The organism is Ochrobactrum chromiisoli (assembly GCF_026241335.1).
GTDB classification, from domain to species: domain Bacteria; phylum Pseudomonadota; class Alphaproteobacteria; order Rhizobiales; family Rhizobiaceae; genus Brucella; species Brucella chromiisoli.
In genome coordinates this window covers 1-47,951 of record NZ_JAPHAV010000020.1, presented here as the reverse complement: position 1 = coordinate 47,951, position 47,951 = coordinate 1, and the positions used below count along the sequence as shown (strand labels likewise).

Sequence of the window (47,951 nt, the reverse complement as noted above, 5' to 3'; positions counted from 1 at the left end):
GCGTGTGATCTGGGGGCCGAACTTGGCGATCCAACGACGAACTGTCTCGTATGATACGTCGATTCCACGCTCAAGCAGCATTTCCTCAACTTCACGCAGACTAAGGTTGAACCGCAGATAAAGCCACACCGCATGAGCAATAATCTGTGGCGGAAAACGGTGACGCTTGAAGATGATAACTGATGTCTGCATCGCCAAAAATTACGCCCAAACCGTCAGGCAGGCAACTGTAGCCCAGTTAACGTGACAACACCTTCAATAGTTCTATTTTTTATCTTGTTTGAGATGAAACAAATCGCCCCCGCATCATCCAGTTTAGAATTGGTTTCATGATGATGCGGGGCTGTCATCATCATCTTTCGATAGCCGACGGCCATGGATGAACCTGATGACAAGCGAACCTGTTTCCACGATCAATATTATCGATGTACGCACCATTCCGCCTATCTCCCGTCATGCGACGATTTTCGCGATGATTGATGATCTGGAGTCGGGCCAAACGTTGCAGATCGTCAATGATCATGATCCGGTGCCGCTGCGTTATCAGCTTGAAAACCGTAATCCGGGTGTTTTCTCTTGGGAGTATAAGGAAAGCGGTCCTTTGTGGCGCGTAGAGATTGGTCGCCCGAAGAGCCATGACCATGCCGACGGTCATGAATGCACCTGCGGTAATCATTAACTCCTTTTTTGATGAAGGCCTGCCATGTTCGGTGCCGCGCTTTCCCGATGGACACTCTCATATGTCGCCGCCTCGTTGTTTTTCCTAATCGCAGGAACGGCACTGATGGTGGGAGGTTTCGGCTACCCGTTTGATGATTTGCGGGCACCGGAAACGCTCATCGTGGTGCATATTATCGCGATTGGCTGGCTTTCATTATTGATGTGCGGCGCGTTATTGCAGTTTGTGCCTGTGCTGGTGGCAAAGCCTTTGCAACTCAGCGGTGCCGGGCTTCCGGCATTGCTGTTTTTACTGACCGGCCTTTGCGGGCTGATAGGCGGCTTTGCGGCTCTCGCTGGAATTGTCGATTTGCCCCTTTGGCTAATGCCGCTTTCAGTACTGTTTCTAATTATGGGGTTTGCAATCATCAGCGTGATGCTTGGCAAGACAATTTGGACTGCCAGACCTCTGACTTTACCAGCACGTTTTGTAGGTGTTGGCCTTGTCTGCCTGCTGGTTGTGGTTGTTTTGGGAAGTCTTTTTACATTGATGCTATCCGGCATGCTTGAACAGGCTGTCTTGTTGGAAATCGCTTCTTCAGGGCTTTCAACCCATGTCATTTTGGGGCTTGGCGGCTGGATGGCCTTTACTGCAATGGGTGTCAGCTATCGCCTTCTGACCATGTTTATGCTTGCGCCGGAGCCTGCAAAAAAGACGGTGCATCTGGTTTGGACTGCAGGTGTTTCTGCTCTGGCTCTGCTGGTTTTCATAACAGTCTTCACACATTGGGGTTATGAATGGACCGATATTGCTCTCATGGTAGCATTGGTTTTGGGCGTTACCAGCATCGGCCTCTATGCTCATGATGTGCATTCGATTTATGGCGAGAGAAAACGCAAAATCATTGAGCTCAATAGCGCTGCATCTGTTCCGGCCTTTGCCGCTATGTTGCTTTCGCTGCCCGTCGCAATTGCTCTGCCTTGGGTCGGCACCACGGATGGGGTTGTTGCAGCGCTGGTCTATCTTTTTACATTTGGCTGGCTAACCGGCCTAAGTTTGGCACAGCTATACAAGATCGTCCCGTTCCTGACATGGCTTGAATGCTATGGTCCGGTGATGGGGAAAATTCTGACGCCGCGCGTGCAGGACATTGTGGTTGAAAGCCGGGCAAAGCGTTGGTTCTGGGTGTATTATACAGGCGTTGCCATTGCCGTTGTCGCGCTCATCGTCGGGCAGACGCTCGCATTCAGGGTGGGATGTGGACTTAATCTTGTTGCAATTCTCGCTTTGTCATCTCATTTCATTCGCGCACGGCGACTGATGGATGTGCCGGAAGCCATGAAGCTTCCAAACGTTATCACGATGCCACATCTGATTTACGCTGGCGGGCCAGTTTCGAGGGGGAGAAAATGACAGTGTCAGTCTACGAATTGATTCCACATGAGCTTGATGTGCGCCCACTCCTGAAAGCTGGCGTCGAGCCGTTTCAGGCAATTATGGGCGCTGTCGAAGGACTGGCTGCCGGACAAAGCCTTATTTTAATTGCTCCATTTAAGCCGGTACCTCTCTTTGCAGTCATGGAACGCAAGGGGTTCTCTGCCAAAGCGGAAGCAATTGGCGATGGCGATTGGCAGGTCCTATTTGCGCCTATCGGGGATGAAGTGCCTGCTGTGCAGATTTCGGATAATGCCGGTTCACCAGATGACTGGCCGGAACCTTCGCAATATCTTGATTGCTCGGATATGGACCCACCACAACCAATGGTAAGCATCCTTGCCGAAGTTGAGAATATGCAGACAGGTGAGGTACTGTTTGCGCTTTTGCATCGCGAACCGCTATTTCTGTTTCCTGAACTTGAAAAGCGCGGCCACCAATGGGTAGGGAATTTTGACGAAACAGGTCAGGCCTATCGCATTATGATCCGCGTCGGTACGGCGTGAGGAAAGACGATGCAAAGCGAAGAACGTGAGCGGCTGGAAGATGAAGTGCGCAATGCATTGCGCATTGTTATGGATCCTGAACTCGGCATTAACCTTGTCGATCTAGGAATGATCTATATGATCACTGCGCATGCGAATGGTGATGTGTCGGTCAAAATGACGACAACAACGCGAGGCTGTCCTGCGGCTGGATTTCTGACGCAAGCCGTACAAGCGTGTGTCGAGGATGTGGCGGGTGTTTCTCATGCAGACGTTGAACTGACCTATGAACCGGAATGGTCACCGGATATGGCTATACCTGAAGCACGCGCGCGTTTTGCGGTGTCCGATTTCTGAGCCTTGTTGCAGCGAAAATTTGTGAAAGCGGCTTTATTGAGGGCCGCTTTTTAGTTTTGATCGACATGAAATGGCCAGTAAAGAACCTTTCTTAACCACATCAATAGGTGCATATAACGTGAAGAGTAGGCCGGGATTTCGCTTTTGGTGGCCTTACTTGTTCCAGCGCAAATGACGAAGTTGAAGTGTGAAATTATTGATTTAAGGGTATGATTTTTAATAATAATTATTATCATATAATTCATCTTATGTTGATCGTAAGCAATGAATAAGGATCGGATGCCTCCTATACATAGAGTGACAGAGCGGAAGAACGCTCGGTCCTATCGGAAGGAGAGAATCGATGGGTGACCATATCAATATTAATCGCCGCACAGTTTTGGCAGGAGCAGCCCTAGCGGGCGCACTGGCACCCGTTTTGGCGACAAGCTCGGCTTGGGCGACGGGAACCTTAAAAAAGGCAAGTGCCGCAGAAATTGCAGCGCTTCCACGCGAAAAGGTTGAGCTGGTTAAGCCTCCTTTCGTGCATGCGCATAGTCAGGTTGCAAACGGCGGTCCCAAGGTGGTTGAATTCACCATGGTGATCGAGGAAAAAAGATGATCCTCGATGATGCGGGCACCGAAGTCCACGCGATGACATTTAACGGCACCGTGCCGGGGCCGCTTCTGGTGGTGCATCAGGACGACTATGTTGAACTGACGCTCATCAATCCTGAAACAAATACACTGATGCACAATATTGATTTCCATGCGGCAACCGGCGCGTTGGGTGGTGGGGGGCTCACAGAGATCAACCCGGGTGAAAAGACGGTTCTGCGGTTTAAGGCAACCAAACCTGGTGTGTTTGTTTACCACTGCGCACCTCCCGGAATGGTTCCATGGCATGTCACATCGAGCATGAATGGTGCAATCATGGTGCTGCCACGCGAAGGCCTAAACGATGGCAAGGGCAATCCGCTGACTTATGACAAGGTCTATTATGTTGGCGAACAGGACTTCTATGTTCCGCGCGACGAAGAAGGCAATTACAAGAAGTATGACGCGCCCGGCGATTCTTATGAAGATGTTGTCAAGGTCACGCGTACTCTTACTCCAACCCATGTCGTCTTTAATGGCGGTGTCGGTGCGCTGACAGGCGATAAGGCCATGACAGCAAAGGTTGGTGAAAAGGTTCTGATCGTTCATTCGCAGGCTAACCGCGATACGCGTCCGCACTTGATTGGTGGGCATGGGGATTATGTCTGGACAACCGGCAAGTTTAATACTCCGCCGGATGTTGATCAGGAAACATGGTTTATCCCAGGTGGTGCAGCGGCAGCAGCCTTCTACACCTTCCAGCAACCGGGCATTTACGCCTATGTGAACCATAACCTGATCGAGGCTTTTGAGCTGGGCGCTGCTGCTCACTTCAAAGTAACGGGCGAATGGAACGACGATTTGATGACGTCGATACTGGCGCCATCGGGCATGTAAGTCCGACATGACAGCCAACGGTTCGGGGGACATGAGAGCACTGGAGGCTCGTCTTCCGGACGATTGATCCTGTAACTGATCGTGAGAACATCATGAAACAGAGTGCAAAGAAAAAGCTGCGCGAATTTGGCGTGGCTGTTCCGGCTGTCCTTCTCGCTGTATTCGCAGGTGTGTTGGTTGTCGACGCAGCAGGCCAGATTGGCAAAAAAGGCGAGGCGTCTGAAGCTGTTCGCCCACAAACTGTAACCGTTACAGAACGAAGCATGACCTATCGCGCGGACGGCGATTTTCAGAAGAATAATTATCCAACCGATCCGCCGCTGACGACACGCAGGCTTGGCCGGTCGTTCGAGATTATGAAGTATCAGGTCACCATCGCGGAATATGCCAAGTGCGTAAGCGATGGTGCATGTGTTGCAGCCGATACTCAGTCTAAAGCGGCAAATGCCGCGCAATCGACCCATCCGGTTGTTGGCATCAGCTATGATGATGCAGAGGCTTACGCGCGCTGGCTTTCGGACAGAACGGGCGAAGTGTGGCATTTGCCGACCGACGAGCAATGGGTTTTCGCTGCGGGGTCGCGTTTTGCCGATGATGCTCTAGGCGGTGATGACAATGGCAGTGTTAATCCAGCGCTGCGCTGGTTGCGCGATTATGAAAAGCAGAGCGAAAGCAAAAAGGATCGCGATCCGGCGGTCCGTCCGGTGGGCAGCTTTGGTGAAAACGAGCTTGGTATAACCGATATTGGTGGCAATGTGTGGGAATGGACCACGACTTGTCACCGTCGTGTCAATCTTGATGCATATGGCAAGATAGCAAGCGAAAACGTGGTTTGCGGTGTCTATGTGGTGAATGGCAAGCATCGTGCAGCGATGAGGTCGTTTATCCGTAACCCAAAATCCGGGGGGTGCAGTGTTGGTTTGCCGCCTGATAATCTCGGATTTCGCCTTGTCCGCGACGGGCGCTGGTATGCCCCTGTGCTCAAGCGGTTAAGAGCCCTTTCGGTGTAACCTTAATTGATGAATCGCCACAAGTTTTTGCCCCTAAACGCATGCTTTTCCTGCTTAATTATGCTAAGTAGGAATAGGGATTCAGAGTAGGGGTATTCGAATGGCCACGATTGATCGCGGTCGTGTCAGGAAATTATCATTATTCGCCAAAATGGGGGACAATGAGCTGGATAAGCTTGTCTCCTATGCTTCGTCGCGACGTATTCCGCAGGGTGAATCCATTTTTGAACAAGGTGATGAAGCGGTAACGTTTTATCTGCTGCTCTATGGACGTCTCAAGGTTAATCAGGTCACTTCTGACGGGCAGCAGATTATCGTTCGCATGGTGCATCCGGGTGATCTTTTCGGCTTTGCCAAAGCTCTTCAGCGCAACGACTATCCCGGCACTGCCATGGCAGTCACAGAAAGCATTGTGCTCGGTTGGCCCACCGAACTGTGGGATTATTTCGTCGAGCAGAATCCCGGTCTTGCGATGAATGCAATTCAAACAATTGGCACGCGTCTTGAGGAAGCGCATACGCGCATCCGTGAGATGTCAACGGAAGAAGTCGAGCGCCGCGTCGCCCATGTTGTACTGCGTCTGGCGCAGAAAGCTGGTAAGAAAGAAGACGGCGGTATTCGCATCGATTTTCCGATCACAAGGCAGGATATTGCCGAGATGACGGGAACTACGCTCCATACCGTATCGCGGATTTTGAGTGGATGGGAAACCAAGGGCTTTGTGCTCGGCGGGCGTCAGAAGCTGACCTTGATCGATGCGCAAGGCATCAGGAAGCTCGCGGAAGGTGAGGTCTAAGCGCCTGAGTTTGACGCAGATTTCAAATGATAAAAGGCCGTACTTTCGTTTGAAAGCACGGCCTTTCCCGTTTTTGATGTCTTAGCCATGCATGACTGATGCAGTCTTCTGACGACTGACATATGCTGCACCGATGCCGCCATGTAAAAAGCCGTTGGAAAGCGGCGCCGCCGGATAAATCTGCTGCAATCTCGCCAGCGCTTCCTCAGTATCGATTCGACCATGCAGTACATCTTCATGAATTCTTGCGACGGAAACCATGTCGCAATCTTGCGGAGATAGCCTGAAACGCTGAACACCCGCCCGCACCAGATCGGGCATATCCTCAATCAACGACTGGCAGGTGTGCGAAAGTGTCTGCACACCGTTAAGTGCCAGAAATGGCTGACTGTCGAGGGTTTTAACGGGCAATCCGTCTGGCTCCTCACCACAGACAAATTGGCAATTATCCTTGAAGTGGCCTTTGGAGCGGGCATGGGCGCAACGTGCCGAGATCGCCAGCGGAATGCGTCCAAAAGCGAACACCTCAAAGGCTATTTCCGGCGCACCTTTGATAATTTCACGAATGGAATTCAGAGGCAGTTCTGGCGGAAGGCAAATGGATGTTGCGCCACGCGCTGCCAGAACTTTTGCCGTTGCGGAATTATAGACATTGACCAATGGGCCGACGATATGCGGTTTGCCTGCAAGCAATCCAAGCGCTGAAAGATCATTGGCCTCAACCGGAAAGGGTGAATCCTCTGCCGTCTGGCGCACATGTTTTGCTTCGCGTTCCAGCATGACCAACGCAAGCGAACCAATGCTCACGCTCTTACCAGCATTTTGTAATCGCTCAACCACTTCCTCCATAAAATGATTAATGAAGTGAAAACGTTTAGAGCAGACGATTTCCCCAACCGTTACATGTTTGACGGGAGATTCATCAGCGATGCGAAAATAGAAATCTCGCCATTTTGGCCCGTCCCATAAAAACAGAACTGGTCCCAGACTGAGGCTGGGAGTGGAGCGTTGATCTGACATGATTATCTCCAGCGTTTTTCATAAGCGCCTGAGGTGGTCTGCTGACCTTCACTCAATGTACGCAATCGCGACAAAAGGGCGGCGCGTCGTTCCGGCCCTGCCGATAATGTCTGACGCAAAATCGAAACAACTTCCGCAACATAGGCTTTACCGCGCTGACGGCCTTCGATTTTCAGGGCCGAAACGCCTGCAGCGCGCAACTCATCAATATGGTTCATTACATCAAGCGAAACCGGATCTTCAAAGGCGTAGCCTTCTTCGTCGCCAATATTAAAACGGCCTTTGCACAGCGTCGGATAGCCCGCAGCTTCTCCCGCCGGAAACCGGTTGATCGTGTAATCGCCCAGCTCCGATACAAGTTCAGAACCATCATTGCGGTAACGAACATGGCTTGCCGGAGAGCAGACGCCATTCATATTGGGTGACTTGCCGGTGGCATATGAGGAAAGCGAGCAGCGTCCCTCTGCCATCACGCAAAGGCCGCCAAAGACGAAGACCTCCATCTCGCAGGCGATTTTTTTGCCAAGTTTTGCAATATCGGGAATGGTCAGAACGCGCGGCAGCACGACGCGTTTTGCTTTGAAAGCATCGATCAGAAAACGCACTGCATCGGCATTGGACGCCGAAGTTTGCACCGAAACATGCAAGCGCTGCTGCGGATGTTTTTCGGCCGTGTAAGCCATCAGGCCGAAATCGGCTAGAATTACCGCATCCGCGCCAAGAGCTGCGGCGTCATCGACAGCGGAATACCAGATATGTTCGTCGCCCGCACGCATGAAGGTGTTGATCGCAACAAAGACCTGCGTACGGTGCGAATGTGCGAAGATTATCGCATCGCGCAGTTCATTGCGGCTGAAATTCAGTCCCGGAAAATTGCGCGCATTGGTTTCGTCACGAAATCCGCAATAGACCGCATCGGCACCTGCCTGAACAGCTTCACGCAATGCGGCCGGTGTACCTGCCGGGCAGATCAGTTCCACGTGCGTTCTCCCTGATCCGACCCTTTGACATGCAATGCCTTGTCGCGAACATAGCCCGCAATATTCTGAATGATTGGGGCAAACGGGCCTGCTGCTTTCCCAAGATCGGCGGGAAGATCGACATTGCAATCGTCCAGCGCATTGCGCAGAGCGAGCATCGCCTCCATGTCGCCGGTCACTGTGATGTCACGCGAGAAGAACAGCGCATCACCATCAAGCTTTCCTTCAAGCAATGCCAGTAGCATAACGAGCGGACCATCAATCGCTGCATCCGTTTCAACAGCCGCATCTTTCCGTATAACGGTGATGGCGGGCCGAGCAGGTTCGACTACAAACACAAATGGCAGGTCGGAGGGGCTGAAACCAAATCGCTTGTTGACGTAATCGCCAAGACGCTCAAACAGGCCCGGATGTGCGCGGATAACCTGAAGAAAAACGCGCGAAACAAGCGGGGTCAGCAGAAATGGCGGAACAAACCGGGCAGGAGCAGCCACAGCTGGTGGAATCTTCATCATTACTCAGCTCCTGTTTAACATATCAGAGAATTATGCGATTCAGTGCCGTCGGAGTTTGATTAAGATCAAAGACGAGAAAACAATTCGGTACTCAAACATGAGGCATGAAAAATGCTTCCGTTTTGCCGCCGAACTATACCTGTTTGCAAAGCTTTATGCGTGAGCTTGAAAAGCGCGGCGATCTTGTGCGCATCACGCGCCCGGTTTCGTTGGTTCACGAAGTCACGGAAATCCATAAGCGTGTGCTTCACGCCGATGGTCCGGCATTGCTGTTTGAAAAGCCTGTCGATGCTGATGGTCATGTTCGGACAATGCCGCTGCTTGCCAATCTGTTTGGTGCTGAGCGACGGATTGCGTGGGGACTTGGGCGGGAAGTTGAGGAACTTCCAGCACTTGCCGAAATGCTTGCGGAATTGCGTGCGCCCAAGCCACCGCGCTCCGCGAAGGAAATCTGGAGCAAGCTTCCCATTGCGCGTGCAGCGCTTGCCATGCGTCCGCGCCGGATAAGCCGTGCACCCGTTCATGAAACGATTCTATTGGGTGATGAAATCGATCTTGGCAAACTGCCGATTCAGTGGTGCTGGCCGGGTGAACCTGCGCCGCTTGTGACGTGGCCGCTGGTGATTACATGTGCGCCCGACGATCCGTCAGACGTGAATGTCGGCATTTACCGCATGCAGAAATTAGGACCAGACCGTCTGATCATGCGCTGGCTCGCGCATCGTGGCGGAGCACGACATCACCGCATGTGGCAGCAGCGCGGGCTTGATATGCCTGTTGCCGTTGCAATCGGTGTCGATCCGGCCAGCATATTGGCTGCTGTCATGCCTTTGCCGGAAGGCATGAGTGAACTGGCCTTTTCAGGTCTCCTGTCGCGCCGCAGACCTGTTATCACTGATGCGCTCACGGTTCCGCTGAGTGTGCCTGCCAATGCAGAAATTATTCTCGAAGGCCATGTCTCGGCGTCATATACGGCACCTGAAGGACCTTATGGCGATCATACCGGCTATTATAATAGTGTCGAAGAATTCCCTGTCATGCAACTGAGCGCAATAACCATGCGCAAACGCCCCATTTATTTATCGACCTATACCGGGCGCCCGCCAGATGAACCGTCGAAGCTTGGCGAAGTGATGAACCAACTTTTCGTGCCGGTTGTTCGCGCGCAGTTTCCTGAAATCTCTGATCTGTGGCTACCGTCTGCCGCATGCTCCTATCGCGCCATGGTGGTTTCCATCGACAAGCGCTATCCGGGACAGGCGCGGCGGGTGATGATGGGTCTTTGGTCGATGCTGCCGCAGTTCAGCTATACCAAGCTTATCATCGCAGTTGATCGAGACATTAACGTGCGCGACTGGGATGATGTGCTGTGGGCTTTATCGACACGCTTTGACGCAAGCCGTGATCTCGTCATGCTTGAGAGTACACCTGTCGATTATCTCGATTTTGCATCGCCGCGCTCTGGCCTTGGCGGCAAGCTGGGACTTGATGCCTCTAATAAGATCGGGCCGGAAACGGATCGGGAATGGGGCGATGTGCTGACTATGAACGACAGCACAATTGCGCGCGTCGACGCGATCTGGGATGAACTTGGTCTTAGCGGACTGCCACGCCAATGAAGCGGATTGTTATCGGTGTTTCCGGCGCATCAGGTTCTATCATTCCTCTCAAAATCCTAGAAAAGCTGGCAAAGCTAGAAGATGTAGAAGCGCATCTTGTTGTCTCGGAAGCTGCTGAGCGCACTTTGCGCTATGAACTGGGCCCCAATGGCTATTCGATGTTGCATCGGCTGGCAGACAAAACCTATTCCGTTGAAGATGTAGGTGCGACAATTGCCAGTGGCTCAGTGCCGACTACCGGCATGATTGTAGCGCCGTGCACAATGCGTACACTTGCATCCATTGCACATGGTTTCAGCGACAGTCTGCTGACGCGTGCTGCGGATGTGCATTTGAAAGAAAGGCGCAGATTGGTTTTGTTGACACGCGAAGCACCACTGCATCTCGTCCACTTGCGCAACATGTGTACGGTTACAGAAATGGGCGCAATCGTGATGCCCCCCGTTCCGGCTTTTTATCTGCATCATCAGAGTGTGGAGGAAATTGCCGATCAGATTGCAGCGCGCGCAATTGATCTGGTCGGCGCAGTCACTTCTTTAGCGCAAAGCTGGAACCCAGATAATTTCGCGAGCGGATTCGCCATTTCTGATTAGGTGGAGCTTTTACCTCCGCTAGCATCAAACTCATCCATAGGATCATAAATAAGAGGCTTTTTTGCAGACTAGAAAACATGATCCATCAACAAGAATTTCGAAGCATTTTCAGCGTAAACGCGTCCAAATTTAAGCCGTTTTTCGTTCAATATAACGTTGCAATCTAACCAAGATTTTTTCTAGTTGTTCTGAAACAAAGAAGAAGACGCACGGATCGCTATTCATCGACATAAACGGGTGCCTTACCCATAAGGGCAGCCAGCTAGGTTGAAACGAATATGTTGACTACGGACGCTACAGCTTTCGATTATGTGATCCGGCAACCCCGTTGCTTTTGCCATTTGGCCCACAAGGTGTTTTCTAATCACCTTTGTTCAGTCTTAATTGCGCTGATTACGCTAAGTATTTTTGCATCTCCTTCATATTCCGCCGACTTGCAAAAGTATCTTCCGGCGTTGGAAGTCACGCAGGTGTTTCCCGGAGCAAACAGTGTTGGCAAACCTGCTGGTGAACCACCGATTGCCCCTGTGACGAAGGGTGGCGAGCTGCTCGGCTACGTTTATCTCAATTCCGATTTCACCAGTTCGATCGGTTATTCCGGTAAGCCGATCCGCATCCTCGTTGGAATAGATACCAAAGGTGTCATTCGCGGTATCAAACTGGTGGACCACAAAGAGCCTATCGTCCTGATTGGTATTCCTGAAGCCAAAGTTGTCGCGGCACTTAATTCCCTTGTGAACAGCGATCTGGCTGCGGTTTCAGCAGGCAAGGCGAAACCGCCACAGGTCGAGATCGTCAGTGGTGCAACCGTCACGGTTCTTGTGATGGGTGACAGTATTGTGCGCTCGGCAGTAGGTCTTATTCGCAGCGGGCGATTAGGAAATACGCCCGTGTTTGCCGAGAGCGTTGATGCGCCGCGAGAAGTTAACATGGAACTGCGCGCACCGCAGGATTGGCAAACGCTCATCGGTGATGGATCGGTTCGCAGCCTTAAACTTAATGTCGGCGAGGTCAGCCAAGCCTTTCGCGACGCTAATCAAGAACAGGCTGCAAACAACGCAGAGTCTTCCAACCCTGACGATAACTTTATCGAACTTTATGCCGCTCCTGTTTCCGTGCCCGGCATCGGGATTAGCCTGCTCGGAAAAGACGGTTATGAACGGCTGGAAAAACAGCTTAAACCCGGTGAACAGGCCATTCTGGTTGCCGGTGACGGCGCCTATTCATTCAAGGGGTCAGGCTACGTACGCGGCGGAATTTTCGATCGCATAGAACTTTTGCAGGACGGACAAGGCGTTCGCTTCCGCGACAAAAATCATACGCGCCTTGGTGACATTGAAGCCGATGGCGCGCCGCAATTGCGCGAAATTGCGCTCTTTCGTGTGCCAGCGGGTTTCGCCTTCGATGTGACAAAGCCATGGGATTTGCAGCTTCTCGTTCAGCGCGGATTTGGTGCGCGTGACAAGGCTAATCTCAGCTATGATTTGGGCTATAGCCTGCCAGAACGCTATCTGCTCGCAAAGCCGGCTCCCGCATCCGCTTCTGAGGCACCGCGCCAACCGCAGCCGGTGGGAGAGGCAACGGCATCTGATATTTTTGGCAACAATAGCCCGCTTTGGGTAAAAATGTGGGAGATGAACCGGGTCAATGTGGTGATTGCGGGGCTCGCAATCTTCATACTCGTCGCAATCTTCTTTTTCCAAAATAGTCTTGTCGCGCTTCCTCACATTTTTGTCTGGGTCAGACGCAGCTATCTGCTTTTTATTCTGCTCTGGCTCGGATTGTACAATAATGCGCAATTGTCGGTGGTCAATGTTCTGACCTTTACCAATTCGCTGATTACCGGCTTTAACTGGGAATTTTTCCTCACCTCACCACTGATCTTTATTCTGTGGGCTTCGGTTGCTGCTGGACTTCTATTCTGGGGTCGCGGGCCGTTTTGTGGCTGGCTCTGCCCGTTCGGTGCCTTGCAGGAGCTGAGCAATAACCTTGCGCAATGGCTGAAAGTGCCTCAGGTTAAACTGCCATGGGGATTGCATGAGCGCCTGTGGCCCGTGAAGTACATCATATTTCTGGGGCTGTTCGGACTGTCACTTTACTCGGTGGCACTTGCAGAAGTCTTTGCTGAAGTAGAGCCGTTCAAAACCTCTATTATTCTCAAATTCTCGCGCGAATGGCCGTTTGTGATCTATGCACTGACGTTGCTTTCAGCAGGCGTTTTCATCGAGCGTTTCTACTGTCGCTACATGTGCCCACTGGGCGCAGCGCTTGCCATTCCGGGCCGTATCCGCATGTTTGAATGGCTCAAACGCTGGCCCGATTGCGGCTCGCCATGCCAGCGTTGCGCTAAAGAATGCCCTGTTGAAGCCATTCATCCTGAAGGCCAGATCAATGTGAATGAATGCATTTACTGCATGCATTGTCAGGAACTTTATCACGACGATCAACGCTGCCCGCACATGATTCAGGTTCGTGTGAAACGCGAAAAATTTGCCGCGCGCAATGCACCTCTTGCAGCAACTGCCGAACGCGGCGGGGGACCGGCCAAGCCCGTCATCTCAGTTAAAGGCAAACCGTTGGATGCCCAGCTTGGCACCGGTTCGCCGAACTAGTTTCTAAAGGAGAGAAAAATGACCGACGAAAACACACAATCAAGGTTTAGCAGACGACAACTACTGGGGACATCAGCATTTGTGGCAGCAGCCGGTGCAACTGGCATCGGTGGTGCGCTGCTTGCCGGAACAAGCACACCCGCACTTGCCGCCGGCAACGGTCATGCCGCCAAGGCTACCGTTTTGCCGGGCGAACTCGACGAATATTATGTTTTCTTCTCCAGCGGACAGGCAGGGGAAGTGCGCATTGTCGGATTGCCTTCGATGCGCGAATTGATGCGTATTCCCGTCTTCAATCGCGACAGCGCGACAGGCTGGGGACAGACCAATGAAAGTCTGAAGATTCTCCGTGAAGGCATGTTGCCGGAAGACCGCGAATTCATGAAAGATCGCGGCGGTATTTTCCTGAACGGGGATCTTCACCATCCGCATTTGTCATTCACCGATGGCACATATGATGGTCGTTATCTCTTTGCCAATGATAAGGCCAACACGCGCGTTTGCCGCATTCGTCTGGATGTCATGAAATGCGACAAGATCATCCAGCTTCCTAACCAGCATACGGTTCATGGTTTGCGCGTGCAGAAATATCCGCGCACAGGCTACGTCTTCTGTAACGGTGAAGACCGCGTGCCAATTCCAAATGATGGTAGCAATCTCACAGATACAAAGCAGTATCATGCGATTTTCACGGCCGTCGATAGCGACACAATGAAGGTTGCCTGGCAGGTGATGGTCGATGGCAACCTCGATAATGTGGATTGCGACTATCAGGGCAAATACGCATTTGCGACCTGCTACAATTCAGAAGAAGGCGTCACACTTGCTGAAATGATGAGCAGCGAGCAAGACTGGCTTGTTGTCTTCGACCTCAAGCGCATTGAAGAAGCTGTCGCAAAAGGCGAGTTTAAGGAAATGAACGGTGTGCCAGTCGTCGATGGTCGTCACGGTTCGACTTTCACACGTTATATTCCTGTTCCGAATAGCCCTCATGGCATCAATACCGCTCCTGATGGCATTCATATTGTTGCCAATGGCAAGCTGTCGCCAACTGTGACCGTTTTTGACGTCAGAAAGTTCGATGACCTTTTTGCTGACAAGATCCAGCCACGCGATGCCGTTGTTGCAGAACCGGAACTCGGACTTGGACCGTTGCATACGGCTTATGATGGCAAGGGTAATGCTTACACAACGCTCTTCATCGACAGTCAGATTTGCAAGTGGAACATCGAAGATGCAAAGCGTGCCTTTGCTGGTGAAAAGGTCGATCCAATCCGTCAGAAACTGGATGTGCAATACCAGCCCGGACATAATCATACATCGATGGGACAAACGAAGGATGCTGATGGCCAATGGCTGATTTCGCTCAATAAGTTCTCAAAGGATCGCTATCTCAACGTCGGCCCGCTCAAGCCTGAAAACGATCAGCTGATCGATATTTCAGGTGATAAGATGGAGATTGTTCATGATGGTCCAAGCTTTGCTGAACCGCATGACGCGACAATCGTTCACCGTTCCAAGATCAACCCGGTCAACTTCTGGAGCCGCGAAGATCCGATGTTTGCCGATGCGGTGAAACAGGCTGAAGCGGATGGCATCGACCTGATGGTGGATTCCGAAGTCATTCGCGATGGAAACAAGGTTCGCGTTTACATGACGTCGGCCGCCCCAGCCTTTGGTCTGACTGATTTCACGGTCAAGCAAGGCGATGAAGTGACCGTCTATGTGACAAATATTGATGAAATCGAAGACCTGACGCATGGCTTTGCGATCATCAATTACGGCGTCAATATGGAGGTTGGTCCGCAAGCGACCGCATCCGTTACCTTCACTGCCAATAAGGCGGGTGTGTGGTGGTATTACTGTTCCTGGTTCTGCCATGCCATGCATATGGAAATGAAGGGTCGTATGCTCGTGGAACCGAAAAAGAGCTGAATGAAATGATAATCCCCCGTCTGTATCTCTCATTCAGTTTTACCATCGTTCTGACAACGCTTTTTTGCAACGCTGCACTGGCGAAGCAAATCGATGTTGCTGAAGGCGAAAATGTACAGGCGGCCATTGAGAAGGCCGAGCCGGGCGATGTCGTCCGGCTTGCCACTGGCACACACAAGGGTTCGCTGGTCATTGACCGCGCAATAGAGCTTACCGGTGAACCGGGTGCTGTTGTAGACGGGCTGGGAACAGGCAATGTCATTCTCGTTGAAGCTCCTGATGCAATTGTGCGCGGGCTTGAAATACGCGGCTCAGGCGAAAACATGCCTGAACTCAATGCAGGCATTTTTGTCGCCCGAACCGCAACGGGTGCGTTGGTTGAAGACAACCGGCTAATTGAAAATCTATATGGAATATATTTGCACGGCGCCGTCGATTCCATCGCGCGAAACAATGAGGTTATCGGTCGGCGCAATGTGCGCATGACACAAACCGGCAGCGGGATTTCGATCTGGAATGCGCCGGGAGCCAAGGTCATCGGCAATACTATTCGCTATGGCCGTGATGGTATTTATACAAATGCCAGCAATAATAACGTCTTTCAGAATAATCTCATGGAAAACGTGCGGTTTGCTGTTCACTACATGTATACCGACCGCAGTGAAGTGATTGGCAATATTTCGCGAAATAATTCGGTTGGCTTTGCGATCATGTACACCAATCGTCTCAAGGTGATGAATAACATCTCAGACGGTGATCGCGATCACGGATTGCTGCTCAATTATGCCAATAGTTCAGTAGTTTCCGGCAATCAGGTGATTGGACGCATGCAACCCATTGATCGCTGGCTCGATGCGGGTGTGCAAAAAGGCGAACACGGTCTTCCTACCGAAGAGCAGCAAGCAGCGACGGCAGGCGAAACCATGCGCCTTGGGCCAGAAAAATGCGTCTTTATTTATAATGCGAACAAGAACAAATTCACCGACAACAGTTTTAAAAATTGCAGCATAGGCATTCACTTCACCGCTGGTTCTGAAGGTAATACCATGACTGGCAATGCTTTCATCAACAACCGCAATCAGCTCAAATATGTCGGCACACGTAACCTCGACTGGTCACATGAAGGGCGTGGCAATTACTGGAGTGACAATCCCGGTTTTGATCTTAACAGTGATGGCATAGCCGATAATCCTTACCGTCCGAATGATTTGATCGACCGGGTATTGTGGACCTCGCCGCAAGCCAAAATTCTGATCAACAGCCCTGCTGTGCAAACTATTCGCTGGGCACAGACCCAGTTTCCAGCACTTCTGCCGGGCGGTGTCGTGGACAGTCATCCTCTTATGAAATCTCCCTTTATCGAAGCCAATGGCTCTGCGGAAGGAAATCACAATGACTGAGACCGTTGTTCTCGATCAGGTTACCAAATCTTATGGGGCTTTCAATGCCATAAGCGATGCCAGCTTTCAGCTTAATGCCGGAGAAAATATCGCGCTGGTTGGTCATAATGGCGCTGGCAAAACGACAATGATCAAACTGATGCTTGGTCTTATTCGTCCAACAAAAGGCAGTATTCGCGTTTTGGGTGAAGACCCGGCAGCAGGAGCTTTTGCTGCGAGGCTCAAGCTTGGTTATCTCCCTGAACATGTTTCTTTCAATATGGCGCTGACGGGTGCAGAGACCCTCAAATTTTATGCCCGGCTTAAAAACGTATCCAAAAGCCAGATTGCCGGATTGCTTGATCGCGTGGGTTTAGCCGATGCATCCCATCGGCGGGTTGGCACTTATTCCAAAGGAATGCGTCAACGGTTGGGACTGGCTCAGGCGCTTTTAGGCCAGCCATCCGTGCTGCTGCTTGATGAACCAACCACGGGACTTGACCCCGCATTACGCCAGAGTTTTTACGATATTCTCGAACATTTGCGACAGGAAGGCACCACAATCCTGATGTCATCACATGCGCTGACGGAACTCGAAAGCAAGGTTGGGCGTGTGATCATTGCCAATAAAGGAAAGATCATCGCCGATGGATCAATCGAAGCATTGCGTCGGATCTCTCAACTTCCTCTTCGTATTCGGGTGCAGTCTGAAGACGCACTGAAACTACCGGAAACATCCCGACAAATCGATCTGCAATGGCAGCAGCTTGATACCGGCGCTTTTGAAACTGAAGCACCCGGTGATGGCAAGATGGAGCTTATCCGGCATATCATCGCAAACAATGACAATCTGACTGAACTTGATGTGGTGCCGCCCACACTTGATGAGCTTTATGCGCATTTTCTGAATGTGGGTGATGCATTAACAAAGGAGGCGGCAGAATGAGTAATATCGCCATCATCGCATTCAAGGAAATTCAGGAAGGCTTACGCAATCGCTGGGTATTGGCGACCACGCTTTTGCTTGCAGCTCTTGCACTGAGCATGACGTTTCTTGGCAGCGCCCCCACCGGCAGTTCTGTTGGCGCGAGCCAAATGGACATTGTGATTGTCAGCCTGTCCAGCCTGACGATTTTTCTCATCCCGCTTATTGCATTGCTGATTTCACATGATGCGATCGTGGGTGAGATGGAGCGTGGAACGATGCTCCTTTTACTAAGCTATCCCTTGAGCCGTGCGCAGGTAGTTCTGGGCAAGTTCTTTGGGCAGCTTGCTATTCTCGCTTTCGCGACATTCTTTGGTTATGGCATTGCCGCTCTGGCGTTACTGGCCAGTGGACAGGCAGCGAGTGCTGAAAGCTGGCTTGCCTTCGCAACACTGATAGCATCATCGATACTGCTGGGTGCCGTTTTCATCGCCATTGGCTTTCTTGCTAGCGCACTCGTACGAGAGCGCAGCACCGCAGCCGGTATTGCCATTGGTGTCTGGCTTTTCTTTGTACTCATTTATGACGCCGCTTTGCTTGCACTTCTGGTGTTCGATCAGGGGCAAATGATCGGGACCGGCATTCTAAACACGCTGCTTCTGATCAATCCGGCTGACTCTTATCGTCTGCTAAACTTTGGAACAGGACAAGCCGGTGCGCTGACAGGCATGGGCGGCATGGCAGGAAATGCAACGCTTGGACCGGTCATTATGACTGTGACACTGGGTCTCTGGACTGTGCTGCCGCTCGCGTTTTCCATGCTGATTTTCTCCAGGAAAGAACTATGAAAAAGTCTTTGTTTCTCATTCCCGCTGCTTGTTTCATGTTTCTTGCTGGTTGTTCAGAACAGAAAACAACGGAAACTATTCCCCCTTTCGCGCTGACAGATTCCGCGATGGGCCGCTATTGTGGCATGAATGTCCTTGAGCATCCCGGTCCCAAGGGCCAGATCATTCTTTCTCCTGCAAATGAACCGATCTGGTTCTCGTCCGCGCGCGATACGATCGCCTTTACCATGTTACCTGAGGAGCCCAAGGGCATTGGTGCAATTTACGTTTCCGACATGGCGAAAGCTCCCAACTGGCAAGAACCCGGCGCGGAAAACTGGGTCGATGCGCATAAGGCATTTTTCGTCATTGAAAGTACGGCTGTCGGTGGAATGGGTGCACAGGAAGCGGTTCCGTTTTCCACACAGGAGGCTGCGGACAAATTCGTTACAGAAAAAGGCGGACGGATCGTAAGCTTCGCTGAAATGCCGGAAGCTTATGTGCTGGGTGATCAGACGGCCCAGAATGAAGCAACTGACACAGCTCATATGCACTGAAGGGAGCGAACTGTGACTATGACACGTCGCCTCGTTCTTGTTGGCGGGATCGCAGTTACAGCGCTTAACGCTGTGCCGCGTTTAGCTCTAGGGTCTATGTCTTTGGAGCCTGTGACGTGGCAAGGACAGGCATTGGGTGCACCAGCCAACATCATTCTCTATCACTCGGACCGCAACAAGGCGGAACGATTGATCCGCAGCAGTGTAAATGAGGCTGCACGCCTTGAGGATATTTTCAGCCTCTACCGACAAGACAGTGAGCTCTCACGCCTGAATCGCGCTGGTGCTTTGGCTTCTCCCTCGCAGGAGTTCGTGGAGTTACTTGGAATTTGCCGTGAATGCTGGCAACAAAGTGGAGGTTTTTTTGATCCAACAGTCCAACCGCTTTGGGATTGCTTGAGAAAACATTTTTCGCAACCAACACCCGATCCTGCCGGGCCAACACATGATGATTGGGATGAAGCGTTGACAAAAGTTGGTTTTGACCATGTCCGGTTCGACAACAACCGGATTGCCTTTACAAAACCAACCATGGCTTTGACATTAAACGGAATTGCGCAGGGTTATATCACCGATAGGATTACAGCTTTGCTCAAAGCCGGTGGTGTTAAACATGCGTTGATCGATATGGGTGAATATCGCGTGATCGGTCATCAACCTGACGGGAAGCCATGGCAGATTACTATATCTCAACTGGAGGTAGGATCCAAGGCTGAAGCCTCGATTAGTATTGCAGACCAGGGGCTTGCGACATCGAGCTTTTCTGGCTTCCAGTTTGAAAATAGTGGAAAGTTCAACCATCTGCTCAATCCAAAAACCGGGTATTCAGCCTCACTATATCAGTATTTAACAGTGGTAAGCGACGATGCAGCCCGAGCCGATGCCTGGGCCACAGCGTTTAACCTCATGGAAAGGCCAGAAATCGAAGTCATTCTTCGCAATCTGCCCAATACGTGGGTTTTCGCGAGACGACGTAATGGCGAATATTGTACGTTGAATGTACCAAACGCTTCTTCGATAACATTTCTATAATTAGTCGGATAAACATCTGGATATTTTTCAACTAACCAGGGGTCGGTTCCGGCTGGGGGCGAAATGACACTCTAAGGATTGTCTGCGGGAGGGGGCGAGATATTACCCCGAGCCTCCCGCGAGAACCGCCCGACGTGGTCGGATGGGTTGCAGTTAGTTTCTGACACCCAATGCGAGGCGGCAGGCCAAACCCGCGAAAACTGTCGCGAGAAGATACTGCGGTAGCTTCCTGAATCGGACGAAGCCGGTGACTCGACTACGGATATGTCCGCTCAACAGGACAACCGTGCCATTTACGAGAAAGCCAATCCCGTTCAGCACAGTAGCCAGAACCAGCATTTGGACGGTGAGTGACCCTGCTTCTGGATGCACAAACTGAGGAAACAACGCCAGGACAAAGAGGGCCATTTTCGGGTTTAGAAGATTTGTTGCCAGACCTTCGCCGAGAATCCGCTTCAATGAAAATCGTTTTAGGCCCGATGTAGGGGAGAAATGAGTGCCCTCAGAACAAATGGTTTTTCAAGCTAGGTACAGCAAATAGGCGCAGCCAGCCCAGCGAACGACCTCATATGCCATTGGAACCGCGACAAAAAGCTGTGAAAGTCCCAACGCTGCTGCGAGAGCATGGCAATATGTGCCAAGTGCTATACCAGCATAGGTTAGGAACCCTGCGGATCGCCCTTGGCTTATGCTGCGTGAAGCAATGAGAAGCATATCGGGTCCGGGCGTGGCGGTCAGCACGACACACGCAGCGGCAAAAAGCATGATAGTGGTGAAATCCGGCATATCGTTTTCCTTCGAGTTGGCCGGAATTCCGATCTATCAAAATCCATGAAGATTGCAAGTCTGAGCTGATGACAAGTTGCGAATAGTCAGCTCCCCGACATCAGATGAGTGTCCCGCGTTCGCTTAACGATTTCGGCGACGGTGTTTTTGCTGATTGCCATGTCGCGGGCGATCCAGCGATAGCTACGCCCCTCCGCGACAAGGGCGAGCACTTTTGGGGCGAGGCGATCTCCTTTTGGACGCTGGCCTGTCTGGCGTCCGAGTTTCTTTCCCCGCGCTTTTGCGGCGGCGAGACCGGATTTGACGCGCTCACTGATGAGGTCACGTTCAAATTCAGCAATGCCCGACAGGAATGTCGCCAACATCCGGCAATGCGGTGACGATAAATCAAATGCCATGCCGTTCATGGCGATGACGGAAACCTTCCAGTTTTCCAGCTCTCTCAGCGTGTTGAGAAGGTCGATCGTGGAGCGGCCCCATCGAGACAGCTCGGTTACGAGGATGGCATCGATCTGCCGGGACTGGGCCAGCGCCATGACCTTTCGCCGCTCGGCGCGGCCCAACTTCGTACCGGAACCGGTCTCCTTGGGGTCGTTTGCAGGAGGGGGCGGAATCCTACGCTAAGACTTTGGCCAGCGATATTCTCCGGTTAGATTGATGTGCTCCCATCCGAGAGGTGAGACGTGAGCCAGAACATCGGGCGATATCAGTTTTCCATCGCGTTTCTGGTTAGCGACGACTTCACCCAGCTTCATGGTGTTCCAGAAGATGATAATTGCCGCGAGCAGGTTCATGCCAGCGATCCGGTAGTGCTGGCCTTCGGCGGAACGGTCGCGGATTTCGCCGCGCCGGTGGAAGCTGATGGCCCGCTTCAGCGCGTGATGTGCCTCGCCCTTGTTGAGCCCTATCTGGGCGCGGCGTTGCAGATCGGCATCCAGAATCCAGTCGATCATGAACAGGGTGCGTTCGATGCGGCCGACCTCGCGCAAGGCCGTGGCCAGTTCGTTCTGCCGCGGATAGGAAGCGAGCTTACGCAAGATTTGGCTGGGCGCGATGCTTCCAGCGGCAATCGTAGCGGCGATGCGCAAGATATCAGGCCAATTCCGCTCGATTATGGCCTGATTGATCTTTCCGCCAATCAAGGTCTTCAAATGCGTCGGCGCGGACGAAGGATTGAATGCATATAGCCGCTTGGACGGAAGATCGCGAATCCGCGGGGCGAAGCGGTAGCCGAGAATGGCACATGCGGCAAATACGTGATCGGTAAAGCCACCCGTGTCGGTGAAATGCTCGCGGATATTGCGACCGGCATCGTTCATAAGCAGACCATCGAGGATGTATGGAGCTTCGCTCGCCGTTGCAGGAATCACCTGGGTTGCGAACGGCGCATACTGATCCGAGACATGACTGTAGGCTTTCAGGCCCGGGGTATTGCCATATTTAGCGTTGACCATATTCATGGCCTCACCTTGCTCTGTGGTGACAAAGAACTGACCATCGCTCGAAGCCGACGTACCCATGCCCCAAAACCGGGCCATGGGTAACGCCGCTTGCGCTTCGACAACCTTGGCCAGCGCCCGGTCGTAGGCTTCGCCTTCGACATACCATCGCCCTATGCGGATCAACTCCCAGAAAGTGTGGGTGTTCGTCGCGTCGGCCATCTTGCGCAGGCCGAGATTGACCCCCTCCGCAAGGATGACGTTCATCAGCCCGATCCGGTCAGCGCAAGGCGCTCCGGTGCGCAGATGCGTGAACGCTTCCGTGAAGCCAGTCGCTGCATCCGCTTCCAACAAGAGATCGGTGATGCGCGTGGGCGGGATCTGCTTGTAGAGATCAAGCACTAGATCTTCGGCGCCTGTCGGCGCGGCGGCTTCGAGCTTCTCAATATGCAGAACGCCGTTTTCGAGCGACCCGCCGGGAATCGTGCCCGAGCGTGCCGCACGGCCAAGCTCGCGCAACCGCATGTCGAGGCGAGCGTGCCGGTCTGCCAGCCATTCCTCCGGCCGCAATGGTACGGCGAGACGGCCGCTTTCCGCCACGGCTTGCGCCGGAACAAGTGCGTGTTTCAGATCGCCATAGCGCCGGGACTTGGCAAGCCAAACGTCCCCGGAGCGGAACGCATCGCGCAAATGGAACAGCACCGCGATCTCCCAGAGGCGACTATCACCAGCCGTCTGGGCACGAAGATGGCGATGCCATTTGGAGCTCGGTCGCAGGAAGCAGGTCAGCGCGGGATCGTTCAAACTAGTACGCAGGGCCGTCACCGCTTCTAGAAGCGGCAGCGCGACTGGCGCAGCCCGCAAATCGAGCAAGCGCAACATGCGAGGAGCGTACCGGCGGAAACGGTGATAGCCGTCGAGCACATGATTGAGCGGATCGGCAGTCATGGTGGCGGTTAGCCTGGCCGTCATCTCGTGCATCGACCAGGGCCCCTCCAATTGCAGCGAAGGATTTCAGGGTGTCGCGCACCGCGTTCGCCTCGTCAGCGACCTTCGCTTGGCAAATGCGCTCCGACGCCCGGTAGAGACGGCCGACGATCCGGTCGTGGGTTTCGACCACGGCATCAGCAAGCATCGCCTGCCATTCAGACGCGCACACCGCCAGAATCGCAAGCCGCCTGTCTTCCGGGAGATCACGCATGCCGTCGGCGTAATACCGTTCGCCCTGCCTGCGCAAACGCGTCACCCGATGAGCAGGAACACCAGCAAGCATATCCTCGGGAAGATCGACACGTTGCAGATACTCGAGCCGGTCGAGCAGCCGGTTGGCCGACGACGAGTTCGAGCCGAGCTCGAACTGACGCAGCCATACGAAACGGGTCACCCGATCGTCAGCCGTCTCCTCTAGCAATGCCAGTAACTGTTCCCGGATAGGCATGGACAACCGATCGGCAATCCGCGCCTCGATTTGCCGCTCGGCATCGACCAGAGCCGTGGCGCAGAGGCGCTCGATCGTGGATGTCGCGGGAAGAACCGTGCGGGTGCGACGGCATTCAGCCACAAAGCGACGGGCAATATCCTCGTTCGATACCGCTATCTCGGCTTCCCGGAACAGCCAGTCCTTCAATTCGCGCGCACCACGTCCAGAGAATGTGCGGAATCCGTAGAGCGCCCGCAACTCCGCCAGATGCTCATGTCGCGTCTCCTCACGGGCGGCATAGTCAACCAGATCCTCGGCATGCAAGCCGAGTTGTGCGCCGATAAATTCGACGACCTCTGCTGGAATCAGTTCGCCGGGTGCCAGCACCCGACCGGGATAGCGCAGGACGCATAATTGCAGGGCGAAGCCGAACCTGTTGTGTGGACGGCGGCGAAGCATGATGTGGCCGAGGTCTTCATCACTCAACGTATAATGCTTGAGTAAATCCACCTGCGAGATTGGCAGACGCAGCAGCGCGTCCCTTTGCCGATCAGTGAGAGTGACGCGACGCGGCATCCATGTTCCTTTATCAAAATTCGAGGATGTTCAAGACGCTTTGTTTATGAAGCTGGTTGAGATACATTTCCAGCGATCAAATCATTTGTGGCAAACGCACCGCCTCAAACCACCGTTTGTGTAACAGGGAATAACAGGCAATGAACCAACGTGACCCGGATGAGAACGGTTGGCTTAGCTCTTCTCAAGCGTGGATCGACAGAATGCCAGATGCCGGCGATTTCGCGCGCGAGTTCATCCTCGACAAGCCGATGCTGGAACGAGCCGAATTGTCGGACGCGGCAAAAATGTTGGATATCGGCTGCGGCGAAGGACGGTTTTGCCGTATGGCAAAGGAGATCGGTATCGATGCTGTCGGAATTGATCCAATCGAACCGTTTATTGAAAGAGCACGAAACCGTGATCCAGCTGGTAAATATCTCAACGCTTTTGCCGAGAAATTGCCTTTCTATGATGAAGAGTTCGACCGGCTCTGTCGCAAATTTTTTAGCGGGTTATAGTCGGCCTTCTCTGCGGACACACTTATGCTGCGAGTTCCGCAAAGACCTCGAATGGCGAGCGGTTGTCATTTGCAAATTGGTTCTTGCGGATCATATGTGCGACTTCGATGCCTGCGATTGTTGCTGAAGCTGAATGCAACGCTTTGAAGCCCATCATCGGCTTTGTGATCCGCTTGATGAACCGATGATCCTGCTCAAGGATGTTATTGAGATATTTGACCTGAAGAATTTCAATCATCTTGCTGTGCCCCGTGATTTTCAGGATATTGTTTACAGCCTGGGCTCCGGCGAGATTGGCGCCGCTTTTATCAATGACAATCTTCGTTGGGATGCCGTTGCTTGCCATGGCCTTCTTGAAAAAACGCCGTGCAGCACCGAGATTTCGGCGTTCAGAGAACATGAAGTCCAGAGTTTGACCATCACGATCAACCGCCCGATATAAATATGTCCATTTCCCTTTGACCTTTATATAGGTCTCGTCAATACGCCATGAACCGCGTGTTGGGCGTTTACGTTTCTGTGCTTGATCTACGATCTGTGGCGCGTAACGAACGACCCAGCGGTTCAGTGTTGCATGGTCAACGTCTACGCCTCGTTCAGCCATGATTTCCTGCAGATCACGATAGGAAACAGAATAACGGACGTAAAAGAAAACAGCATAGAGGATGACGCTTTTGGGGAAATGTGCCCCTGTGAAATCGATCGCCATCCCCATTCTCCTCGCTCGAATATCCGCATCAAACGTATAATAGCGAAGAAAAGGTCAAAATTTTGCGACAGAGCCGAATTGCTCATCCGTGAACGGAAACAGAAATTGGAACGAACGGGTACTTTGGCCCCGTTAGCATCGCGGGTTGTCAAGGTGATTGCCATGTCCTTTTCGGCTAAAAAGGGTTTGGATGTTCAAATACCCTTCGAAAACTTAGTCGTCGCGTCGCTGAGAATGCGAGATCTGCGAATATCGGAAAAATCACACAGAATCTTAGGTGTAGTTTGTTAAATAAATATGTAGATATATTTTAGTAATACTTAAGATAAGATTTTACTTAAAGATATTAATCCGGATTATAGGATTTCAAAGGAACGAATAGATAAATAATTATTTAAATATACAATGAATAATAAGAATATAAACTATGACAGTTAACGTACTAATGCCCGTCTATAACAAAAGCTGCCAAAGGCTATAGCTCTTGGATGCAGAAAAACCGCCGACTGTCATCCAGTTGACGGCTTCCTTTTTCAAAAACTCAACGTCGTTTTCAAAGCCGGTTATTTGTAAGCGGAAACCACGATTTCGATCAGCGTATCCCCACCCAAATCAGCAACGCCAACCGTTGCACGGGTTGGCAGCAGCGAAGGATCAATCCACTGCTTCCAGACCTTATCCATTTCAGGCTTCCTATTGAGGTCTGTTACGAAGATGGTGGCTGCCAGAAGCTTGTTCTTGTCCGTGCCTGCCTGTGCCAGATAACTGTCGAGCTTGGTGAGGATTTCACGGGTCTGGCCGGCCATATCGAGGCTTTCATCATCACAGGTGGTTCCTCCGACATAGACAATGCCGTTGTGTTCAACGACGCGATGCATGATCGGCGTCTGAATGAAACGCTCAGCCATAGTTTAATCCTTTCAAATGGTTGGGGAATTTTCCGGCTGCTCGCCATTCACGGCGAAAACAGCATCGGGGGTTTGGGGGAGTGCTGCGATTTCGCCGAGCGGCACCGGTTTTACTGGAGCACGCAGACGATAGAAGCCGACTGTTTGAGGAGCACGGTTTTGCACCTCGGCCAGAATGTCCGTGACGGTGGAACTGCACATGCGACCCTGACAGGGTCCCATGCCGCAGCGGAACATGGTTTTAAGCTGGTTGGGGCCGGCGATCTTGCAGGCTGCCGCATCGCGAATTGCGCCTGCGGTCACTTCTTCGCAACGGCAGACAATCGTGTCTCTGTCCGCCGGTGCGCGAAATGCCTGTGAAGGCAGATAAAGCGCATCAATAAAGGATCGACCGCGTGCGACGCATCGCGCTTGCCCCTGCAGCTTAGCGATTTTTGACGCCAACGATGTTGCTCGTTGCGGAAAGATGTCCTGACAGGCCGCGAGCGCCGCAATCCGACCGCTCTGCTCAGCAACCAATGCACCGCCGATGCCGCTGCCGTCACCCGCTATGAAGATGGCCGCAACAGACGAACGCCCGTTGCCGTCGAGTTGTGGTTGAAAGCATTTCTGACCGTCGTTCCAAACCAGGGCACAGCCGGAAGCATTGGCGAGATTGTTGTTGGGGATCACACCCTGATGCAGGAAGACGCTATCGACAGTAAGCCTGTGTGTCGTGCCTTTTGCCAAAAAGCAGATCGCTTCTGCTTCATTTTTTCCTTCAACACCAATATCAGTCACGCCCGAATAGACCGGCACCGACTTGCGCACCTTCAGAAGAAGTGAAAGACCCTTTAAGGCATAGGGCGAGAAGAGGAACGAGATCAGCCGCCAGCGGGCCTTGATATAGTTTGCTCGGGGCGTGGTATCGAGCAATGCTGACACCTTGGCACCAGCCTGCAAAAGTTGCGCGGCGAACATGTAGAGCAGCGGGCCTGTTCCCGCTAAAACCACACTTCCGGTGGGCAGGAGGCCGGAAGCCTTCAATGCTATCTGCGCTGCGCCAACGCTCATAACACCCGGCAAGGTCCAGCCCCTCAAAGGCATCGGGCGCTCCATGGCACCGGTCGCGAAGATGACGCGGCGCGCTTTAACAATCCCACTCTTGCCACCGACCGATACCCGCAGATCGATACTGTTGGAGCTGTCGCCCTCCTGTGGTTCCACACTCCAGACGAGGGCCTGCGGCACATAGCTGACACCGCTGGTGATGAATGCGTTCAGGAGATCTTTGCCTCTCCAGTAGTCAGTCCCGAGAAACGGCCTTCGGTCCGTGGTATTGTGTTCAATGCCACGGTAAATCTGCCCGCCGGCTGCGGGGTTTTCGTCGAACACAACCACGTTAGCGCCAACGGCGCTTGCCTCTGTGGCTGCCGACATGCCGGCCGGTCCCGCACCGACAATGGCGAGGTCGTAAAAAGCGTCGAGCTCATGAAGAGTGGAAATTCTCTTGAGCATTGGCGTCATGGTTCCACCTGGCGTGCACCGGTCTGGGAAGAAATGATCATCCCATTGGCCACAGGCGTCATGCACGCCTGACGGTTCTGAACACCATCAATGGTGACCAGACATTCAAAGCAGATACCCATTAGGCAATATGGCGCGCGCGGCTGATCACCAACAACGCTGCTTCTGAGCCGGATGATGCCCTCTCCAAGCAACGCTGCGGCGACAGTTACATGAGAAGGCACCGTTAAGGTGCGCGCATCGAATGTGATCGTCACGGTTTCCTCTGGCGTCTCAGTTTTCAGGAACATTTTAGCAGACATGAAACCTCCGGCCGGAGAACACATCACCAGCAAGCTGTTTGACATCGGTTGCTATTTCCTGCGCCACGATCAGCGCGTGATTGGCTGCAAGCGTGACGCCGGAATGGCACATGACGGCGTAAGCACCGGGGTGGCTTTCGGATTGTTCGTAAATGGGCAGGCCGTCCGGTGTCTTGACCCGAAAGCCCGCCCAACTGCGAATGACATTGACCTTGGAAAGATGCGGGAATGTCCGCACTGCCCTGTTGGCCAGAACCGCGCTGATATCCTGATTGGTGGCGATCCGATCCGTGTGAGTTTCCTGACTGTCGCCGATCATCACACCGCCTTCATCGGCTTGGCGCAGCGTGGCCGCCGTGTAGGGGAAGAAAGGCGCGCATTTCTCCGTTACAAGAATTTGGCCTTTGCTGCGCAAGACCGGCGCTTTAAGACCGACACTCCCGGCGAGCTCTGCATTGCCGTTGCCCGCTGCCAGAATGACGCGCTCGGTAAAGACCTCGCCCCATGCGCCGCTTAAAAGAAAGCCGCCACCCTGCGGCGTAATGGAAGCGACTTCACAATGCGGTTCATAGCCAGCGCCGAGTTTGATCAGGCCGATATGCAAGGCGCGAAACAGACGCAACGAATTTACATCACCGTCCATCGGCGAATAGATCGAGCCGATTACATCCCCCCCGATGGCGGGCAGCATTCTGGCCGTTTCCCGATGGTCGAGCACGACGTGTTCCGGGGCGTCATTGCCAAGTTCGCGCGCGACTGTCGCAACGTCTTCGGCGCACATTTCAAGCTCACGCTCGGTGAGGCAAAAAGTGAAAGCGCCGGTCTGTTTGAGCGCTACATCAAGACCGGTGACATCTCGCAACTCCTCTGCAAATGTAGGCCACAGGCGTGCAGATTGCATGGTCCAACGGGCATAGTGTGGTGCGCCTACGCCTTTGCCCTGTACCCAGATGAGCGCGAAGTTGGCACGGGATGCGCGCAGGGACAGGTCTTCTCCGTCGAGAAGCATTGGTTGCAGACCGGATCGGGCGAGGCCCCAGGCGATGGTAGCGCCAACCAGTCCCGCTCCGATAATGACTATGTTCTGATCCGGCAATCTGCGCATTCGTAAATTCAATCTGCTGTCACAGTGTCGTCAGGGAAGGGCCTGACGGCGGTCAGGCCCGATTGCGTCGGCTCAGTTTTGTGGGCTCACATCCACTTTGAACCACTTCTCGGAAAGCTTTTTCACCGTGCCGTCAGCGATCGCTGCCTGAACGGCTGTATCGAAGCGACCTTTCAGGGCGGTATCGTCCTTGCGCAAGCCGACGCCGATCATGCCGAAGACCTTACCGGAAAAAAGCGGGCCGGCTAGCTTGGCACCCTTCAAGTCGTCCTTTTCGAGAGCCGCAGCAAGAACTGTGGCATTGGCGACAACCGCATCCACACGACCGCTGGTCAGGTCGAAATTGTGTTCCTCTGCGGTTTTATACTCACGGACATTTGTGCCATCCTTGAAATATTGCTCCATAAAGGCGGAAGCGGTTGTGGAACCTTGGACGCCGACGGTCTTGCCATTGATTTTCTTGGCGATTTCTTCGAGCACAGGCTTGGCCGCCTCAGAATCGACATTCAGCGGCTTGCCGCCTTCCGGCAGATCGGCGAGGTCGCTATCACCCATAACTGCAAAGGAATTGATGGCTGCCGCATAAGGCGACGAAAACGCGATCACCTCCTCACGCTTCGGCGTGATGCTCATGCCCGCCATGATAGCGTCGTACTTGCCGGCGGTCAGCGACGGAATGATGCCGTCCCAGTTCTGCGCGGTGATTTCGCATTTCACTTTCAGGCGCTCGCAAAGGTCTTTGGCGAGATCGATCTCGAAGCCTTCCAGCACGCCGTTGGGGCCAGAAAAATTCCACGGCGCATAAGCACCTTCAGTCGCGATGCGCACGACATCTTCGGCATGCGCTGTCGGGGCAACGGCGAGAACGCCGAGGACGGAAAGGACGAGTTTCAGTTTCATATGTTCACCTCTGTTAAAGAACTGATTGATCAGTTTCATATGTTTTGTTTGGAAATGAATTGCCGGAACCGCTCGCTTTTGGGGTTGGAAAAAACCTCGTCGGGCGTACCTTCTTCTTCAATCACACCCTGGCGTAGAAACACGACACGGCTGGAAACATCGCGGGCGAAGCCCATCTCGTGGGTTACAACCAGCATGGTGCGCCCCTCTGCCGCCAGATCGCGCATGACCTTTAACACCTCGGCCACCAGTTCGGGGTCGAGTGCGGAGGTCGGCTCGTCGAACAGCATGATCTTCGGACGCATCGCCAGCGCGCGGGCAATTGCTGCGCGTTGCTGTTGGCCGCCGGAAAGTTGCGCAGGATAGAAATTGCGTTTATCAGCTATGCCGACCCGCTCCAGCAGTGCTTCAGCTTCTGCAACGCACTCCGACCGATTTCGCTTCTGCACATGCACAGGCGCTTCGATCAGATTGTCGAGGATGGTCAGGTGCGACCACAGATTGAACGACTGGAACACCATCGTCGCCTGACCACGCAACCGTTGAACCTGTTGTGTGTCAGTGGGACGAGGCGCTCGTCCTGGCTGCTGATCGAGCTTATACGTCTCTCCATGAATAGCCACGCTGCCCGCATCCGGCACTTCCAGCATATTGATGCAGCGCAGCAGTGTGGACTTGCCAGATCCTGATGCTCCCAGAATGGAGATGACTTCACCCTGATGGGCCTGCAAGGACACGGAATGCAGAACCTTGTGCGCGCCGTAGCATTTTTCGAGGCTTTTGATTTCGACCGCAGGCGTTTCGAAATGTTGCATTATGCGTTTCCTCCGGCATGCACGATGTCAGGCTGTCGATGGGCCGCGGAAAGGCGGTATTCCAACAGTTTGAAGATTCTGGTGACCACGAAATTCAAGAGGAGATAGAGCGCGCCGGCGCAGATGAAGACTTCGACCGGCCGATAGGTGGCAGATATCAGCTTGGCCGCCAGCCCTGTCACTTCCATCATTGTGATGGTTGATGCCAGCGCCGTGGACTTCACCATCAAGATAACTTCATTCGAATAGGCGGGTAGCATCTGCCGCAGAGCCTGCGGTGCAAGAATGCGACGGATGAGTGTGAAGCTGCTCATGCCATAAGCGCGCGCCGCTTCGATCTGCCCTGTCGCGACCGACAGAACGCCACCACGGATGATTTCGGCGCTGTAGGCGGCTGTATTGAGCGCCAGCGCTAGCACCGCGCACCAATAGGGTTCGCGTAGAAACGGCCAGAGAAAGCTCCTGCGCAATTCGGGAAACTGGCTGAGACCGTAATAGATGATGTAGAGCTGGACCAACAGTGGGGTGCCACGCAGTACGAAGATATAACCGCGCGCAATAAGGTCCAGGATCAGATTGCCCGACAGGCGCATCGTAACCAGCAGGGTGGCCAGCACGGCACCGCTGACAACGGAAAACGCCATGAGTTGCAGCGTCAGCGGGATACCGCGACAGAGCTGGACGAAACTGTCGAACATGAATGGCAGGTCGAGAAAGCTCATACCGCCCTCCGGATGCCGCGCATCGCACGTTTTTCGGCGTTCCTGAACAGCAAGCCCGATGCGAAGGTGATCACGAGATAAAGCAGCCCGGCAGTCAGGAAGAAGGTAAATGGCTTGCGGGTTGATCCAGCGCCGATTTGCGCCTGACGCATCAGTTCAACCAGTCCGACCACCGAGATCAGTGCGGATTCCTTCAGGACAAGCTGCCAAACATTGCCGATGCCCGGAATGGCGAAGCGCGCCGCCTGCGGCACCATGATGCGGCGAAACAGCAGACGCGGCGGCATGCCATAGGCTTTGGCAGCTTCGATTTCGCCTTTAGGGAGTGCAAGCACTGCGCCGCGATACACTTCGGCCTGATAAGCGCCGGATACTACGCCGATGGCCAGTGCGCCGGTGACGAAAACGGGTGCACTGACGAAACCTTGTCCGCCAAAGAATGTACCAAGCTGGCTTAACAAAGCGCTGCTGCCAAAATAGAACAGGTAAATAATCAGTAGGTCCGGTATCCCGCGGAGCACGGTCGAATACCCATCAGCCGCTATCCTGAGAATACGCTGAGATGAAAAAGACGCAGCGGCGGCAATCATACCAAACACTGTGCCGGCGGCGAAGCCGCAGAATGCTACCGCGAGCGTCATGCCAGCGGCGCGGAGCATGTCGTGCCCCCAGCCATCCTGAGAAAAGCCCATTATTTCCAGATAGGCGCTAACCGCACTCAATTGCATTGTTCCCATTTTTATGTCCGCTGCTCTCATCGCGACGGTACGATTATGGGAAAGGTTTGACAGTGCGCCTCAATACAGTCAAATTCAAAATTAAGCCTAGAGCATAACCCAATATTATGGTGAAACATGAACCTGCGTCAGGTCGAAGCGTTCCGAACCGTCATGCTGACAGGAAAAATGACGGCTGCAGCGGAACTGATGTCGATCACGCAGCCCGCCGTGAGCCGCCTGATCCGCGACCTTGAGATCGATACCAAACTCAAGCTCTTTAACCGTCGCGGAAACCAGCTGATCCCCACGCAGGCAGCCATGACGCTGTTGCAGGAAGTGGAGCGGGCCTATGTCGGGCTCAATCGGATCAGGAGTTTCGCCGACGAAATTAGTCGTCAGAACGCAGGCATGTTGCGTATCGCGGCCATGCCTGCACTCGCAAATGGGATCATGCCGCGCTTCCTTGCGCGCTTTCTCAAACCCCGTCCCAATATTCATGCTTCCCTAAACGGCATTTCCTCCGCGTTGGTTGTGGAGTCGGTTGCGTCAGGGCAGGCCGATATCGGCTTTGCAGACGGCCCGCTGGACAGACCCGGGTTCGATATCGAAACGCGTGTTATACCGGCAGTGGTTGCGGTCCCGGAAGGACACCGACTGGTAGACTATAGGGAGGTTTCTCCTGAGGATCTCGCCAATGAACGGATGATCACACTTGAACCGGGATCGCTTTTTGCTATGCGCGTTGAAGTTGCGCTGGCGCGCATCCCACGATCGGCCACCATTGAAACCCGCCTGTCACACACGGCGCTAACACTGGTTGCCGAAGGCGCCGGTATAACAATCATTGACCCGTCCTCTGCAACCGATTTTCGCGGGCGCGGTGTGGTGACACGGCCATTTAACAGCTTTGTTGATGCAGGGTTTCTTATCATTCGTCGGAGCAACCGCCCTGACAACAGCCTGGCTCAGCGGTTTATCCACGAGTTCTGGGCCTATCATGAAACGCTGCTTGCGCAGCCATGAAGATAGGGGGCTTTGGGGGGCTCAATCCTGGTAGATGCGCTCCTCAAGGGGCGTTGATGCAATGATAGATTTCAGTCCGGCCAGCATGGCCTTTTCCGCCTTGTTGAGGTTGGCTTCAGGATTGTGGATCAGGAAAACATCGATGGCAGGAGGGTTGTCGTAAGGCGGCAGACGCCAGAGAAGGCCGTCATCGATCTCGCGTCGCGCGACATGCAATGGAAGTGGACCGATGCCAAGCCCGGTGATGATCATCCTGCGCACTTCTTCGAGGCTCGACGAGGTGCCGGCCACATCCGGTGAAAGTCGCGCCTCACGGCGGCAGATCGCAGCAATGCTGTCTTCCCGGCGCAGACCTTCCAAAACAATACGGATTTTATTCTCGGCTGAATAATGTTTACGCGTGGCACGACGGATATCTTTGATCGTCTTTTCCGCAAAAGACGTTTGGGGAACCGGTTTCTGTCTCATCTTTGCGTCCTTTGATAAAGCTATGATGAGCCGAAAATCCTCTCTTCTTAATTAAACCAGTTTTGTCTCAAAGGCGCTGATGTCAGACACCCACACACGCTGTCGCTACTCAGTTCCGCACGCCGAAAGAAGTGCAAAGTGAACTCATCTCCAGAGGGTTCGATCCGGGTTCTGCGGATGGTGTTTGGGGGCGCAAATCAATCTTGGCGCTGAAGAAGTATCAGCGCGAGAATGGGCTCGAAGAAAAGGGTACGATTGACAAAGCAACGCTGGAAAAACTCTTTCCGATTGTTAACCCAGGTTCAGTCGTTTCACAAAATTCCAGCGCTTCGGCTATCTTACCTCAAACAGACGATAGAAATTCCGCAGGGCCCGAAGCCGGTGTTGGCACGACTGACGGAAATGCGGATTCCTCAAGCTTTAAGGTTCTGTTATTTGGTGCTTTCTTAATCGTCATCATGTTCTGGAGACGTGGCAAAAGAAAGAGGTCACGTAGAGGTGAGGATTATCCGCTCGCCGCGAAAGTTGAACCAACTCTAAACATAAATAAGGTTCGATCACGACCTGAAGTTCCCAGAGTTGACGTCCAAGCCAAGTCTCCTACCCGGAAAAGATAGATCTTTTAAGATTGAGATAGAGCGTGGGGCTTCATGGTCTCATTAAGTGGCTTGAAACGGAAACTGAATTTCACAATCGGTAGGCTTAAGCTAAAGCTTCCTCTGGAGCGATTCTGCGTCAGGATGGTACTTGAACCAAGAATCTTGACTGGTAATCAACCGTCAGCCTCTGACGCTTAATGGCTGTCTGCTGCAATTTTCAGCTGGCGTCAATGTTGAACGATTCTTGACGAGGAGTATCAAGTCGCCAGCCAAATTTGCGTCATTTGTATAATTCTCAGGACTTGAAATCTAAGATGTGAATTTAGCTAAGCGCTTTAGTCAGACAGTAGGAAAGGTCGCCTTACTGAGCGACTGAAGCTATAATCTCGATCTCCACTTTCGCACCGCGTGCAGGGATCTGGCAGATTAGGAACGTACTGGTCGGCCGAATGTCTTTGAACACTTCCCCAAGCACTGGCGTTACAGCATCGGCGGCCTCAAGATCGGTGACGTAAACGCGGCTGGCGACGGCGTGGGCAAGGCTTGCCCCCGCCTTCTTCAGAACGTCGTCGATCTCGGCGAGCGCATTGCGTGCCTGTTGCGCTGCATCAGTGGGAAATATGCCTGTTGTTTTATCGCGGCCAGTGGTCCCCGAAACATAAATTGTGCTTCCATCAATAACCGCTTTGGCATATCCGGCGATTGCCTCCGAAGGGACTCCAGAAAAAATTCTCTGTGCCATTTTCCGTCTCCTTGTCTTTGTTAGTTGATTGTGTTGGGTGCGCGTTACACTGTTTGAGGTCTACCGATTATGGTTAGAACCGATCCGGTGATAGGCCCGATATATCCACTGAAGACGAGTGCCCTTGTGCGAATTCAGCCATGACTTTACCAGCCATTGGACCTAGGCCAAAACCGTGTCCACTGAAGCCCGTCGCCACTAGAAGTCCATCGACGCCGTTCACATGGCCCATAACCGGGATCACATCAGGAAGTGTGTCGATGATGCCAGCCCAAACCGCTTCGATTTCGAGATCAGCGATCGCCGGCAGGAAGCGCCTTATCTCATCCTGCGCCTGCTGCACGCGATAATACGCGGGTTCTACCGCCTCGCTTGTTGGTGCAATGTCAGCAATCGGTGCCGATGGTCGCAAGGGCGCTAACTTTTGCAGAGGACCTAGATAATTTATCCGGGCCGCGTCAGGATTGCTCTTACGTGTTTCTTGGTAGTGACGCATGGTGCGCCAGGAATCGAGACGAACATCATATTCCCCGCCCGCCACTGAAAAGACGAATGCTCCACGTGCATCCTGACGAATGCCGGTCAGTGGCAGTGAAATGCAGGGATTGACGGTGAGATCTGCGGCCGGGACCGTTCGTGCCACGGTTGCGCGTATTCTTTCTTGCGGGAGAATGTACCCAACCGCGCGCAACAGCTTGGAGCTTTCGGTGCCCGCTGCGCACAGCACCTGATCTGCGCGATAAAGCCTGCGGCCAATCCAGACCCCGTGCACATGACCAGCCTGAATATCCACTCGTGTCACACGCGCGCCAAGGATAACGGAAACACCGGCTTCAATCGCCGCTTCAAACATGGCTCGCGTTGCTCGACTCGGTTCGGCACGCCCGTCTGATGCGGTAAACATGGCCCCGCGCACTTTAGCATTGTCTGCGATAAGGGGAAGCTTTTCGCGAATTTGCGCTTGTGTAAGCAGAACCGTGTCCAACCCATACTTTGTGGCTTTGGATTGCCAATCGGCTTGGTTGGAAAGGTCACTGTCACTGGTGGCAAGGACCGCGTTGCCGCCACGAAGCCAGCCCACTTTACGGCCCAGATCCCGCTCCAGTCCTTCCCACAGGTTGAGAGAAGCCATGGCCAGCGGAAGCTCGCGAAAGTCACGGCCCTGCTGACGCACAAAGCCAAGATTTCGGCCGGATTGTCTGGATCCCGGTGTATCACGCTCGACAATCAGCACACGCAAGCCTGATCGTGCGGCATAAAGAGCCGTTGAACATCCGACTATACCGCCGCCAACGATGATCAGGTCCCATTTATCCGAAGAAACCGCCTTGTGCGGAATAGTCATCTAGTGAACCTTGGAAAGGAAAGAGCGGGTTCGCTCAAATGCGGGATTATCCAATATTTCCGAGGGAGCACCGCATTCGACAATTTGGCCAGCTTGCATGAATGCAATCCGATTGCAAACATCGCGTGCAAACGACATCTCGTGCGTCACCACCATCATTGTCAGACCATCTGCTGCTAGCGACCGCATGACGTCGAGCACTTCCCCCACCAGTTCAGGATCAAGCGCACTGGTCGGTTCATCGAAAAGCAGGACTTTGGGCTTCATTGCCAAAGCGCGCGCAATGGCAACGCGTTGCTGCTGCCCACCAGATAACATGCGGGGATAGTGATGTAATTTATCGGCAAGCCCCACGCGTGCCAACACCTCGCTCGCTTGTTTCACAGCTTCGCTTTTTGCAATTCCCAGCACATGAACAGGCGCTTCGATGACGTTTTCGAGTGCTGTTTTATGTCCAAAGAGGTTGAAGTTCTGGAACACCATGCCGATCCGGGCGCGTTGGCGTGCGATCATCTTTTCTGGAAGTTCGTGCGCAAAATTGCCTTCGCGTCGGTAACCGATCAACTCACCGTCCACCGTGATGCTGCCTTGCTCAATGCGTTCCAAATGGTTCACGCAGCGCAGCAACGTTGATTTTCCCGATCCCGATGGGCCAATCAGACTAATCACCTCACCGGCGGCCACTTCAAGGTTGATGTTATTGAGGACAGTCATGCTGCCGTAATTTTTCGACACCCGGTCAAAGACAATCATCGAATCGGACATTTTATCAAGCTTTCTGACGAAACAGACGACGGGGAAGGCGAGTTGAGGATGTATTTGTCTGCTGATTGGAGCGACTAAAATGCCGCTCGATGCGAACCTGTACAGCACTCAGAATGGTCGTTGCCGCCAGATACCAGATGCACGCCACGATCAACAAAGGGATGGTCTGAAAGTTGCGGGAGTAGATAGTTTGCGCCGAATAAAGCAGGTCAGCCAATGATATCACACTCACCAGAGAGGATGTTTTCAGCATCCCAATCGTCTGATTGCCGGTCGGAGGGATGATCACTGGCATCGCCTGCGGCAATATAATGCGCCACAAAGCCTTGCCGTTGGTCATGCCAAGTGATTTCGCCGCTTGTTTTTGACCGGGTTCCACCGACATCAGGCCGCTCCGAATGATTTCGGACATATATGCGCCTTCGTTCAATCCCAGACCAAGGACAGCAGCCGTTACCGGCGATATCAATGAATTGGTGGGAACCGAAATCCACCATGATGTGAAAGGCAGCCCGATCGATATTTCGGGAAACAGGGCACCGAGGTTGTACCAGAAGATCAATTGAACCAGGACGGGGGTTCCACGAAAGAACCAGATATAGGCTTTGGCTACTTTCGAAATAACGAAATTATTGGACATCGCCATGATGGCTAAAATCGTTCCCAGAACAACCCCAATAACCATGGTGACCACAGTCAGCCATAGCGTGAGAGACAGCCCCCACAGGATGCGACTATCGAACAGATATTCTCCAACTACACTCCATCCAAAATTAGGATTAGCCGCAATCATCTGGGCGCAATAAAGTATGAAGATGATAAGCAGCGTTGCAGTTATCCGCGTCTTCCAAGCGCTGGCCGAAATATATGTCAGCATGGGCCGGTCAGGAGAAGGCGAGGCGGCGAGAATTGAATCATCCGACATAGTAGCTGTCTCTCAATCATATTCGCATTGATGCGGCCGATGAACTCAATCCCGAGTTATATCACCGGCCGAGATTGCTATTTTGAAGTTGGGATCGTGGCCAGATTTATACCTGGCTCGTGTTCCATCGCCATTGGCGAGACAGTCCATTTTGCGTAGATTTTGTCGTAGTCGCCGCTGGCCTTGACTTCCTTCAGAGCTGCCAGCAGAGCCTCGCCGAGATCTGTTTCATTTTTACGGAATGCGATGCCACTGGGCATTCTTGGCAAAATTTGCATGGGAATAACTTTGACCGGATGTGGTGCCGACTTCTGAATTTCTCCAGCAAGTGCCGCAGAGGTCAAAACGAAATCACTCCGACCGGAATAAACCGACAGCAATGTTGCTTCGGATGTGCCGAATTCTGAAACGGTTGGCTTTTCTTTGCCGGCCGCAACGCAGGCTTCGCCGATTTCCTTCGTGATCATGTCCACCCATTCGGTGCCGCTTTGCGCGGAACCTTTCAGCCCGCAAAGGCCTAAATGGTCGCTGATATCAGCGCCTTTTTGCTCAAGGACATAGGCCGATGATGTGGTGTATCCGTAATCAACGAAACTAACGACTTTCTGGCGTTCGGCATTGTCGGTGATGCCTTCCATCGCAATATCCCAACGTCCCGACTGAACACCGGGGATCAGAGAATCGAACGAAACCGATGTAACATCGACTTTGACGTTGAGACGGGCGGCGATGGCATTCCAGAGATCGACTTCAAAACCGACCATTTCGCCAGCGTCGTTCATAGACTGAAAGGGCGGATATTTCGCGTCGGTAACCAGCTTGATTACACCGGCTTCGCGATATTTCTGTGGCAGGCTGTCCGCTGCGGTTTGCGCACTGACAGAGCCTGTGATCATGAGAAGGCTTATCGTTGCTCCGACAGTAAGCGTAATCGCCTTTTTAGAGCGCACTGTTTCTTTAATACTCATTTTCTAGTTCCCCTTTGGCCGTAATTTTTTGCGAACCACCCGGCCTCAAATGGCTCGCTTTTTTAGGCTTTGTTCTGGCGTTCCTTGTCAGCCGATCACGAACGGATTTGCTATCTCCTCTGCAGTGGATAACCACACGGCTTTGGTTTGCAGGAACTCTTTAATTCCTTCTATTCCGTTTTCCCGGCCTATTCCGCTCTTTTTATAGCCGCCAAACGGAGTGGTGTAGGACACATCGCGATATGTGTTTACCCAGACACTGCCCGCTTCCAGGCTTTCCGACATGAGTATGGCGCGACGCATATCCGAGGTCCAGACACCTGCAGCCAACCCGAATTCGCTGTCATTGGCGATGGCTACGGCTTCTTCCGCATCATCAAATGGAATGGCTGCCAGAACAGGTCCAAACACCTCTTCACGCGCAATGCGCATATCATTGTTCACACCTGCAAAAATCGTTGGCTCAACGAAATAGCCTGCCGCACATTCATCCAGATCGGGCCGTTTGCCGCCGATGATGAGTTCTGCACCTTCCTGCCGCGCGATATCGATATAGCCCAGCACTTTCTCATACTGCATGGCGTTGGCTATAGGGCCGATGCGGGTATCCAGGTGTTTGGGGTCGCCAATGCGCGCCGTTTTGGTGAAGACCGTCAGTTTTTCCAGAAATTCATCGTGTATTTTTCGCTGCAACAACAAGCGCGAACCGGCAATACAGGTTTGACCGACCGCGCCAAAGATACCGCCGACGACGCCGCGTACGGCATTATCAAGATTGGCGTCCTCAAAAATGATATTGGGCGACTTGCCACCCAGTTCGAGGCTAACCCGCTTGATGTCTTTAGCCGCCAACGCATATAGATGCGCACCCGTGCGGGTCGATCCCGTAAAGCCAACGTGGCGTGTGAGCGGGTGCGTCACCAACGGCTCACCAACTTCAGGTCCATAGCCGGTCACGACATTGATCACACCTGCGGGGAAGCCAGCCTTTTCAACCAGTTCCATCAATTTGATAGCCGTAGCCGAGGTATACTCGGCCGGTTTCATCACCAGCGTACAACCGGCTGCCAGGGCGGGGGCAGCCTTGAGTGAAAACAGAAACAGGGGTGCGTTCCACGGCACGATGCCGACGCAGACGCCGAGTGGCTCGTGCCGCGAGAAGCTCAGGGCTTTTTTATCGCAGGGATGCACCGCACCTTCGATCTTGTCCGCTAGCCCGGCATAATAGTGATACCAGCGCGGAATATAGCGAATTTGATGGCGCATTTCGGCGAGAAGGCGACCATTATCGCACACTTCGATCTCAGCCAGCTCATCTGCATTCTGTTCGATGAGATCGGCGAAGCGCTGTATAATGCGGCCACGCTCGCTGGGATGCAACTTTCTCCACGGGCCTTTGGTAAAGGCATTATGCGCTGCTTGAATGGCTCTGTCAGCGTCTTCGGCATTGCCGCGAGGCACCAAGGCCCAAGGCTTCGCCGTAAATGGATCGATGGTCTCGATATATTGGCCCGATGACGGCTCTACCCATTCACCGTTGATATACATAGCAAGTTTTTGCAGGTCGTGGGTCGACATTGCCCCTCCTCTTGGCGAGCCCTTGTGCTGAAAGCATAGCTTCCTTTTCCGCCGCGTGGCCCGGAATTATTCATTTCGATGCACTAAAGATATTCTTATCTATGCAAAGTGATATCACTTTAAAAGTCAACAGAAAAAATACAAGACGTCGAAATTGGGTCAAAACAGCGATAAAACCGCAGAATAGCGGTCCTTATGCTGATGAGGGCGATTTTTGGCCGACACATTTCTAGCATTTCTAAATTTACGCACTTGATTATGATATCATAATGGTTGAAGTTTACTATCACATTGGCCAATTTTATGAGCGCGCATCGTGAACACTGACCAGCATCTCTATAAAAAAATCAAAAGCGAAATTGATCGCCGCGTTGAAACGGAAGAATGGCCGGCAAATTTCCAGATCCCTTCGGAAGGTGATCTGGCCGCAGAGTTTGATGTTTCACAATTGACTGTGCGCCGTGCGTTGCGCGAGCTGCAAACAGCGGGCGTGTTAATCCGCGTGCAGGGACGGGGCACATTTGTGCTGGGGCCGCGCATTCAGTGCGCCGTGTTCGACCTACCCAATATCAGCGATGAAATCGCCAACTCTGGCGGCGCGCACACCTGTCAGGTTCTGGTTCACACAACTCTTGCGCAGGACAATCCTGCGCGCAACATTCTGCAATTGTCCGCAGATGCCGTGGTTTATTACAGCCGGTTTCTTCATCTGGAAGATGGCACGCCCATTCAGCTTGAAGAGCGCTATGTCAACGCCGCAGAAGCTCCGGGATATCTGGATCAGACGTTTTCAACGCAAGGCCCCGAAGCATGGTTTCGGCGCGAAACGGTGGTCACAACAGTTGATAATGCCATTCGTGCCATTCGCGCTGAAGACGACATACGCCAGCTTTTGCAGATCGATGCCAACCAGCCTTGCCTGCTTCTGGACCGTTCGACATGGCGCGACGGGATTCCGGTCACGCGTAGCCGTTTTATCTATCCCGGAGACCGTTATCGGCTGCGTTCCGCGCACGACGCGCGTACCACCCGTATCGCATTAACACCCAATTTGGGCACTGTCCGCTGAATCCTAGAATGGAGTTTGAGATGAGAGATTTTATCAATAAGCTTGAAGAGCGCGGCGATCTGCTGGTGGTTGATCGAGAGATTGACCCTGCGCATGAACTTGCAGCCGTCACACAGCTTGCGCAGAAAAAATGGGCGAAGCCGGTGATGTTTACCAACGTAAAAGGCACACGGTTTCCCGTTGTCAGCAATGTTTACAGCACGCGCGACAGAATTGCCGAAGTGATCGGCATTGACGCAAAGGATTTTTGCACCCAGTGGAGCCGTCTCGCATCTCTTGGCACGTCAGAGATGAAAGAGCCGCTGAAACTTGCCGATGACAGCGAGCTTCCCGAATATGAAGAAGTGAAGCTGTCCGATCTGCCGCTGATTACCTATTCTGACCGGGACGGCGCGCCCTATTTCACCTCCGCCATGTTTATCGCCAAAGATCCGGAAACCGGCGTTGGTAATTTGTCCTATCATCGCTCGATGTTTATCAGCGATAACGAGCTGCGCTGTCGCTTGGCACCTCGCCATCATCTGACGATCTATCATGAGAAGGCGGAAAAACTGGGCAAACCGCTCGAAGCGGCCATGTTGATTGGTACACCTTCGCATGCATTTCTAACCGCAGCAGCGCCACTGCCGTATGATGTCGACGAATTGGAAGTGGCGGCACGCCTGCGTGGACGACCGATTGCCATGCGCAAATGCAACCATATCGATCTTGAAGTTCCTGCAGAAACCGAAGTGGTTATCGAAGGACGCTTTCTTCCCAATGAACGCCGCGCCGAAGGGCCTTTTGGCGAGTTTATGGGGTATTACGTTCCTGTCGGACCTAATGCGGTTTTCGAAGTACTGGGCGTCACCGTGCGCAAAGACGCACTGTTCCATTCGATATTATGTGGTTCACCTGAAGAAGTGCTCACACTCGAACTATCGGTTTCCGCGAATATTTATCAGCGCTTGAGTGCTGCGCTTCCCGGTATCATCAATGTCACCTGCCAGCCATTCGTCAATCACGCCATCATCCAGATCGAGCCACAGTTCGAGGGACATGCGCGTCAGGTCATGCTGGCGGCTATCGGGGCCGAACCCATATGGTCAAAACAGATCACGGTGGTGGATACCGACGTGAATATCTACGACATGGATGATGTGCAATGGGCCATTCTAACGCGTTGTCGCCCAGACAAGGACATGCTGATCATCCCGGATACACCATCATTTTATCGGGATGAACAGAAGGACCATTGGGGCAGGCTGCTTGTGGATGCGACCAAGCCATGGGGACGGGAACAGGAGTTTGAACGCAAGCGATTGCGACTTGGCGACAGTGTCAAGGCCAGCGACTGGTTCGAGGGAGCGTAACCGATGAGCGCTCAACGCCTGGTGATAGGAATTTCGGGCGCTTCGGGCGCAGCTTATGGGCTTAAGGCACTGGAACTGGCGCGATCAGTGGGCGTCGAAACGCATCTCGTTGTTTCGCGCGCAGCGCTGCTCACGCTCCATCAGGAGCTTGGTATACAAAAATCAGAGCTGTCGCATCGCGCCGATGTGGTTCATTCGGCTGCGGATGTCGGCGCTTCGATAGCATCGGGATCGTTCAGGACGATGGGTATGCTGGTTGCTCCGTGTTCGGTTAAAACCATGTCGGAGATAGCGTCGGGTGTGACGTCGACACTGATGAGCAGGGCCGCTGATGTGGTTTTGAAAGAACGGCGCCGACTGGTTCTCATGGTGCGGGAAACGCCGCTGCATCTCGGGCATTTGAAAACGATGACAGCACTCACTGAAATGGGGGCAATCATCATGCCGCCCGTTCCAGCCTTTTATTCGCATCCCGAAAGCATTAACGAGATGATCTGCCATTCTGTGGGCCGCGCTCTTGATCTGTTCGGTATTGAAACAGGCACGGTTAAACGTTGGGATGGGCTGAAGCCTGGATCTTAAAGGCAGAGGATCACGCGAGTGGACGATATAGAACGTCATTCAGCACTTTGGAGCTTTATGCTTCAACTCTATGCCAAGCCCGGAATTCCGGCTGCCTTGCTGAGCTTGCAAGACAATTATGCCATTGATGTGCCGTTTTATCTGGCGGTTCTGCACGCGGTAACAACAGACCGATATGTCACGGCAAAAGCGCTCAGCGCTCTATACGCCGAAATACAAGAATGGCGGGAAGAGGTTGTAATCCCGCTGAGAATTGTCCGAAAGACGCTGAAGGTGCATGCGCGGGCGACACGTTTTGAAAATACGGGTGTCTTCCGCGAGACTATCAAAAGTGCTGAGTTAAACGCCGAAAGAATTGAAGTTGATGTTTTGGAAAAACTGATCCCAATCTATTTCAGGGTGGATTCCATTGATGACAAACCAAATATTTTAGCGGTTTCGCTGATGTTCTTGAATGTCTTCGGCTTTCCGGCGCTGGACCAACTTCCGGCAGACGCTGAATTTGTAGCCAGAACATTAGCAAGCAATCATTAGGGGTGAAACCCGTGATTCATGCCATGTGTAATCACGCAAGTGGACTTGACCCAGCCCGACTATGAATGTGATTATGCGCTATTAATAACATCATTTGTTGTGAGATATGAACAGTTCAGACCAACCATTATATGCTCAAATAAAAAGCGCTATCGACAAAAAGATCGAAACAGCAGAATGGCCGGCAAACTTTCAGGTGCCTTCAGAAGATGACCTTGCGGGAACCTTCAGTGCATCTCGCCTGACAGTGCGCCGGGCATTGCGGGAATTGCAGGCTGACGGGGTTCTGTTGCGCATTCAGGGACGCGGAACATTCGTCGTTGGCCCGCGGATGCAATGCGCGATTTTCAATTTGCCAGACGCTTCAGAGGAAGTGATCCTGTCGGGCGGCGCGCATAGCAGCCGTGTTTTGCAGCACGAGGTTTTGAGTGCGGACAACCCGCGGCGGAATATGTTGCAGAGCTCGCCCGAAAACGACGTCTTCTATTCCAAGCTTTTGCACCTCGAAGATGGAACACCGATCCAAATCGAAGAGCGATATGTGAATAGCGCTGAAGCGCCCGATTATCTCGAGCAGGACTTCACCCTGATTACCCCGAATTTCTGGCTGTTGCGTAACACGATTGTCACGACAGTCGACAATACAATCCGTGCTATACGCGCGGATGAAGACATTCGCGAAAATCTGCAGATTGATATCAGTCAGCCTTGTTTGCTTGTAGATAGGCAGACATGGCGCGATGGTATACCAGTGACACGCAGCCGGTTCACTTATCCTGGAGATCGTTACCGTCTGCGCTCTTCTCACGAGGCACGGGTTACACGAGTGAATGCTGTAAACTTGAGCCGATGATCACATGCTAGGCCGTGTGGACGGAATTGATTAAGATAAAAGCAGCAGCGATTGCGACGATGGATCGGAAATTTCTTGCTGTTTTCTCGCAACGTAGTGCTACACGTTTGAACCGTTTGAGCTTCCCCATCATTTGTTCAATACGTGCGCGACCTCGATAAAGCGCCGTGGCAAAATGTTTCGGAATATTTCTTCTGTTTGATCTGTAAGGGATCACAGGAATTGCGCCAGCCTTTCGCGCAGTCTCTCTATTAACGTCGCTATCATAGCCTTTGTCAGCAATAATAGCGCGGTGCCTGGCTTGAGGGCCAGTTTCCATGAGGCTTTCAAACTGTTTACTATCGGAAGCTTCGCCTCCGGTTAGTTCAAACCCAAGGGGCTGACCATTTCGGTCGGTTTTCAGATGGATGTTGGTTCCGAACCCTCCACGAGAACGACCGAGCGCTTGACCTTCCTGCCCCCTTTAGCACCTGCTGCAGATATATGGGCGCGAATGACGGTGCTGTCGAACATAGCAATCAGATGAGCGCTTTCATCAAGCCCAGCCAAAATGGAAAAATAGTCTTCGAACACACCCGCTTTACCCAAGCGGTCAAAACGCTTCCATATGCTGTTCCAGTTACCAAATCGCTCAGGCAAAGCCCGCCATGAGATGTTATGAAGGGTGAAATAATGCAATGCCTCAAGAAATAGGCGGTCATTTTTTGCTTTCGCGCCAACGGCTGGTAGACAAGCACGAAAGACCTCCAGTGCCAGTTCATAGTCACTCTCTGTAATCTTGGTGCACATTGCCGACCTCCAAATTACGTCGGCAATGTGTGAATCATGTTGAAAGAAAATCTGGAACCGGAAAACTTATACCTGAGTCAATTCGTCCACACGGCCTAGTGTCCTGTCCGGCAAATAGCTTTACATAATCGTTCGATCTTCGCGAGGATGGACTGGCTTGTGGCTGTCCAGACAAAGGGTTTTGCCTTGGCATTATAGGCTTCAACGAAGGCGCTTATTTTCCCAATCAGGTCCCTGGCGCTGACGAAAGAACCAAGGCGTATCTGCCGTTGCGTGATAGGGTCAAACTGCCGCTCGACCTGGTTGAGCCATGACGCATAAGTTGGTGTGTAGTGGACATGGAAGCGCGGACGAGCCGCGAGCTATGCACGGACTTTCGGATGTTTGTGAGCTACATAATTATCGACCACCAGATGGGCGTCGAGGACAGGCAGAATATTCGCCTCAATATGTTTAAGGAACCCGAGGAATTCCTAGTGGCGGTGACGGGCACGGCATCGAGTCATAACCTGACCATTTGCAATGTCGGGTGCGGCGAATAAGGTAGTCGTTCCATGCTGAACATAATCACGCGTGCGGATTCACTGATTTTCTACATTAATATCCATAATTAAAACCTTATAGGCGATACCCTTACCAATAAGTTCTACAGAAAACTGCTCATTTTCCGCTAGCAGCAGGCAATCGTGCAAATCCATTTGCGCGATTCCGCTGTCTGATTTCAGATCGAAATTACCTTCTGCACAGAAAATAAGCATTGTGTTGCCATCTGGTGCAACAATTATCGAATCATCAATGGCGATGCGGGTGACATGATGCGTAAATTTTCCCCGTCGCGTCATGACGTTGAGATCGGTGATTGTTCCCGCAATCAGGCGCGCACCGGAGCTTGCATCGGCAGCAAAGGCAAAGGGAGCTGTGTCGCGGGTGAGGGTGGTTTCCACACCTTCGACATCGAGAACAATGCCGTTGCCTTCCAGCACGGACAAGGTCCGGTCGATGTCGGGGAAGACCGAGAAGGGGCCATCATTGGCAACGGTTGCAGTGGAAATGCGCCAGTCGAAATTATCGACTGACGCTTCTTTCGGATGAATGGCAATTTCGACAGTAACACCGCCACCGTTTTTCCACGGCATGCGCTTATGGTCGGCGTTGCGCAACACTTTCATAGATCAGTTTCCAAGAATCGCAGGCAGACGCAGGCCCTGCTGTTTGGCCCAGTCGAGCGCTTGTTCATAGCCTGCATCGGCATGACGCATAACGCCGGTTGCCGGATCGTTCCACAACACGCGACCGATGCGCTCATCTGCTTCTTCCGAACCGTCACAGCAAATGACCATGCCCGAATGCTGCGAGAAGCCCATGCCGACGCCGCCGCCGTGATGGAGCGATACCCATGTTGCGCCCGATGCCGTGTTGAGAAGCGCATTGAGCAGCGGCCAGTCGGATACGGCATCCGAACCATCCTTCATGGATTCAGTCTCGCGGTTTGGCGAAGCAACCGAGCCTGAATCGAGATGATCGCGACCAATGACGATCGGTGCTTTCAACTCGCCATTGCGGACCATTTCGTTGAAAGCAAGACCGAGGCGATGGCGATCTCCAAGACCGACCCAGCAAATACGCGCTGGCAGTCCCTGAAACTCGATGCGTTCTTTTGCCATGTCGAGCCAGTTGTGCAGGTGCTTGTTGTCCGGCAGCAGTTCCTTCACCTTGGCATCGGTCTTGGCAATATCTTCCGGGTC

At 52.9% G+C, this 47,951-nt stretch carries 47 protein-coding genes and 6 pseudogenes; 24 read left to right on the top strand and 29 right to left on the bottom strand.

The window, feature by feature from the left end; genetic code table 11:
* Together OPR82_RS21010 and OPR82_RS21005 are read right to left on the bottom strand one after the other, a co-directional pair.
* Window positions 1-192 (bottom strand): annotated as a pseudogene (locus OPR82_RS21010) (IS6 family transposase); the annotation flags it as partial.
* Between the two features lie 23 nt (window positions 193-215).
* A complete protein-coding gene (locus OPR82_RS21005) occupies window positions 216-377 on the bottom strand; it encodes a hypothetical protein (RefSeq protein WP_265986887.1) in 162 nt (53 codons plus the stop codon).
* Between the two features lie 11 nt (window positions 378-388).
* Between OPR82_RS21005 and OPR82_RS21000 the strand changes: the two genes are divergently transcribed.
* The 7 genes and pseudogenes from OPR82_RS21000 (at window position 389) to OPR82_RS20970 (ending at window position 6,213) form a co-directional block, all read left to right on the top strand.
* Window positions 389-679: a DUF2249 domain-containing protein gene (locus tag OPR82_RS21000; protein WP_265986885.1), complete on the top strand. Its 291-nt coding sequence runs from the start codon at window positions 389-391 to the stop codon at window positions 677-679.
* 24 nt (window positions 680-703) lie between these two features.
* Window positions 704-2,071, top strand: a complete 1,368-nt coding sequence (locus tag OPR82_RS20995; RefSeq protein ID WP_265986883.1) for a hypothetical protein — start codon at window positions 704-706, stop codon at window positions 2,069-2,071.
* Between the two features lie 2 nt (window positions 2,072-2,073).
* Window positions 2,074-2,598, top strand: a complete 525-nt coding sequence (locus OPR82_RS20990; RefSeq protein WP_265986900.1) for a DUF2249 domain-containing protein — start codon at window positions 2,074-2,076, stop codon at window positions 2,596-2,598.
* A gap of 9 nt (window positions 2,599-2,607) precedes the next feature.
* Window positions 2,608-2,934, top strand: coding sequence for a metal-sulfur cluster assembly factor (locus OPR82_RS20985; protein WP_265986881.1), 327 nt, complete (start codon window positions 2,608-2,610; stop codon window positions 2,932-2,934).
* A gap of 343 nt (window positions 2,935-3,277) precedes the next feature.
* Window positions 3,278-4,407, top strand: a pseudogene (nirK, locus tag OPR82_RS20980) (copper-containing nitrite reductase).
* 89 nt (window positions 4,408-4,496) lie between these two features.
* The gene (locus OPR82_RS20975; RefSeq protein WP_265986898.1) at window positions 4,497-5,417 is read left to right on the top strand and encodes a formylglycine-generating enzyme family protein; all 921 of its coding nucleotides are present in this window, start codon (window positions 4,497-4,499) and stop codon (window positions 5,415-5,417) included.
* A 100-nt stretch (window positions 5,418-5,517) separates the two neighbouring features.
* Entirely contained in the window at window positions 5,518-6,213 is a 696-nt protein-coding gene (locus tag OPR82_RS20970) for a Crp/Fnr family transcriptional regulator (protein WP_265986879.1), read from the top strand.
* 81 nt (window positions 6,214-6,294) lie between these two features.
* Here the strand turns inward: OPR82_RS20970 and ubiV are convergent, their stop codons facing one another.
* From ubiV to ubiT, 3 genes are read right to left on the bottom strand one after another with little or no spacing between them, the layout of a single operon-like run.
* On the bottom strand, window positions 6,295-7,233 hold the full coding sequence (ubiV, locus tag OPR82_RS20965) for a ubiquinone anaerobic biosynthesis protein UbiV (RefSeq protein ID WP_265986878.1): 939 nt from the start codon (window positions 7,231-7,233) through the stop codon (window positions 6,295-6,297).
* A gap of 2 nt (window positions 7,234-7,235) precedes the next feature.
* On the bottom strand, window positions 7,236-8,213 hold the full coding sequence (gene ubiU / locus OPR82_RS20960; RefSeq protein WP_265986877.1) for a ubiquinone anaerobic biosynthesis protein UbiU: 978 nt from the start codon (window positions 8,211-8,213) through the stop codon (window positions 7,236-7,238).
* Window positions 8,204-8,728 (bottom strand): ubiquinone anaerobic biosynthesis accessory factor UbiT, encoded by a 525-nt coding sequence (gene ubiT / locus OPR82_RS20955; protein ID WP_265986875.1) that lies wholly within the window; start codon window positions 8,726-8,728, stop codon window positions 8,204-8,206. Before ubiT ends, ubiU begins: the two co-directional genes overlap by 10 nt.
* A gap of 104 nt (window positions 8,729-8,832) precedes the next feature.
* Between ubiT and OPR82_RS20950 the strand changes: the two genes are divergently transcribed.
* The 9 genes from OPR82_RS20950 to OPR82_RS20910 all read left to right on the top strand — a co-directional run bounded on the left by OPR82_RS20950 (window position 8,833) and on the right by OPR82_RS20910 (window position 20,207).
* Window positions 8,833-10,347: a UbiD family decarboxylase gene (locus OPR82_RS20950; RefSeq protein ID WP_265986873.1), complete on the top strand. Its 1,515-nt coding sequence runs from the start codon at window positions 8,833-8,835 to the stop codon at window positions 10,345-10,347.
* Window positions 10,344-10,940, top strand: a complete 597-nt coding sequence (locus tag OPR82_RS20945) for a UbiX family flavin prenyltransferase (protein WP_265986872.1) — start codon at window positions 10,344-10,346, stop codon at window positions 10,938-10,940. Before OPR82_RS20950 ends, OPR82_RS20945 begins: the two co-directional genes overlap by 4 nt.
* 383 nt (window positions 10,941-11,323) lie before the next feature.
* Window positions 11,324-13,552, top strand: coding sequence for a 4Fe-4S binding protein (locus tag OPR82_RS20940; protein WP_407673290.1), 2,229 nt, complete (start codon window positions 11,324-11,326; stop codon window positions 13,550-13,552).
* Between the two features lie 18 nt (window positions 13,553-13,570).
* A complete protein-coding gene (nosZ, locus tag OPR82_RS20935) occupies window positions 13,571-15,487 on the top strand; it encodes a TAT-dependent nitrous-oxide reductase (protein WP_265986870.1) in 1,917 nt (638 codons plus the stop codon).
* Window positions 15,488-15,492: 5 nt separating this feature from the next.
* The gene (locus OPR82_RS20930) at window positions 15,493-16,887 is read left to right on the top strand and encodes a nitrous oxide reductase family maturation protein NosD (protein ID WP_265986868.1); all 1,395 of its coding nucleotides are present in this window, start codon (window positions 15,493-15,495) and stop codon (window positions 16,885-16,887) included.
* Window positions 16,856-17,812 carry an ABC transporter ATP-binding protein gene (locus tag OPR82_RS20925; protein ID WP_051514929.1) on the top strand — a complete coding sequence of 319 codons (957 nt, stop codon included), beginning with the start codon at window positions 16,856-16,858 and terminating at the stop codon, window positions 17,810-17,812. Before OPR82_RS20930 ends, OPR82_RS20925 begins: the two co-directional genes overlap by 32 nt.
* Entirely contained in the window at window positions 17,809-18,639 is an 831-nt protein-coding gene (locus OPR82_RS20920) for an ABC transporter permease subunit (RefSeq protein WP_024899845.1), read from the top strand. The genes OPR82_RS20925 and OPR82_RS20920 overlap by 4 nt, the downstream gene beginning before the upstream one ends.
* Entirely contained in the window at window positions 18,636-19,175 is a 540-nt protein-coding gene (locus tag OPR82_RS20915; RefSeq protein WP_024899846.1) for a nitrous oxide reductase accessory protein NosL, read from the top strand. The genes OPR82_RS20920 and OPR82_RS20915 overlap by 4 nt, the downstream gene beginning before the upstream one ends.
* 12 nt (window positions 19,176-19,187) lie before the next feature.
* Complete coding sequence (locus OPR82_RS20910) at window positions 19,188-20,207, top strand: FAD:protein FMN transferase (RefSeq protein ID WP_265986862.1); 1,020 nt, start codon at window positions 19,188-19,190, stop codon at window positions 20,205-20,207.
* Window positions 20,208-20,360: 153 nt separating this feature from the next.
* Here OPR82_RS20910 and OPR82_RS20905 read toward each other — a convergent pair.
* The 3 genes and pseudogenes from OPR82_RS20905 to OPR82_RS20895 form a co-directional block, all read right to left on the bottom strand.
* Window positions 20,361-20,993, bottom strand: a pseudogene (locus OPR82_RS20905) (LysE family translocator).
* An 86-nt stretch (window positions 20,994-21,079) separates the two neighbouring features.
* A complete protein-coding gene (locus OPR82_RS20900) occupies window positions 21,080-21,607 on the bottom strand; it encodes a recombinase family protein (RefSeq protein WP_265986896.1) in 528 nt (175 codons plus the stop codon).
* 6 nt (window positions 21,608-21,613) lie between these two features.
* Window positions 21,614-24,428 (bottom strand): annotated as a pseudogene (locus OPR82_RS20895) (Tn3 family transposase).
* 140 nt (window positions 24,429-24,568) lie between these two features.
* Between OPR82_RS20895 and OPR82_RS20890 the strand changes: the two are divergent.
* Window positions 24,569-24,928 carry a class I SAM-dependent methyltransferase gene (locus OPR82_RS20890; protein WP_265986859.1) on the top strand — a complete coding sequence of 120 codons (360 nt, stop codon included), beginning with the start codon at window positions 24,569-24,571 and terminating at the stop codon, window positions 24,926-24,928.
* 22 nt (window positions 24,929-24,950) lie between these two features.
* Here OPR82_RS20890 and OPR82_RS20885 read toward each other — a convergent pair whose 3' ends face one another.
* From OPR82_RS20885 to OPR82_RS20845, 9 genes are all read right to left on the bottom strand, one after another.
* Entirely contained in the window at window positions 24,951-25,637 is a 687-nt protein-coding gene (locus tag OPR82_RS20885) for an IS6 family transposase (RefSeq protein ID WP_265986858.1), read from the bottom strand.
* 563 nt (window positions 25,638-26,200) lie between these two features.
* Complete coding sequence (locus OPR82_RS20880; protein ID WP_094543992.1) at window positions 26,201-26,545, bottom strand: RidA family protein; 345 nt, start codon at window positions 26,543-26,545, stop codon at window positions 26,201-26,203.
* A 12-nt stretch (window positions 26,546-26,557) separates the two neighbouring features.
* Window positions 26,558-28,051, bottom strand: coding sequence for an NAD(P)/FAD-dependent oxidoreductase (locus OPR82_RS20875; protein WP_265986855.1), 1,494 nt, complete (start codon window positions 28,049-28,051; stop codon window positions 26,558-26,560).
* Complete coding sequence (locus OPR82_RS20870; RefSeq protein WP_265986894.1) at window positions 28,048-28,341, bottom strand: (2Fe-2S)-binding protein; 294 nt, start codon at window positions 28,339-28,341, stop codon at window positions 28,048-28,050. The genes OPR82_RS20875 and OPR82_RS20870 overlap by 4 nt, the downstream gene beginning before the upstream one ends.
* Window position 28,342: 1 nt before the next feature.
* Window positions 28,343-29,458 carry an NAD(P)/FAD-dependent oxidoreductase gene (locus tag OPR82_RS20865; protein WP_265986853.1) on the bottom strand — a complete coding sequence of 372 codons (1,116 nt, stop codon included), beginning with the start codon at window positions 29,456-29,458 and terminating at the stop codon, window positions 28,343-28,345.
* 72 nt (window positions 29,459-29,530) lie between these two features.
* The gene (locus OPR82_RS20860) at window positions 29,531-30,358 is read right to left on the bottom strand and encodes a lysine/arginine/ornithine ABC transporter substrate-binding protein (RefSeq protein WP_064323232.1); all 828 of its coding nucleotides are present in this window, start codon (window positions 30,356-30,358) and stop codon (window positions 29,531-29,533) included.
* A gap of 35 nt (window positions 30,359-30,393) precedes the next feature.
* On the bottom strand, window positions 30,394-31,173 hold the full coding sequence (locus OPR82_RS20855; RefSeq protein ID WP_007880466.1) for an ABC transporter ATP-binding protein: 780 nt from the start codon (window positions 31,171-31,173) through the stop codon (window positions 30,394-30,396).
* Window positions 31,173-31,895, bottom strand: coding sequence for an ABC transporter permease (locus tag OPR82_RS20850; RefSeq protein WP_265986849.1), 723 nt, complete (start codon window positions 31,893-31,895; stop codon window positions 31,173-31,175). The genes OPR82_RS20855 and OPR82_RS20850 overlap by 1 nt, the downstream gene beginning before the upstream one ends.
* Complete coding sequence (locus OPR82_RS20845; protein ID WP_064322622.1) at window positions 31,892-32,587, bottom strand: ABC transporter permease; 696 nt, start codon at window positions 32,585-32,587, stop codon at window positions 31,892-31,894. Before OPR82_RS20845 ends, OPR82_RS20850 begins: the two co-directional genes overlap by 4 nt.
* A 162-nt stretch (window positions 32,588-32,749) precedes the next feature.
* Here OPR82_RS20845 and OPR82_RS20840 point away from each other — a divergent pair, with 162 nt between their 5' ends.
* Window positions 32,750-33,637: a LysR substrate-binding domain-containing protein gene (locus OPR82_RS20840; protein WP_265986848.1), complete on the top strand. Its 888-nt coding sequence runs from the start codon at window positions 32,750-32,752 to the stop codon at window positions 33,635-33,637.
* Between the two features lie 21 nt (window positions 33,638-33,658).
* On the opposite strand, the gene OPR82_RS22845 is transcribed toward OPR82_RS20840, so the two are convergent.
* Window positions 33,659-33,928: a LysR substrate-binding domain-containing protein gene (locus OPR82_RS22845; protein ID WP_407673289.1), complete on the bottom strand. Its 270-nt coding sequence runs from the start codon at window positions 33,926-33,928 to the stop codon at window positions 33,659-33,661.
* 14 nt (window positions 33,929-33,942) lie between these two features.
* Window positions 33,943-34,105: pseudogene (locus OPR82_RS22840) on the bottom strand (IS3 family transposase); the annotation flags it as partial.
* Window positions 34,106-34,236: 131 nt separating this feature from the next.
* On the opposite strand from OPR82_RS22840, the gene OPR82_RS20830 reads away from it, so the two are divergent.
* Window positions 34,237-34,722 carry a peptidoglycan-binding domain-containing protein gene (locus OPR82_RS20830; RefSeq protein WP_265986844.1) on the top strand — a complete coding sequence of 162 codons (486 nt, stop codon included), beginning with the start codon at window positions 34,237-34,239 and terminating at the stop codon, window positions 34,720-34,722.
* Between the two features lie 343 nt (window positions 34,723-35,065).
* Here OPR82_RS20830 and OPR82_RS20825 read toward each other — a convergent pair whose 3' ends face one another.
* The 6 genes from OPR82_RS20825 to OPR82_RS20800 form a co-directional block, all read right to left on the bottom strand.
* Window positions 35,066-35,446 carry a RidA family protein gene (locus OPR82_RS20825; protein WP_024899060.1) on the bottom strand — a complete coding sequence of 127 codons (381 nt, stop codon included), beginning with the start codon at window positions 35,444-35,446 and terminating at the stop codon, window positions 35,066-35,068.
* 73 nt (window positions 35,447-35,519) lie between these two features.
* Complete coding sequence (locus OPR82_RS20820; RefSeq protein ID WP_024899061.1) at window positions 35,520-36,791, bottom strand: NAD(P)/FAD-dependent oxidoreductase; 1,272 nt, start codon at window positions 36,789-36,791, stop codon at window positions 35,520-35,522.
* Window positions 36,792-37,556 carry an amino acid ABC transporter ATP-binding protein gene (locus OPR82_RS20815; RefSeq protein WP_112807289.1) on the bottom strand — a complete coding sequence of 255 codons (765 nt, stop codon included), beginning with the start codon at window positions 37,554-37,556 and terminating at the stop codon, window positions 36,792-36,794. It lies immediately after the preceding gene.
* Window positions 37,557-37,560: 4 nt separating this feature from the next.
* Complete coding sequence (locus OPR82_RS20810; RefSeq protein ID WP_112807287.1) at window positions 37,561-38,481, bottom strand: amino acid ABC transporter permease; 921 nt, start codon at window positions 38,479-38,481, stop codon at window positions 37,561-37,563.
* 77 nt (window positions 38,482-38,558) lie between these two features.
* Entirely contained in the window at window positions 38,559-39,449 is an 891-nt protein-coding gene (locus OPR82_RS20805) for an ABC transporter substrate-binding protein (protein WP_024899064.1), read from the bottom strand.
* An 87-nt stretch (window positions 39,450-39,536) separates the two neighbouring features.
* Complete coding sequence (locus OPR82_RS20800) at window positions 39,537-41,027, bottom strand: aldehyde dehydrogenase (protein ID WP_265986840.1); 1,491 nt, start codon at window positions 41,025-41,027, stop codon at window positions 39,537-39,539.
* Between the two features lie 316 nt (window positions 41,028-41,343).
* Here OPR82_RS20800 and OPR82_RS20795 point away from each other — a divergent pair, with 316 nt between their 5' ends.
* From OPR82_RS20795 to OPR82_RS20775, 5 genes are all read left to right on the top strand, one after another.
* Entirely contained in the window at window positions 41,344-42,096 is a 753-nt protein-coding gene (locus OPR82_RS20795; RefSeq protein WP_179253449.1) for a UTRA domain-containing protein, read from the top strand.
* A gap of 20 nt (window positions 42,097-42,116) precedes the next feature.
* Window positions 42,117-43,448, top strand: coding sequence for a UbiD family decarboxylase (locus OPR82_RS20790; protein ID WP_024899067.1), 1,332 nt, complete (start codon window positions 42,117-42,119; stop codon window positions 43,446-43,448).
* A 3-nt stretch (window positions 43,449-43,451) separates the two neighbouring features.
* Window positions 43,452-44,030: a UbiX family flavin prenyltransferase gene (locus tag OPR82_RS20785; RefSeq protein ID WP_265986838.1), complete on the top strand. Its 579-nt coding sequence runs from the start codon at window positions 43,452-43,454 to the stop codon at window positions 44,028-44,030.
* Between the two features lie 18 nt (window positions 44,031-44,048).
* A complete protein-coding gene (locus OPR82_RS20780) occupies window positions 44,049-44,564 on the top strand; it encodes a TIGR02444 family protein (protein ID WP_265986837.1) in 516 nt (171 codons plus the stop codon).
* Window positions 44,565-44,670: 106 nt separating this feature from the next.
* Window positions 44,671-45,417, top strand: coding sequence for a UTRA domain-containing protein (locus OPR82_RS20775; protein ID WP_024899070.1), 747 nt, complete (start codon window positions 44,671-44,673; stop codon window positions 45,415-45,417).
* A gap of 7 nt (window positions 45,418-45,424) precedes the next feature.
* On the opposite strand, the gene OPR82_RS20770 is transcribed toward OPR82_RS20775, so the two are convergent.
* From OPR82_RS20770 to OPR82_RS20755, 4 genes and pseudogenes are all read right to left on the bottom strand, one after another.
* On the bottom strand, window positions 45,425-45,820 hold the full coding sequence (locus tag OPR82_RS20770) for an IS5 family transposase (RefSeq protein WP_265986889.1): 396 nt from the start codon (window positions 45,818-45,820) through the stop codon (window positions 45,425-45,427).
* Window positions 45,817-46,206 (bottom strand): transposase, encoded by a 390-nt coding sequence (locus OPR82_RS20765; protein WP_128095019.1) that lies wholly within the window; start codon window positions 46,204-46,206, stop codon window positions 45,817-45,819. Before OPR82_RS20765 ends, OPR82_RS20770 begins: the two co-directional genes overlap by 4 nt.
* Window positions 46,207-46,787: 581 nt before the next feature.
* Window positions 46,788-47,375 (bottom strand): HutD/Ves family protein, encoded by a 588-nt coding sequence (locus OPR82_RS20760; RefSeq protein ID WP_265986836.1) that lies wholly within the window; start codon window positions 47,373-47,375, stop codon window positions 46,788-46,790.
* Between the two features lie 3 nt (window positions 47,376-47,378).
* Window positions 47,379-47,951, bottom strand: a pseudogene (locus OPR82_RS20755) (urocanate hydratase); the annotation flags it as partial.

Bases quoted from the DNA above. Each gene is read 5' to 3' on its own strand.
- OPR82_RS20860 (WP_064323232.1), bottom strand. From the start codon at position 30,358: ATGAAACTGAAACTCGTCCTTTCCGTCCTCGGCGTTCTCGCCGTTGCC.
- OPR82_RS20870 (WP_265986894.1), bottom strand. From the start codon at position 28,341: ATGTTCCTGAAAACTGAGACGCCAGAGGAAACCGTGACGATCACATTC.
- OPR82_RS20775 (WP_024899070.1), top strand. From the start codon at position 44,671: ATGAACAGTTCAGACCAACCATTATATGCTCAAATAAAAAGCGCTATC.
- OPR82_RS20815 (WP_112807289.1), bottom strand. From the start codon at position 37,556: ATGTCCGATTCGATGATTGTCTTTGACCGGGTGTCGAAAAATTACGGC.
- OPR82_RS20925 (WP_051514929.1), top strand. From the start codon at position 16,856: ATGGCTCTGCGGAAGGAAATCACAATGACTGAGACCGTTGTTCTCGAT.
- OPR82_RS20865 (WP_265986853.1), bottom strand. From the start codon at position 29,458: ATGCGCAGATTGCCGGATCAGAACATAGTCATTATCGGAGCGGGACTG.
- ubiT (WP_265986875.1), bottom strand. From the start codon at position 8,728: ATGATGAAGATTCCACCAGCTGTGGCTGCTCCTGCCCGGTTTGTTCCG.
- OPR82_RS20820 (WP_024899061.1), bottom strand. From the start codon at position 36,791: ATGACTATTCCGCACAAGGCGGTTTCTTCGGATAAATGGGACCTGATC.
- OPR82_RS20855 (WP_007880466.1), bottom strand. From the start codon at position 31,173: ATGCAACATTTCGAAACGCCTGCGGTCGAAATCAAAAGCCTCGAAAAA.
- OPR82_RS20805 (WP_024899064.1), bottom strand. From the start codon at position 39,449: ATGAGTATTAAAGAAACAGTGCGCTCTAAAAAGGCGATTACGCTTACT.
- OPR82_RS20825 (WP_024899060.1), bottom strand. From the start codon at position 35,446: ATGGCACAGAGAATTTTTTCTGGAGTCCCTTCGGAGGCAATCGCCGGA.
- OPR82_RS20840 (WP_265986848.1), top strand. From the start codon at position 32,750: ATGAACCTGCGTCAGGTCGAAGCGTTCCGAACCGTCATGCTGACAGGA.
- OPR82_RS20810 (WP_112807287.1), bottom strand. From the start codon at position 38,481: ATGTCGGATGATTCAATTCTCGCCGCCTCGCCTTCTCCTGACCGGCCC.
- OPR82_RS20885 (WP_265986858.1), bottom strand. From the start codon at position 25,637: ATGGCGATCGATTTCACAGGGGCACATTTCCCCAAAAGCGTCATCCTC.
- OPR82_RS20880 (WP_094543992.1), bottom strand. From the start codon at position 26,545: ATGGCTGAGCGTTTCATTCAGACGCCGATCATGCATCGCGTCGTTGAA.
- OPR82_RS20915 (WP_024899846.1), top strand. From the start codon at position 18,636: ATGAAAAAGTCTTTGTTTCTCATTCCCGCTGCTTGTTTCATGTTTCTT.
- OPR82_RS20765 (WP_128095019.1), bottom strand. From the start codon at position 46,206: ATGTGCACCAAGATTACAGAGAGTGACTATGAACTGGCACTGGAGGTC.
- OPR82_RS20930 (WP_265986868.1), top strand. From the start codon at position 15,493: ATGATAATCCCCCGTCTGTATCTCTCATTCAGTTTTACCATCGTTCTG.
- OPR82_RS20945 (WP_265986872.1), top strand. From the start codon at position 10,344: ATGAAGCGGATTGTTATCGGTGTTTCCGGCGCATCAGGTTCTATCATT.
- OPR82_RS20760 (WP_265986836.1), bottom strand. From the start codon at position 47,375: ATGAAAGTGTTGCGCAACGCCGACCATAAGCGCATGCCGTGGAAAAAC.
- OPR82_RS20890 (WP_265986859.1), top strand. From the start codon at position 24,569: ATGAACCAACGTGACCCGGATGAGAACGGTTGGCTTAGCTCTTCTCAA.
- OPR82_RS20790 (WP_024899067.1), top strand. From the start codon at position 42,117: ATGAGAGATTTTATCAATAAGCTTGAAGAGCGCGGCGATCTGCTGGTG.
- OPR82_RS20845 (WP_064322622.1), bottom strand. From the start codon at position 32,587: ATGGGCTTTTCTCAGGATGGCTGGGGGCACGACATGCTCCGCGCCGCT.
- OPR82_RS20995 (WP_265986883.1), top strand. From the start codon at position 704: ATGTTCGGTGCCGCGCTTTCCCGATGGACACTCTCATATGTCGCCGCC.
- OPR82_RS20985 (WP_265986881.1), top strand. From the start codon at position 2,608: ATGCAAAGCGAAGAACGTGAGCGGCTGGAAGATGAAGTGCGCAATGCA.
- OPR82_RS20800 (WP_265986840.1), bottom strand. From the start codon at position 41,027: ATGTCGACCCACGACCTGCAAAAACTTGCTATGTATATCAACGGTGAA.
- OPR82_RS21005 (WP_265986887.1), bottom strand. From the start codon at position 377: ATGGCCGTCGGCTATCGAAAGATGATGATGACAGCCCCGCATCATCAT.
- OPR82_RS20850 (WP_265986849.1), bottom strand. From the start codon at position 31,895: ATGAGCTTTCTCGACCTGCCATTCATGTTCGACAGTTTCGTCCAGCTC.
- OPR82_RS20920 (WP_024899845.1), top strand. From the start codon at position 17,809: ATGAGTAATATCGCCATCATCGCATTCAAGGAAATTCAGGAAGGCTTA.
- OPR82_RS20785 (WP_265986838.1), top strand. From the start codon at position 43,452: ATGAGCGCTCAACGCCTGGTGATAGGAATTTCGGGCGCTTCGGGCGCA.
- OPR82_RS21000 (WP_265986885.1), top strand. From the start codon at position 389: ATGACAAGCGAACCTGTTTCCACGATCAATATTATCGATGTACGCACC.
- OPR82_RS20950 (WP_265986873.1), top strand. From the start codon at position 8,833: ATGAAAAATGCTTCCGTTTTGCCGCCGAACTATACCTGTTTGCAAAGC.
- OPR82_RS20875 (WP_265986855.1), bottom strand. From the start codon at position 28,051: ATGACGCCAATGCTCAAGAGAATTTCCACTCTTCATGAGCTCGACGCT.
- nosZ (WP_265986870.1), top strand. From the start codon at position 13,571: ATGACCGACGAAAACACACAATCAAGGTTTAGCAGACGACAACTACTG.
- OPR82_RS20970 (WP_265986879.1), top strand. From the start codon at position 5,518: ATGGCCACGATTGATCGCGGTCGTGTCAGGAAATTATCATTATTCGCC.
- ubiV (WP_265986878.1), bottom strand. From the start codon at position 7,233: ATGTCAGATCAACGCTCCACTCCCAGCCTCAGTCTGGGACCAGTTCTG.